The organism is Kitasatospora sp. NPDC057965, assembly GCF_042887135.1.
Taxonomy (GTDB): domain Bacteria; phylum Actinomycetota; class Actinomycetes; order Streptomycetales; family Streptomycetaceae; genus Kitasatospora.
Genome location: NZ_JBHVPZ010000007.1, coordinates 1 through 56,679 on the forward strand (window position 1 = coordinate 1; position 56,679 = coordinate 56,679).

Annotated in this window: 52 protein-coding genes, 1 tRNA gene and 1 other RNA gene (1 of these 54 only partly in view); 34 read left to right on the forward strand and 20 right to left on the reverse strand. The window is 72.3% G+C overall.

Translation table 11 applies throughout. The features are described 5' to 3' along the window. Positions 1-5 precede the first annotated feature (5 nt). Positions 6-530 carry a hypothetical protein gene (locus ACFVVU_RS10595; RefSeq protein WP_387789216.1) on the reverse strand — a complete coding sequence of 175 codons (525 nt, stop codon included), beginning with the start codon at positions 528-530 and terminating at the stop codon, positions 6-8. Between the two features lie 470 nt (positions 531-1,000). Next, a complete protein-coding gene (locus ACFVVU_RS10600; protein WP_387789217.1) occupies positions 1,001-2,245 on the reverse strand; it encodes a serine hydrolase domain-containing protein in 1,245 nt (414 codons plus the stop codon). A 354-nt stretch (positions 2,246-2,599) separates the two neighbouring features. Here ACFVVU_RS10600 and ACFVVU_RS10605 point away from each other — a divergent pair, with 354 nt between their 5' ends. After that, positions 2,600-2,767 (forward strand): hypothetical protein, encoded by a 168-nt coding sequence (locus tag ACFVVU_RS10605; RefSeq protein ID WP_387789219.1) that lies wholly within the window; start codon positions 2,600-2,602, stop codon positions 2,765-2,767. A 239-nt stretch (positions 2,768-3,006) separates the two neighbouring features. Here ACFVVU_RS10605 and ACFVVU_RS10610 read toward each other — a convergent pair whose 3' ends face one another. The 11 genes from ACFVVU_RS10610 to ACFVVU_RS10660 form a co-directional block, all read right to left on the reverse strand. Next, complete coding sequence (locus tag ACFVVU_RS10610) at positions 3,007-4,722, reverse strand: NaeI family type II restriction endonuclease (RefSeq protein WP_387789221.1); 1,716 nt, start codon at positions 4,720-4,722, stop codon at positions 3,007-3,009. A gap of 474 nt (positions 4,723-5,196) precedes the next feature. Further along, complete coding sequence (locus ACFVVU_RS10615) at positions 5,197-6,231, reverse strand: UDP-N-acetylmuramate dehydrogenase (protein WP_387789223.1); 1,035 nt, start codon at positions 6,229-6,231, stop codon at positions 5,197-5,199. Between the two features lie 11 nt (positions 6,232-6,242). Then, complete coding sequence (locus ACFVVU_RS10620; RefSeq protein ID WP_387789225.1) at positions 6,243-7,286, reverse strand: serine hydrolase domain-containing protein; 1,044 nt, start codon at positions 7,284-7,286, stop codon at positions 6,243-6,245. 2 nt (positions 7,287-7,288) lie between these two features. Then, positions 7,289-8,593: a UDP-N-acetylglucosamine 1-carboxyvinyltransferase gene (locus ACFVVU_RS10625; protein ID WP_387789226.1), complete on the reverse strand. Its 1,305-nt coding sequence runs from the start codon at positions 8,591-8,593 to the stop codon at positions 7,289-7,291. Positions 8,594-8,595: 2 nt separating this feature from the next. Next, positions 8,596-9,336 carry a hypothetical protein gene (locus ACFVVU_RS10630; protein WP_387789228.1) on the reverse strand — a complete coding sequence of 247 codons (741 nt, stop codon included), beginning with the start codon at positions 9,334-9,336 and terminating at the stop codon, positions 8,596-8,598. A 70-nt stretch (positions 9,337-9,406) separates the two neighbouring features. Then, positions 9,407-9,613, reverse strand: coding sequence for a hypothetical protein (locus ACFVVU_RS10635; protein WP_387789230.1), 207 nt, complete (start codon positions 9,611-9,613; stop codon positions 9,407-9,409). A 103-nt stretch (positions 9,614-9,716) separates the two neighbouring features. Next, positions 9,717-11,033, reverse strand: a complete 1,317-nt coding sequence (locus tag ACFVVU_RS10640) for a helix-turn-helix domain-containing protein (protein ID WP_387789231.1) — start codon at positions 11,031-11,033, stop codon at positions 9,717-9,719. A gap of 359 nt (positions 11,034-11,392) precedes the next feature. Next, positions 11,393-16,780: a hypothetical protein gene (locus ACFVVU_RS10645; RefSeq protein WP_387789233.1), complete on the reverse strand. Its 5,388-nt coding sequence runs from the start codon at positions 16,778-16,780 to the stop codon at positions 11,393-11,395. Positions 16,781-17,320: 540 nt separating this feature from the next. Next, positions 17,321-18,469, reverse strand: coding sequence for a hypothetical protein (locus ACFVVU_RS10650; RefSeq protein ID WP_387789235.1), 1,149 nt, complete (start codon positions 18,467-18,469; stop codon positions 17,321-17,323). Between the two features lie 667 nt (positions 18,470-19,136). After that, on the reverse strand, positions 19,137-19,889 hold the full coding sequence (locus ACFVVU_RS10655; RefSeq protein WP_387789236.1) for a glycosyltransferase family 2 protein: 753 nt from the start codon (positions 19,887-19,889) through the stop codon (positions 19,137-19,139). Positions 19,890-19,891: 2 nt separating this feature from the next. Next, positions 19,892-20,680, reverse strand: a complete 789-nt coding sequence (locus ACFVVU_RS10660) for a GntR family transcriptional regulator (RefSeq protein ID WP_387789237.1) — start codon at positions 20,678-20,680, stop codon at positions 19,892-19,894. A 445-nt stretch (positions 20,681-21,125) separates the two neighbouring features. Between ACFVVU_RS10660 and ACFVVU_RS10665 the strand changes: the two genes are divergently transcribed. The 20 genes from ACFVVU_RS10665 to ACFVVU_RS10760 all read left to right on the forward strand — a co-directional run bounded on the left by ACFVVU_RS10665 (position 21,126) and on the right by ACFVVU_RS10760 (position 36,480). Further along, entirely contained in the window at positions 21,126-21,392 is a 267-nt protein-coding gene (locus tag ACFVVU_RS10665; protein ID WP_387789238.1) for a hypothetical protein, read from the forward strand. After that, positions 21,389-21,847, forward strand: coding sequence for a WhiB family transcriptional regulator (locus ACFVVU_RS10670; RefSeq protein WP_387789240.1), 459 nt, complete (start codon positions 21,389-21,391; stop codon positions 21,845-21,847). Before ACFVVU_RS10665 ends, ACFVVU_RS10670 begins: the two co-directional genes overlap by 4 nt. Positions 21,848-21,855: 8 nt before the next feature. Continuing rightward, the gene (locus ACFVVU_RS10675; RefSeq protein WP_387789242.1) at positions 21,856-22,881 is read left to right on the forward strand and encodes a DUF2637 domain-containing protein; all 1,026 of its coding nucleotides are present in this window, start codon (positions 21,856-21,858) and stop codon (positions 22,879-22,881) included. After that, positions 22,878-23,255 carry a hypothetical protein gene (locus ACFVVU_RS10680; RefSeq protein ID WP_387789244.1) on the forward strand — a complete coding sequence of 126 codons (378 nt, stop codon included), beginning with the start codon at positions 22,878-22,880 and terminating at the stop codon, positions 23,253-23,255. The genes ACFVVU_RS10675 and ACFVVU_RS10680 overlap by 4 nt, the downstream gene beginning before the upstream one ends. After that, positions 23,252-23,629, forward strand: a complete 378-nt coding sequence (locus tag ACFVVU_RS10685) for an RRQRL motif-containing zinc-binding protein (protein WP_387789246.1) — start codon at positions 23,252-23,254, stop codon at positions 23,627-23,629. The genes ACFVVU_RS10680 and ACFVVU_RS10685 overlap by 4 nt, the downstream gene beginning before the upstream one ends. Positions 23,630-23,676: 47 nt before the next feature. Beyond that, positions 23,677-24,078: an ATPase gene (locus ACFVVU_RS10690; protein WP_387789248.1), complete on the forward strand. Its 402-nt coding sequence runs from the start codon at positions 23,677-23,679 to the stop codon at positions 24,076-24,078. Between the two features lie 23 nt (positions 24,079-24,101). After that, positions 24,102-24,545, forward strand: a complete 444-nt coding sequence (locus ACFVVU_RS10695) for an NUDIX domain-containing protein (RefSeq protein WP_387789249.1) — start codon at positions 24,102-24,104, stop codon at positions 24,543-24,545. Between the two features lie 28 nt (positions 24,546-24,573). Next, positions 24,574-25,071 (forward strand): hypothetical protein, encoded by a 498-nt coding sequence (locus tag ACFVVU_RS10700; RefSeq protein WP_387789251.1) that lies wholly within the window; start codon positions 24,574-24,576, stop codon positions 25,069-25,071. Next, positions 25,072-25,275 (forward strand): hypothetical protein, encoded by a 204-nt coding sequence (locus tag ACFVVU_RS10705; protein ID WP_387789253.1) that lies wholly within the window; start codon positions 25,072-25,074, stop codon positions 25,273-25,275. A gap of 2,007 nt (positions 25,276-27,282) precedes the next feature. Beyond that, positions 27,283-27,699: a hypothetical protein gene (locus tag ACFVVU_RS10710; RefSeq protein WP_387789254.1), complete on the forward strand. Its 417-nt coding sequence runs from the start codon at positions 27,283-27,285 to the stop codon at positions 27,697-27,699. An 11-nt stretch (positions 27,700-27,710) separates the two neighbouring features. Then, the gene (locus ACFVVU_RS10715) at positions 27,711-28,196 is read left to right on the forward strand and encodes a hypothetical protein (RefSeq protein WP_387789256.1); all 486 of its coding nucleotides are present in this window, start codon (positions 27,711-27,713) and stop codon (positions 28,194-28,196) included. 80 nt (positions 28,197-28,276) lie between these two features. Then, on the forward strand, positions 28,277-29,110 hold the full coding sequence (locus ACFVVU_RS10720) for a hypothetical protein (protein ID WP_387789257.1): 834 nt from the start codon (positions 28,277-28,279) through the stop codon (positions 29,108-29,110). Next, on the forward strand, positions 29,107-30,486 hold the full coding sequence (locus ACFVVU_RS10725) for a transfer protein (RefSeq protein ID WP_387789259.1): 1,380 nt from the start codon (positions 29,107-29,109) through the stop codon (positions 30,484-30,486). Before ACFVVU_RS10720 ends, ACFVVU_RS10725 begins: the two co-directional genes overlap by 4 nt. A gap of 30 nt (positions 30,487-30,516) precedes the next feature. Continuing rightward, on the forward strand, positions 30,517-30,966 hold the full coding sequence (locus ACFVVU_RS10730) for a hypothetical protein (protein WP_387789260.1): 450 nt from the start codon (positions 30,517-30,519) through the stop codon (positions 30,964-30,966). Between the two features lie 16 nt (positions 30,967-30,982). After that, positions 30,983-31,987, forward strand: coding sequence for a DNA cytosine methyltransferase (locus ACFVVU_RS10735; RefSeq protein ID WP_387789262.1), 1,005 nt, complete (start codon positions 30,983-30,985; stop codon positions 31,985-31,987). Positions 31,988-31,995: 8 nt separating this feature from the next. Further along, positions 31,996-32,223, forward strand: a complete 228-nt coding sequence (locus ACFVVU_RS10740; protein WP_387789263.1) for a hypothetical protein — start codon at positions 31,996-31,998, stop codon at positions 32,221-32,223. Then, a complete protein-coding gene (locus ACFVVU_RS10745) occupies positions 32,220-33,074 on the forward strand; it encodes a bifunctional DNA primase/polymerase (RefSeq protein WP_387789265.1) in 855 nt (284 codons plus the stop codon). Before ACFVVU_RS10740 ends, ACFVVU_RS10745 begins: the two co-directional genes overlap by 4 nt. 2 nt (positions 33,075-33,076) lie before the next feature. Beyond that, entirely contained in the window at positions 33,077-34,555 is a 1,479-nt protein-coding gene (locus ACFVVU_RS10750) for an ATP-binding protein (RefSeq protein ID WP_387789266.1), read from the forward strand. Positions 34,556-34,988: 433 nt separating this feature from the next. Next, entirely contained in the window at positions 34,989-35,210 is a 222-nt protein-coding gene (locus ACFVVU_RS10755; RefSeq protein WP_387789268.1) for an excisionase family DNA-binding protein, read from the forward strand. Positions 35,211-35,223: 13 nt separating this feature from the next. Continuing rightward, the gene (locus ACFVVU_RS10760) at positions 35,224-36,480 is read left to right on the forward strand and encodes a tyrosine-type recombinase/integrase (protein WP_387789270.1); all 1,257 of its coding nucleotides are present in this window, start codon (positions 35,224-35,226) and stop codon (positions 36,478-36,480) included. Between the two features lie 80 nt (positions 36,481-36,560). On the opposite strand, the gene ACFVVU_RS10765 is transcribed toward ACFVVU_RS10760, so the two are convergent. After that, positions 36,561-36,645, reverse strand: a tRNA-Ser gene (locus ACFVVU_RS10765). Positions 36,646-36,776: 131 nt separating this feature from the next. Here ACFVVU_RS10765 and ffs point away from each other — a divergent pair. From ffs to ACFVVU_RS10815, 10 genes are all read left to right on the forward strand, one after another. Continuing rightward, positions 36,777-36,873, forward strand: an RNA gene (gene ffs / locus ACFVVU_RS10770) — signal recognition particle sRNA small type. Positions 36,874-36,933: 60 nt separating this feature from the next. After that, complete coding sequence (locus ACFVVU_RS10775; RefSeq protein WP_387789272.1) at positions 36,934-39,096, forward strand: DNA polymerase III subunit gamma and tau; 2,163 nt, start codon at positions 36,934-36,936, stop codon at positions 39,094-39,096. A gap of 70 nt (positions 39,097-39,166) precedes the next feature. Beyond that, on the forward strand, positions 39,167-39,505 hold the full coding sequence (locus tag ACFVVU_RS10780; RefSeq protein WP_350541541.1) for a YbaB/EbfC family nucleoid-associated protein: 339 nt from the start codon (positions 39,167-39,169) through the stop codon (positions 39,503-39,505). Between the two features lie 177 nt (positions 39,506-39,682). Beyond that, complete coding sequence (gene recR / locus ACFVVU_RS10785) at positions 39,683-40,282, forward strand: recombination mediator RecR (RefSeq protein WP_030392621.1); 600 nt, start codon at positions 39,683-39,685, stop codon at positions 40,280-40,282. Then, positions 40,275-41,015 (forward strand): DUF5063 domain-containing protein, encoded by a 741-nt coding sequence (locus ACFVVU_RS10790; protein ID WP_387789274.1) that lies wholly within the window; start codon positions 40,275-40,277, stop codon positions 41,013-41,015. Before recR ends, ACFVVU_RS10790 begins: the two co-directional genes overlap by 8 nt. Positions 41,016-41,340: 325 nt before the next feature. After that, entirely contained in the window at positions 41,341-42,621 is a 1,281-nt protein-coding gene (locus tag ACFVVU_RS10795) for an aspartate kinase (protein WP_380679584.1), read from the forward strand. Continuing rightward, positions 42,618-43,712: an aspartate-semialdehyde dehydrogenase gene (locus tag ACFVVU_RS10800; RefSeq protein ID WP_380679581.1), complete on the forward strand. Its 1,095-nt coding sequence runs from the start codon at positions 42,618-42,620 to the stop codon at positions 43,710-43,712. Before ACFVVU_RS10795 ends, ACFVVU_RS10800 begins: the two co-directional genes overlap by 4 nt. Before the next feature lie 293 nt (positions 43,713-44,005). After that, complete coding sequence (locus tag ACFVVU_RS10805; RefSeq protein WP_355360468.1) at positions 44,006-44,560, forward strand: SigE family RNA polymerase sigma factor; 555 nt, start codon at positions 44,006-44,008, stop codon at positions 44,558-44,560. After that, positions 44,553-46,139 carry a hypothetical protein gene (locus tag ACFVVU_RS10810; RefSeq protein WP_387789276.1) on the forward strand — a complete coding sequence of 529 codons (1,587 nt, stop codon included), beginning with the start codon at positions 44,553-44,555 and terminating at the stop codon, positions 46,137-46,139. The genes ACFVVU_RS10805 and ACFVVU_RS10810 overlap by 8 nt, the downstream gene beginning before the upstream one ends. 189 nt (positions 46,140-46,328) lie before the next feature. Continuing rightward, on the forward strand, positions 46,329-47,114 hold the full coding sequence (locus ACFVVU_RS10815; protein ID WP_355360462.1) for an SURF1 family protein: 786 nt from the start codon (positions 46,329-46,331) through the stop codon (positions 47,112-47,114). A gap of 30 nt (positions 47,115-47,144) precedes the next feature. Here the strand turns inward: ACFVVU_RS10815 and ACFVVU_RS10820 are convergent, their stop codons facing one another. From ACFVVU_RS10820 to ACFVVU_RS10835, 4 genes are all read right to left on the reverse strand, one after another. Beyond that, on the reverse strand, positions 47,145-47,669 hold the full coding sequence (locus ACFVVU_RS10820) for a hypothetical protein (protein ID WP_387789277.1): 525 nt from the start codon (positions 47,667-47,669) through the stop codon (positions 47,145-47,147). Positions 47,670-47,695: 26 nt separating this feature from the next. Further along, on the reverse strand, positions 47,696-49,585 hold the full coding sequence (locus ACFVVU_RS10825; protein WP_387789279.1) for a prolyl oligopeptidase family serine peptidase: 1,890 nt from the start codon (positions 49,583-49,585) through the stop codon (positions 47,696-47,698). Between the two features lie 111 nt (positions 49,586-49,696). After that, positions 49,697-51,115, reverse strand: a complete 1,419-nt coding sequence (locus ACFVVU_RS10830) for an MFS transporter (RefSeq protein ID WP_380679570.1) — start codon at positions 51,113-51,115, stop codon at positions 49,697-49,699. Positions 51,116-51,203: 88 nt separating this feature from the next. Beyond that, positions 51,204-51,581: a nuclear transport factor 2 family protein gene (locus tag ACFVVU_RS10835; protein ID WP_380679567.1), complete on the reverse strand. Its 378-nt coding sequence runs from the start codon at positions 51,579-51,581 to the stop codon at positions 51,204-51,206. A 153-nt stretch (positions 51,582-51,734) separates the two neighbouring features. Here ACFVVU_RS10835 and ACFVVU_RS10840 point away from each other — a divergent pair, with 153 nt between their 5' ends. Next, a complete protein-coding gene (locus ACFVVU_RS10840; RefSeq protein ID WP_387789281.1) occupies positions 51,735-54,446 on the forward strand; it encodes an ATP-binding protein in 2,712 nt (903 codons plus the stop codon). 77 nt (positions 54,447-54,523) lie between these two features. Continuing rightward, positions 54,524-54,733, forward strand: coding sequence for a DUF397 domain-containing protein (locus ACFVVU_RS10845; RefSeq protein ID WP_387789283.1), 210 nt, complete (start codon positions 54,524-54,526; stop codon positions 54,731-54,733). A 73-nt stretch (positions 54,734-54,806) separates the two neighbouring features. On the opposite strand, the gene ACFVVU_RS10850 is transcribed toward ACFVVU_RS10845, so the two are convergent. Beyond that, positions 54,807-55,295: an NUDIX domain-containing protein gene (locus ACFVVU_RS10850; RefSeq protein WP_380679558.1), complete on the reverse strand. Its 489-nt coding sequence runs from the start codon at positions 55,293-55,295 to the stop codon at positions 54,807-54,809. A gap of 184 nt (positions 55,296-55,479) precedes the next feature. Next, on the reverse strand, positions 55,480-55,734 hold the full coding sequence (locus ACFVVU_RS10855; protein ID WP_387789285.1) for a hypothetical protein: 255 nt from the start codon (positions 55,732-55,734) through the stop codon (positions 55,480-55,482). 135 nt (positions 55,735-55,869) lie between these two features. On the opposite strand from ACFVVU_RS10855, the gene ACFVVU_RS10860 reads away from it, so the two are divergent. Beyond that, positions 55,870-56,679, forward strand: partial view of a Scr1 family TA system antitoxin-like transcriptional regulator gene (locus ACFVVU_RS10860; RefSeq protein ID WP_380685842.1) — the 5' portion only. Its footprint extends 3 nt past the window's final position; the window shows 810 of its 813 coding nt (coding positions 1-810); it begins with the start codon at positions 55,870-55,872; the stop codon falls past the right edge of the window.

A 56,679-nucleotide genomic window follows, 5' to 3' on the forward strand; every position in this document is an offset into this window, starting at 1 on the left:
GAAAGCTACACGGCAGGCCTGCACCTCCGCGGATCGATCATGTGGCTGAAGTCCCTGACTCCAGCCACATGATCCAAACCTTGAACAGCTCCTAGGAGCTTCCGGGTGCCTGCGGGGGCCTTGGCCACCAGCGCGGCGACCCGAGCCGGATCGCTGTGATGGTCGACCAGCGCCGCCAGCCGGCTCTCCTTCCTGCTGGCGGCAGGTTTGACATCGAGTTTCGCCAACATGCGGCCCAACTCGTCGGAGTTCGAGCCTGCGAGCAGTCGTACGAGCGGTGCGTCGAGCCCCAGGGGCGAGCTCCACGCGTTTCGCAGCGGCGCCGCCATCAGCAGCAGCCCATTGTCGGCCGGCCACACCAGAGCACGATCGGCCAGCGCCTCCAGGGCGGCGTCCAGCCCGTGGGCGCGGTCACCGTGGGTCGCGTCCAGGAGACGTTCCAGATCCTCCCGTGACCCGGTGGTCAGCGCCGCGATGGCCTCCGCCACCTGAAGACACGGCAGCGCGAGCCGGGGCAGGACCAACGCCACCGACGCCGGACGCTGGAGCCTGTCCGCCAGTTCACCGACCGACCGCGGCTCCGGAGCCGACACGGCGTCCGGGCGCGCCGCCAGGACGCGTTCCAGCCCAGCCGCGTCCAGGCCACGCAACCATGTGGCCAGCGGCGATCCGCTCTTCGTACTGATGGGGCACCTCACTACACCGAAGGACATCCATGGCCCGCCGGAACCAGCCGGGAGCACAAGGATGACGTGTCAACGGAGCGGTGGCGACGAGTGCCCGGACCACTGGGCGGTCCGGGCACCCGGTTGCCCTGGCGGGCAGCGGCGGAGGATACGGGATTCGAACTCGTGAGGGTCGCCTCAAACACACTTTCCACAGCGACCACTTGTCTCGGCGCTCCGCACGCCACTTCCCGGGAGCGGAGATCGGTCGGCAGCCCTCGCCGGACGGCACACCCGGCGCCGTCAAGCCCTGAACGGGGGACGCCGCCGGTCGCTCACCCCAGGCCGGCGCAGGTTCCGGCGTCGACGAGGCCCTGCCACGCCTTCCCGACGGCCTCCCGGTCGGAGACGTCGTAGAAGTTCACGGACACGGCGAACTGGCGCCGTCCGTCCGCCGAGCCGAACATGCCGGTGCTGTAGCCGGGGATGCCACCGGTGAGGCCCCAGTACAGCCCGCACGGCGTGTCGTACCGCATGAGGCCCAGACCGTAGTCCTTGCCGTCGCCCAGGCCGGTGGTGCGCTGCATCTCGGCGAGTTCGGCGGGGCGGAGCAGCTTGCCTCCGAGCAGGCCGGCGATGAAGCGGTTGAGGTCGGCGGTGGTGGAGATGCCGCTTCCGGCCGGGCCGGCCCAGGAGGGGTTCTCCAGGGTGACGTCGACCGGCCCGGTGGGCAACTGGAGGTATCCGTGGGCGTGCGGGCCGGGTATGAACGGCGAGCTGACGGGCATGGAGGTGTGGGTCAGGCGCAGCGGGCGGATGATCCGGCGCTCCACCTCCTCGTTCCAGGGGTGCCCGGTCACCTTCTCGATGATCATCCCGGCCAGGACGTAGTTGGTGTTGGAGTAGTTCCACGCTGTGCCGGGAGCCGAGGACGGCGGGAAGGTGTTGGCGATGTCGACCAGGTCCTGGGCCCGGTAGTTCTTCCACCGGCCGCTCTCGGCCCAGTCGGGCTTGCTGAAGTCGAACACCGGGGCGCCGGTGTGGTTGGGCAGGCCGCTGGTGTGGTTGAGCAGTTGGCGCACGGTGATGGCGGCGCCGTTCGGCACCTCACCGGGCAGGAGGCGCTCGATCGGATCGTCCAGGCCCAGCCGGTGCTCACCGGCGAGTTGGAGGACCACCGTGGAGACGAAGGCCTTGGTGACGCTGCCGATGCGGAACCGGCCGTTCTCGTCGACCGGCGCGCCGGTGGCGACCTCGGAGGTGCCGGCCGCGCCCCTCCACACCGGACGGGAGCCCTCCTGGACGGCGCCCAGAGCGGCCGAGGCGCCGCCCTGCTTCACCATGGCGGCCACTGCGGCGTTCAGGGTGTCCCGGTCCACCCGGGCGGCGCTGCTCCCGGCCGTCGGGCTCGGGCCGCCGTCGGCCGGGGCACCCTGCGCCGACGCGGCCGACGCGGCCGGGGCCGCGGTGGCCAGCAGGCCGGCGCCGACCAGCGCCGTCACGGCCAACCGGAGCCGCTGGCGGCGCGGTCGCGTTCCTGGTGTGCCGTACTCCGACAGAGTGCCGTTGTTCCCCGTCATGTGCCCCGCCCCTTCCGAACGGGCGGCGCCCTGCCGGCCTCCGCCCCCTTGGTGACACCCTGTCAGCTCGCTCCGGGACCAGTCCTCCGCCGCAGGTGCCGTCCGCGACCGATCCCTGGCGTGACGTCTCCCCCTGGACGGGTAGGCCTCAGGTCGGGGACGGCCTGCCGGGTGGCGGCGGACGTCGGTTCAGCGGTGGGGGTTCTCCGGAAGGTCTACGAAGGCGGCGCCCACGGCATCGCCGCCGTTCCCGGAGGGGAGGAGGGGGTTCAACCAGAACCTCCCGGACCTCCTCCGGCATCGGCCCCGCCGCACTGGCGATCGGCTCCCGCGCGTTCGGGACCGTTCGGGCGGATGGTGATGCAGATCACGGGCTGGTCGTCCACGGCGACGGCCGCGCGCTACCAGCACGCGGCGGGCCGCATCCACAAGGACGTGGCCAAGCGCGTGGGCGGACTCAGCTGGCAGGTGGCCAAGGGAGCGGACGGCGGAAGCCCGAAGGCTCCCGAGCCGGGGCGTTGAGACTGTGAACGACGAAGGCCCGGACCGTCGGAACGGTCCGGGCCTTCTGCCGGCGGAGGATACGAGATTCGAACTCGTGAGGGGTTGCCCCCAACACGGTTTCCAATTCTCCTCAGCACCGTCCGCCGGGGTTCACCCGCGTCCTGACCTGCGGCGAAGCGCACGGCTGGGCGACGGCTGAACCTGGCTGGACGAGGGTGAATGAGACCAAAATTGAGACCACAGCCGAGTGCGCTGGTTCAGTAGTGGCGGATTGGTAGCTCCTCAACGGGGTCCTGCTGGCGGGCGACACACCAGCGCTCCCCCGCCAGCAGCGTCGACGGTGTGGAGCCGTGGTGAGGCTGCATTCGGACGATACGGGTGGATAGCCACTGAGAGGAGTCGAGGGTTGGGAGCTGGAGATCACTGATTATCTGATCATTGAGGCGGGTTAGAACCAGGATTCCCTCAGAGACGAGTCGATCGCGGCTCTCACGGGCTCGGCGCTCGCCATGAATAGCAGACCGGGCAAGAGTAAGAATGGTTTGTCGGTCGATCGGGCGTCCCTGAACTGAGCGGAATAGCCTCTCTACCCGGACTTGGCCATTCTTATGGGAAGTAATGTTCTCCAGGGCGGCAGTTGGCAGGTCAGCCATTACGCTGATCGGCAGCTTGGCCTCGCGGTGCAGCCAGCGAACAGCCGACACTCCTGTGGCACTTAGATGGCGCTTGCCATCGCGATTGCCGTACGAGCCCAGGTGTTCAGGAGTCGCCCGCACTATCCCCATGTTCCAGTGGCGACCTTCTTCGCCCACTTCGACCAGGAGGCAGACCTGGTTCAGTGCGCTCGCCGGGATACCCCACCCCTGGAGCGTGCTGAAGCGGTAGCGGACTTGGATGCCTGCGACGAGGAAGTCGGTGGGGTGGCCGTCTGGGAAGCCGAATTCGTGCTGAATCAGGTTGGCGGTGATGGCGTGAAGAGAGGATCGCTCCAGGGCGGAGATCTGGCCGAGGTGGAAGCGGCCAGTGCGGGGCCCATCGATCACTCTGTCCATGGCTTCTACCAAGATGGAAGCCATCCGCTGGCCGACGGGGTCTTGGCGCTCGAGCTCGAGGACCACCGCCTGGAGGTCGGTATCCTCGTTGGCCTTGTAGGGGGCGGAGAAGGTGGGTGAGTTCGACGAACCCGAGGTAGGTACCGTGCCCTGCGTCTTACGTTCCTGCTCCTCCCACTCTTCATCCTCTGCTTCCTCGGCAGCCTCCAGTTGGCGCTCCAATGCGGCGCATCGTTCCTCGGCGGTCGCCGCACGGCGCTCGGCCTCAAGGAGTTCGTGTGTCAGCTTGTCGAGCAAGCTCTGGAGGCGGTCGCGCTCGGAGCGCAAGCCCTCATAGTTGGTTGACCAGAGCGCGAGTTCGGCTCGCTGGGTAAGGCGGTCGGCTGCCGCTGACCGTTCGACAGCCCGGATTTGGACCTCTTGCTCGTCGAGCTGTGAGTGCGCGGCCTTGAGCATGTCGCGAAGGAGGCGTGTCTCCTGCTGGAGTAGTCCGCTGTGCTGCTCTGCCTCAGCGAGCTCGTCTCGGAGGTCCTGGATATCGGCGCTTGTGGGACTTGCAGCGCGTAGGGCCTCGCGTTGCAGCCGGTGGACCAAAGTGCGAGCGTCAACTGTCAGCTCAACGCCGAGATGACGATCACCGTCAAGGATCAGTCTCTCGACGAAGTCGGCTGGTGGGACCAGGACACCGCTGAGGTATCGCGAGATCGTGGAGCGGTCCCAGTTGACGCGTCTCGCGTAGGCGCTGAGGGAGGTACCGACTCTCTGCGCGAGAGCGCGGAGCTCGATCGCGAGTGCGTAGCTCTCTGGGCTGACACTGGCGGGGTCAACGTCCTTCTGAAAGATCATTGTGCGCGCGCCGCGCGGCTGCGGCAGCCACTCACCCTCGGAGAGGTCGATCTCCGCCCCGTCTTGGTTCGCCATCTACTCCCTCACTCCTCGTCAAGTCGCACCGTTGCATGAAGCCCGCAACGGTGTGCGTGTGCCGCAACACGCTTCCATTCGCAAGGATCGAAACGGCAGATCGCCTGCGAATCCCCGGAGGGAAACTCTATGCCGCGACACCAGCCGTCCAAGCAGCCCCTGGTCCGCACCGCGATTGGGGTGGGGACTATCGGGACGGCGAGCGTAGCCGCGCTGGCTGGGGCGCCGTGGTGGGCGATAGTCGCAGGTGAGGCCGTGGCCGCCTCGTTGGGGGCTCTTCACGCGGTGTTTCCACAGGAATCGGCAGACCGGTTGGAGTGGTGGCGGCTGCGATGGTTGCACACGTCCGAGGCGCACGAATCCCGATGCGATGCCGTCCCTGGAGAGGCCGTCCCACGCTTCGGGCGCCCTGGCCTCCTGACGTACGAGCCGGAGGCCAGGCGCGGCGGAGGCAAGGTCGAATGAGGTGGCTCCTTATACCCAGGCGCCGACCAGCACCGGCTCGGGCTGCAGCGCGATGCCGGTCGCGATCTCGACCTGGGCCGAGAGTTCGGTTAGGGCCTGGGCGAAGCCCGTTGCGGTCGCTCCGTCGTGGGCGGTGAGGGTGAGGGTGCGGCGTTCCGAGCAGCGGATGCCGTCTGCGATCTTGTAGCCGGGCCGGTAGCCGGTGTGCTCCAGCAGCCAGCCGGCGCTGGCCCGCAGCTGCCCGTCGCTGTCGGTGTGGACCGGGCAGCCGGCAGCCGACCAGCGGGCGGCCTGGGTGGCGGTGACGGGTGGGTTGAGGAAGACCGATCCGGCCTGGCGGGCATCGGCACCGTGTGGGTCGAGGAGGAGTCCGCGGTGGTGACGGTTGGCGAGGACGGCGGTGGCCAGCTCGGCCACGGGCGGTCGGGCGCCGACGTGGACGCCGAGTTCGTCGGCGAGCGGCTGGTAACTGATCGGGGCAGCCGGTGAGCGGGTGAGGTGGAACGTCGCGGTGAGGATGGTCCAGCGGCCGGGGTCGTTCTTGAAGCGGCTGTCGCGGTGGCGGAGGCGGCATGCCTGGGCGGGCAGGGTCCGCAGGCGGCCCATGTCCCAGTCCCAGGCGGTGAGGTGGTCGAGGGTGTCGGAGACCTGCTGGCCGTAGGCTCCGGCGTTCTGGACGGGGGCGGCGCCGACAGTGCCGGGTATTCCGGCCAGGCACTCGATTCCGGCGAGGTGTTCGGCTGCGGCCCACTGGACGAGGTCGGCGAGCGGGTGGCCGGCCTGGATGGTCGCGGCCACCGTGTCGTCGTCCACCCGCTTCACGGTGATGCCCCGGGTGTTCATCACGGCGACGGTGCCCTCGTGGCCGGTGTCGGAGGCGATGACGTTGCTGCCGTGACCGAGGGTGAGGGGCGCGTCCTCCTGCCGGTCGCCGATCGTACGGACCAGTTCGAACCAGTCGTCGGAGTCGGCGACCTGCAGGACGTCGCTGGCCGGGCCGCCGAGCCGCAGGGTGGTGAGGGACGCGAGCGTGGTGCTGGGCACGGGTGGCCCTCCTAGGGTTCGTCGGTGATCACCTTCAGGGCGAGGGTCCGCAGCGGGGCGAGGCGGGTGCGGTTGTCCTGGTGGTGGTAGACGGCGTTGGTGCAGATGGCCAGGTAGCGGCCGGTGTGCGGGGCGAGGTAGAGGCTCGTGCCGGTGAAGCCGTGGTGGTAGGCGACCCTGCCTTCGTCGGCGAGGATCCAGGCCAGGCCCCGGTCGAGGCCCGGCTCGATCGCGGCCTGCGGCTGCATGCTGTGGGTGAGCCAGCGGCCCAGGGGAGCGCCGGCGGCGTGCGGGGTCAGCAGGTGGGTGGCGAAGGTAGCGAGGTCGGCCGGGGTGGTGAACACCCCGGCGTGGCCGGCGACTCCGCCGAGCAGGGCGGCGTTGTCGTCGTGCGGCATGCCCCACAGCCGGGGCCCGCCGGGCAGGCGCTGTTCGGTCGGGGCGACCTGATTGGAGCGGGGCACCGGTCCGTACGTCGTGCTGGTCATGCCGAGGTGCTGCCAGAGGTCGGCCGCCAGCTCGTCCAGGCGCTGGTAGCGGTGGTGGGCCAGGGCCAGGCCGAGGAGGATGAATCCGCGGTTGATGTAGCGGTGTCCGGCTCCGGGATCGGTGATCAGGGCCTCTCCGCAGATCAGTTGGGCCAGCGGTTCGGCGCGGTTGCGGTACTGGTCGAGGCGGGTGTCGGCGCGCAGGCCGGAGGTGTGGGCGAGGATCTGCCGGGGTGTGACCCGGCCGCCGGGGGCGTCGGCCGGGATGCCGGGCAGCAGTTCGCGGATCGGGGTGTCCAGGGTGAAGCCGTCCAGGAGGGAGGCGCCGACCAGCGGCCAGGTGGCCAGGACCTTCGTCAGCGACGCCACGTCGTACACGGTGTCCGGCCCCGGCCGGGCGTCGCCGCACTCGGGGGCGACGACGCCGTAGGCCAGGTAGCCGGGCTCGGTGTCGAAGGTGCCGTGGGCGATGACTCCGCCGGGCACGGTGCCGTCAGCGGTCATCAGGTCCAGGCACTCGCGCAGGTCGGCGAGCGCGTTCGGCTTCCACGGCACGGTGAGGGTCACGGCTACTCCTGGTCGATCGTCAGGTCGGCACCGAGCGCGGCCAACTTGGGCAGCAGGCTGCCGTATCCGCGCCGCAGGTGGTACATCCCTCGGATCGTAGAGGTGCCCTCGGCGGCCAGCGCGGCGATCACGAGAGCGGTCACCGCCCGAATGTCCTCCCCGGCCACGTCGGCACCGGTGAGGGCGGACCGGCCCCGGACGGTGATCACCGGGCCGGTCGCGTTGACGGCGGCGCCGAACGCGGCCAAGGCCGGCAGGTGGGTGTCGCGCTGGGTGTAGATCCGCTCGTCGATGCGGGAGGTGCCCTCGGCCTGGGTGAGGAAGGCGGTCAGCTGCGGCTGTACATCGGTCGGGAACCCCGGGTGCGAGCCGGTGGCCATCTGCACCGGCCGAGGCCCGGCCGGGGTGCTGACGGCCGTGCCGCCGTCCAGCGGGTCCAGCTGGATTCCGGCGTCGGCGAACACCGACACCAGCCCGTCCGGGAACGCGGCCGGCGGAAAGACGTCCAGGTGGACGGTGCCGCCGGTGATGGCGGCGGCCAGCGCGAGGGTGGCGGCCTCCAGCCGGTCCGGCGGCACGGTGAACACCCCGCCCCGGATGCGGTCGGTGCCGGTGACGTTCAGCGCCTTCCTGCCCCGCCACTCGATGCCGACGCCGGCCTGCGACAGCAGGGCGGCGGTGTGGGTGACCTCGGGCTCCACACTGGGGTTGAGGATCGAGGAGGTGCCCGGGGTGCGGGCGGCCAGCAGCATCGCGGTGACCGTCGCGCCCAGGCTCGGCCCCCAGGAGCGGGTCTCGGCGTCGGTGATGAACGGCAGCCGCTTACCGGTGAAGCGGGCCCGCACCCGGCCCCGGTTCACCTTGACCTCGGCCCCGGCGGCTTCCATCGCAGCCAGGTGCCGGTCGATGTAGCGGGCGCAGAAGGCGTCCCCGCCGGGGGTGGGGAAGGCGACCTTGCCGGCGCGGGCCAGCAGAGCTCCGCCCATCACTGCGGTGGTGCGGATGCGCCGTCCGAGGTCGTCCGGGATGACGGGGAAGTAGGAGTCGGCCGGTCGGGTGGCGAACTCGTCTCCGGTCACGGTGGCGCGGGTACCGGTACGGTGCAGGATGTCGGCGACGGCCAGGGTGTCCAGGATCTCGGGCGCACCGGCCAGGGTGAGCGGGTCGTCGGCGAGGATCGCGGCGGCGTACAGGTGCAGGGCGATGTTCTTGCTGCCCTGGACGGTGGCGGTGCCGGCCAGGCGGCGGCCTCCGGTGATCCGTACGGCCCGCTGGTCGGTCGTCGTGGTGGTGTCGGTGGTGGGCATGGTCACCTTCCCTGGCTTCCGGCCGGGAAGAAGCCCCCGACCTGGGTCTTCGGGTAGAGCAAGGTGTGCGCGCCGATCAGGGTGGCGGGCTGGAGCACGGTGCCGGCGGGAACGATCACGCCGTCGCCGATCACCGCGCCGAACTTCGTCTGGCCGGTGGCGATGCGCCGGCCGTCGAGGTGGGCGCAGACCTCTTCGGTGGCCGGTTCGGTGACCGGCCCGGAGGTGACCCGCAGGCCGGTGGTGGACACGAACGCGCCGATGTTGACGCCGAGGCCGAGCACGGAGTCCCCGACGAAACTGGTGTGCTTCATGAAGACGCCACCGGTCAGCAGGGAGCGGGTGACCTCGGCGCCGAAGCCGATCTGGCAGCCGGGGCCGACGACGGTGTTGTCGCGCACCCGGGCGCCGGCCTCGATCACCGCGCCGGGACAGACCAGCACCGGGCCGGTGACGTACGCGCCTTCGGCGATGACGGCTCCGGGCGCCACGATCACGTGGCCCCGAACGGTGGCGCCGGGCTCGATGGTCCCGGTCGCGTCCGGCAGCGGGATGTCCAGGTTGCCGGCCAGCAGGTTGGTGATGGCCTTCTTGAGGCCGAACACGGTGGGGCAGCAGTTCAGCAGCTCCAGCACGACCGGGTCGGTGACGTGCTCGATGTCGAAGTAGTACGCGGGGGTGGTGCGGTAGTCGATGCGCTCCAACTCGGTGTGCAGCGCGGGCGCGTCGGTCAGCCGGTGCATGGCTGGGTCTCCTCTCGGGCGAGCGAGTGGAAGAAGGAGAGCGGGGTCGTCGCGACGGCCCCTGGGGGCTTCAGGAGGCAGGCGCATCGGGTGCGGTCGCCGCGCTCTGGGGGCCGGCCTCGGCCGGGTGGTTGTGAACAGCCAGGCCGAGGAGGGCGAGCACGGGCAGGTGCAGGGCGGCCCAGGAGGCGGTGAGGAAGGGGCCGAGCCGGTCGCGGTCCGCCGGGGCGGCGTGGCGCCGGCTGGCGGGCGGCGGGGAGGTGCTGGGCGTTGGCATAGGAGGGCCTTCGGCAGCGGGGGAGGGGTGGACGCTCCCCAGTGAACTGCCGGGCGAAAGGCCGGATCCGTAGCCGGACTACGGCCCGTAGTCCGGCTACGGGTCAGATGATCTGCACGCCCGCGCGGGCGGCGAAGTCCCGGACTCCGGGCAGCTTGCGGTCGTGCCGCAGCAGGGTGCTGGCGAGGTCGCGGACGGCACCCCGGCGGACTTCCTGCGGGGCCGCCTCCTCGGCGGCCAACAGAGCCCGGTAGCACTGTTCGGGCTTGCCCCACTGGTCGAACGCGCGGGCCACGTCGGTGAAGAAGCGCGCTTGACGTTCGGCGGTCGGCAGGGTGCTGGGGTCGATCGTGGAGGCCAGTTCGATCGCTCGGCCGGCGTCGCCGAGCTCGTAGTGCACCGACAACTCGTGCAGGGCGACGCCCTGGACGCCGTCCATCAGGCCGGAGGCCCGGCTGGCGGCTGCGGCGCTGTCGGCGGCCTCCCGGATCAGCGAGTGCGCGTAGGCGCGGTTTCCGGTCTTCGCGGCGGTGTAGGCCGCAGTGGCGTACAGATCACCACGGGCGGCCAGTCGGGCGGACTCGGGCACCGTGGTGTCGACGAGGAGGTCCTCGGCGGCGACGACCACGATGTCGGTTGCTCGGGCCAGGCTGCCCTGACGGCGCCAGGCGCTGGACACCATTCGCTGTGCCTCGGCGACCACCAGCGGGTCGCCGCCGTCCCGGGCTGCGGTGAGCGCGCGGTCGGCGGTGATGGCCACCAGGTTGTTGTCACCGAGCTTGATGCACAGCCGGACCGCGAGGTTGTAGAGCTGGGCGACGTTCAGGGCCCGCTCCTCGGCGCTTCCGACTGTCTGGGCGGCGACGATCCGACTGGGCAGGGCTTTGGCGAGCGCGTCGTACCTGGCTGCCTTGAACTCCTGGCGCGACATCAGAAGCGCTGCTGCGACGGATGCGTGAGTCGGCTCCCTGTGGGGCGTCGGAATCCGCCCTGCCCCGTAGAGCAGCAGGTCCTCCAGGTCGGCCAGCGGCGAGGCTGTCTCAGCGCGTGCGGCCTGCTGACCGACGACCGGGGTGAACAGGGCGGCGGCCGCCAGGGTCAGGAACGGGCGGCGTCGCACATCGTCCTCCTCGGCAGCGGAAGTGCTCGTCAGCGTAGCGGAGCTGGACTTGCGGGGGCGGTACCTCGGTCGGTCGGAGGCCGGCTGCCGCAAGGCCATCAGCTCGCCGAGCTCGCAGCCCAGTACCTCCGCGAGGCGCCGGAGTAGCGTCAGGTCCTTCACCTGCTGCAAGTCCCGTTCGACCAGCGACATCCAGACCTCGCTGCGGTTGAGTTCGGCGGCGAGGCGGAGCTGGGTCCACTCCATCTCGGCACGACGGAGCGCGATGAACTTGCCGAACGTGATGCCGCTGCCCCCCACGCCGGCCCCCGGTACCGTGTTGAAGTCACTACGGACCGCTACCGTACCGATGGTCGGGTTCACGGTGCAGCGCTTTCGGACTGAAGCCGGCATTCACCGTGCTGTTCGGAACGGCGAGGCCCTGGCGCGCGGCCACCTCAGCGAACGGTCGGACGGCGGTTGAACCGGTCTGGACGGGGGTGAAGGAGACCAGGACTGAGACCACGTTCCGTCGACTCTCGGTTGGTCCGGTCGGTGCGTGCCTGAGTGGAGCCGGCCATCGAGGTGGGTGAACAATGCGGCGCCCGCCGGGCTCCGCGGGTGGGTTCCGTGGAGTGCGGCGGGCGCCGGTTGGTGGTGGGGTCGGTCGGTCAGGGGCCTCAGCCGTTGCGGCCCCGGCGCCTGCTGAGGGCGAGGGCGAGTCCGCCGAGGATCAGCAGCGTGCCGCCGATGGCGGCCGCGGTGAGCACGGTGGTGCCGGTGCGGGCGAGGACGCCGGAGGGCTGCGGGGCGGGGGCGGGGCTACCGGGAGCCGGGTTGCCGGTGGACGGCGGGGGAGTGTTCCCCGTCGGCACCGTGTGGTCGGTCTCGCAGCCCTTCTCCGTCTCGCAGCTGCCGCGCTTGCCGTCGGTGGTGGTGACGACGTTGTGCAGCCGGCCGTCGCCGTTGGTGTGCACGGCGATGGAGTAGGTGATCGTGGCCTTGCCGTCGATCGGGAGGTCACCCTTCCAGACGAGGGTGCCGTCGGTCACCGAGACCTCGCCCGTGGAGGCCTTGGCGTCACCGTTGTAGACGGCGTCGTCGAGGACCTTGGACAGGTCGTCGGTGATCGTGGCGCCCTCGACGTGGCCGTTGCCCTTCTGGGTGACGGTAACGGTGTAGGTGATCTTGTCGCCGAACTGGACGGTCGAACCCGGCTTCGGGTCGGACGACTTGGCGAAGACGTAGCCGCCGTAGACGTGGTTGGTCTTGCAGCCCACGGCCTCCTCGCAGCTGCCGCGCTTGCTGTCGGTGGTGGTGACGACGTTGTGGAGCTTGGTGTCGCCGCCGCCGGTGACGGTCACGGAGTAGGTGATGGTGGCGGTGGCACCGACGGTCAGGTCGCCGGTCCAGGTGAGCTTGCCGTCCTTGAACTCGGCGGTACCCGTCGAGGCCTTGACGTCGTAGTTGTAGGTGGCGTCGTCGAGGACCTTGGACAGGTCGTCGGTGACGGTCGCGGCCGTGATCGTGGCCTTGCCGTGCTGGGTGACGGTGACGGTGTAGGTGACCTTGTCGCCGACCTGGACGGTGGAGCCGGAGGCGGGGTCGGAGGACTTGTTGAAGGTGTACGAGCCGTAGAGGTGGTCGGTCTCGCAGCCCTTCTCGGTGTCGCAGTGGCCGCGCTTGTCGTCGGTGGTGGTGACGACGTTGTGCAGCTGGGCGTCGCCGAGGCCGGTGACGGTCACGGAGTACGTGATCGTCGCGGTCGCGCCGACGGGCAGGTCGCCGGTCCAGGCGAGCTTGCCGTCCTTGACCTCCGCCGTACCGGACGACGCCTTGACGTCGCTGTTGTAGGTGGCGTCGTCGAGGACCTTGGAGAGGTCGTCGGTCACGGTCGCGGCCTTGACCTCGCCGGCGCCCTTCTGGACGACAGTGACGGTGTAGGTGACCTTGTCACCCGCCTTCACCGAGGAACCGGACTGCGGGTCCGCGGTCTTGCTGAAGACGTACGAGCCGTAGACGTGGTCCGTCTCGCAGCCGACCGCCTGGTCGCAGGTGCCGCGCTTGGTGTCGGTGGTGCTGACGATGTTGTGGAGCTTGGTGTCGCCGTTGCCGGTGACGGTCACGGAGTAGGTGATCGTCACCGTCCCGCCGACGGGGAGGTCGCCGGTCCAGGTGAGCTTGCCGTCCTTGACCGAGGCCGTGCCGGTGGTGGCCTTGATGTCGCTGTTGTAGGTGGCGTCGTCGAGGACCTTGGAGAGGTCGTCGGTGATCGTGGCGGCCTTGACCTCGCCGGCGCCCTTCTGGGTCACGGTGACGGTGTAGGTCACCTTGTCACCGACCTGCACCGTCGAACCCGACTTGGGGTCGGCGACCTTGGAGAAGGTGTAGCTGCCGTAGACGTGGTTGGTCTTGCAGCCGATCGTCTGGTCGCAGGTGCCGCGCTTGGTGTCGGTGGTGGTGACGGTGTTGTCGAGCTTGGTGTCGCCGCCGCCGGTCACGGTCACGGAGTACGTGATCGTCGCGGTCGCGCCGACGGGGAGGTCGCCGGTCCAGACGAGCTTGCCGTCCTTGACCTCGGCCGTACCGGACGACGTCTTGACGTCACCGTTGTAGGCGGCGTCATCCAGCACCTTCGCGAGGTCGTCGGTGACGGTCGCGGCCGTGATAGCGGCCTTGCCGTGCTGGGTGACGGTGACGGTGTAGGTCACCTTGTCACCGATCCCCACCGTCGAACCCGACTTGGGGTCGGCGACCTTCGAGAAGGTGTACCAGCCCACGTCGTGCTGGGTGGTGCAGCCCGGGGTGCTGCCGTCACCGGCCACCGCGCAGCCGGGCGACAGGACGGCGTTGACGAGCTGGGCGTCCCCGCCCGCCTTGACGGTCACCGAGTAGGTGATCGTCGCCTCGCCGCCGACCGGGACGGTGCCGTTCCACGTCAGCACACCGCCGGACACCGTCGCCGTGCCCGTCGAGGCGCTGACGTCGCCGTTGTAGGTGGCGTCGTCCAGGACCTTCGCCAGGTCGTCCGACAGCGTGGCCTGCGCCGGAGCCGAGCCCTGCTGCTTCACCTTCACCGTGTAGGTGACCTTGTCGCCGGGAGCGACGCTCTGGCCGGAGGCCGGGTCGGCGACCTTGGTGACCGCGTAGTTGGTCACCTCGATCCCGGCCGGGTCCGGCGGGATGACCGGCGGCACACCCGAGTCCGGCGGGGTGTCCGCCGTCGCGGAGGCGGTGTTGACGAACGTGCCCGACACCGAGGTGTCCAGCACCGTGCTGAACTCGTGCGACTCGCTCGCCCCGGGGGCCAGGGAGGCGACCGTGAAGGCGCCCGCCTGCGGGAACTTGTCGTCGGAGACCTTGACGTTGGTGAGCGTGCCCTGGCCGGTGTTGGTGACCGTGATCCGGTACTTCACCGTGTCGCCGTACCGGAAGACCGGGTAGTCCGCCGCCTCGTTGGCGTCGTGCCACTGCCCGTCCGTGCCCTGCACGAACTTCTTCAGGGAGGCCGAGTAGTAGTTCGCCACCGTGATCGGCGCCGAGGTGCGCATCACCAGTTCGGTGTGGCCGTCGCGTGCCTGGGCCCGGTTGACGAGCTTGTCACCGCCCACCGCGCCGTCCGTGGCCACGGCGACCTTGAACTGCTGGCGCGCGCCCGGGGCCAGCGCGGGCCCGATCACGCGCACGGCGGTCGCGCCGGGGGTGAACGTCTGCGTCCACCCCACGCTGTTGCCCGTGACGTCACCGGCCCTGCCGTTCGCCGGATCGCCCGGGTCGTCGGACAGTGATCCGGGTGCGGCGGTGGTGTAGTAGACCTTCGCGCCCGCGACCGGCGTCACCGACTCCAGCTTGTACGAGCCCGCGTACGACGTCCCGCGCCCGTCCCCCTGGTACGGCAGGACGTCGATGGTGTCCGTGAACGCCTGCGGCGCCGGGTCGTACGACCGCAGCGTCACCGTCCACGAACCCGAACCCTTCCCGTCGCCCTTCACGTTCGGGATGAACGCCGCGTCCGCGCTCTTCCCGATCGTCGTCAGACCGGCCGTCGAGAGCGTCACCGAGGCGTCGGCGACGGCCGAGTTCAGGCCACCGTACGAGGCCACCGCGGTGTTCTTCAGCGACTTGCCGGGCGTCGCCCCGGCCGCCACCACCGCCTGGTAGGTCAGGGCGTGCTCCGTGTTGGTGGTGACGCCGTCCAGGGTCCAGGTCAGTGTCTGCTGCCCACCGGACGTGGTGACGGCCGGCTCGGGGGCGGCCGAGCCGGCGACGTACGTCATCCCGGCGGGAAGCGTGTCCACGATCTTGTAGCCGCTCACGGTCGGCGGAACGCTGTTGCCGCCGTTGGCGGCGTAGACGAGCGTGAACGTCGCCGGCTCGCCCGGCTTGACGACCACGCGGTCACTCGACTTGGTGATCGACGGGGTCACCGCGACGATCCGCAGGATGTCGCGGCTGCCGGTGGTGCTGGGGTAGCGGGCGTCGGGCGTGTTGATCAGGGCCCACGTGTTGGGGAACCAGGCACCGCCCTGGCGGTACTGGCCCCAGGTCCAGACGTCGGTCCCGGCGGGGACGCCGTCCTTGATCCGCAGGTCCAGGAGGAGGGCGGTGCCCCAGGTGGCCGAGAGGGCCGGGTCGAGCTCGGACCGCAGGAAGTTGGCGCGCACCGCCTTCACGGTGGTCAGGTCGGCCGGCGCGGTGGTCACCCAGCCCGGAGCACCGCGGTCGTCGCCGCCCGTCCCGCAGCTGAACGCGTCAGGGTTGTAGCTTCCGGAGTTCGGGTCCAGGCTGGGCGAGCTGCCGACGTAGTACTCGAACGGAAGCTTCGAGAGCAGCGTGCTGCTCCACGAGACACCCTCGAACGTGACGTACCTGGTGTCGATCACGTCGCACAGGCCGAGCTTGGTGCCGCCGGGCATGGCTTGCGTGGCGGCCTGGCTGGAGACGATGCCCTGAACCTTGCTGCCGGGCGACACCCGGTAGTTGTCGTCGTGCCAGGAGCCGCTCGTTCGCAGGCCCCAGGCCTGGTTGAAGCCACCGGCCTCGACGACCTTGCTGGAGGTGTTGTTCGACGGGACGTCCTGGGCCGTCTGGCCGTTGACCGAGGTGTAGGTCGGGGCGGAGGCCGAGAGCTGGACGGAGAGCGACTGATTGGTCGGGGTGGTGATCCGGAACCACACCGATCCGCCGGCCACCGCCACCTGGTCGGTCGGCAGCGCCTGGCCCAGCGAGTCCTTCGTGGGCACCTGTGCCTGTGAGTAGTCGATCCCGGTCAGGGTCAGTCTGAACTCGTTGGCGTTGCCGGTCGGCGTCAGCGTGCAGGAGCCCACGAACGGGGCGGTGTACGCGGCGGGGTGCAAACCGCCGGACCACGGGTGCTCGGCGGCCCAGCCCTCGCTGAACGGGGCACAGGCGCTCGGGCCGACCTGGACGGTACCGGCGGACGGTGCGACCTTCAGGACGTAGCTGACCGAGTTCGGACCGGCCTCGCTGCCCTTGTTCAGGTTCAGCGTCCACTCGAAGTCGAGGTCGAAGTAGCTGCCACCGTCCTGGAACGTGCTGGCCGGAGAGTTCCAGACCATGTCCATCCCGAAGACGTTCCTGATCGGGATCTCCGGGACGGCTGCGGTCTGCCCGGCGATGGTGCCGGTGGCGGAGACCTTGTCACCGGTCGCGCCGTCAGCCACCACAGCGGTCTGGACCACGGTGGCGGTGCCCTGCTGCTGCGTGCCGACGTTGCAGGTCAGGGTGGCCTTGTCGGCGGACAACGACGATGCGGGAGTCACCCCGTTCACCAGGCACACGTCGGGTATCGCGGCGAACGTGCCGTGTTGCAGGGTCACTTCGAAGGTGATGTTGTCCACCGGGTCATTGGACGGCGCGGCGGCGTCGTCGTTGACGTTCACCCGCCACTCCGCCGTCACCACCTCGCCACTGGCCAGCTCGGCCGGTGTGCCGTCGACCCAGCGGCCGGTGATCTGGTGCACCGGCTTCGCCCATGACGTGGTCGTGAGGCTGAGCATCGTCAGGATCAGCGCCAGTGCGACGGAGAAGGACAGCCAGCCGGTCAATCCGGGGCGGGATATCAGGAGTCCGCGCCCCCCACCTCCGTATGCGGAACGCGCGGCCTGTGACCGCCACCTTTGTGAACCCACCTCGGATCACCTCGTCCGTTCTCGTGGAGACGGGCACGAGCGCGGCGATGGCCACGAGTGGTGATCCACAGTCACAGGTGACGACGACAGCCACGTGCGCGCACGCCTGGGTCGGCCGACGGATGCCGGACCGGTACGAGAGTTAAGCAATCTTTAGGGCGATTTGAAGGAAATTAGGATGTTCTGAATGCGTGTCTTGTCGGATGTGTACCGGCCGTTTGTCGACTGCCCGTCAGCGGTCCAGTTCGTTCGTGTGGGGACAATCAGCGTCGCGTGGCCGCAGACGCGTTGGAGCTGTCGACACGAAGGCCAGGTGCGGGCCGAGGCGGCGTGCACCTTGACTCGCACCGGGCCGATCACGTTCGGGCGTTCCACCCGGTGGCCGCGTCAGGGCCTACCGTCCGGATCGCCTGTCTCGTCTCCAGAGTGCATGGGAGCGCCTGCCCACTCCGGAGATCAGGGGTGCCCGGAGCCGGCGGGGAGCCTTCGCGCCGGGCGGCTCATGCCCGCGGCTTTGAGCAGCTTGTGCCAGTAGGGGAGTTCGCGCACCTCGGCTCTCTTGTGGACGCCGTTCGACCGTAGCTTCTCGTACGCCCGGACGAGCCGCTCGGCGGTTCGCCGCGTCAGCGCGGGCACCTCGGTGTCGAGGATCTCCTCCCACGCCGGTGCCGCAGGGTCGCGCTGGTCGCAGTGCAACTGGTCGAACGGCAGCTGGCGGGCGACCGCCCAGACCGTCAGGTCGGGGGCGTCCTCCAGCAGATGCCAGTGATGGGCCGACCGGGCCCGGAGCATCTGCTCCAGGACACCGAGGATCGACCGTCGGAACGTGATGGCGATGCGCACGCCGGTTGCTTCGGTTCGGTCGTTGAACAGCGTGCGGAACGCGTGGCTGGAGGGGTTCCTCCAGATCTCCTGCCGTCCCTCGTCCTCAAGCGTGCGATGGGCGAGGTCGGGTCCGGCTTCGTGGGAGAACAGCGCGAGTGCCGTCGTCGCCTCGCCGATGGAGTACCCCTCCCGGCGCGGGCCGCGCGGGTCGCCACGGCGGAGCCTGAAATTGCACTGGTCGTCACTGAACTGCCGGACGAGCCGGAGCATGACGGGGTGGCGGACGAGGAGGTCCTGCGGTTCGGTCGGGTTGCAGTAGAGGTGCGCGCGGTCGTATTCGGCCCGGGCGAGTTCACGGGCCGACCCGGTGACGATCCGGACGTCCAGCACCGCCCGGTCCAGGTGCTCCACGGGCAGCTCCGCGGCGAGACGGGAGACCAGAGCCATCCGCTGGTACCCGTCGATGCACTCCGGCCCGAGAAGATCGAGGGTGCCGCTGCTCCGGGTCCCGTCCGGAGCCCAGAAGACGTTGTCGGCGCCGAGGACCAGCCGGCCCGTGACACCGAAGGCCTCCGGCCGTTCGTGCAGGACCTTCTCCATTTCCCGGTTCTGGGCCGAACCCGCGAGGAACTCGCGCCTGGCGCCCAGCCGCCCTGCCGAGTCGAGCGCTTCGGCGAGACCGACGAGTTCGCCGGCCGGTACCCGGGCGTCCCACTGGTCGGTGCCCAGCCGGTGCAGGAGCGTCGTCCGGAGTCGGTATCCGGAGCACAGGAGTGGCACGCTCGTCGGCTCCTGGCGAGCCGGGAAGGGGTGCGTCACGGCGTAGGGGTTCACGCCCCTACAACGGTTGGCTCCTCGCTCAGGTGACGGGCCCTGCCCGGGGGCGGGTGTGTTCTCCGTGGGGTCGGCCGTCAACCCGCTGCGAAGGCTTCCGGCCCGGCTCGGCAATGCGCCAGGCGATTCGAACCTGCCGGTCGAGGGACGGCGAAGGGTCCCGACATGGACACGGCAGATCAGGTAGGGCACCGCGAGCCGGAACGCCTCCGGTTCGAGGTCCTCACGGTGGCGCGGCTCAGCTTCATCGCCCGCCGGACGATATGTGGATCGGCCTTGAGGGGACCGCGTAGGACGTGCAGGCGCCCGGAGCCGGAAAGCGACGAAGGCCCGGGCCGCTGAGCGGTCCGGGCCTTCTGCCGGCGGAGGATACGAGATTCGAACTCGTGAGGGGTTGCCCCCAACACGCTTTCCAATTCTCCAGGTCGGTGTCCGCCGAAGTCCGCACACGGTCTGACCAGGGGCGTATCTGGCGCTGCTGCGTCGACTTGAACGGCGGCGAACAGGGGCGAACGAGACGGAAAATGAGACGGCGGACACCCTCGGACGGATCGCCTATACGGCCCGGGCCCGACAGCGAATGCTGCCGGGCCCGGGCCTGTTGCGTTCAGTTTCACGCGTCGACACGCCAGCCGTCGAGCGCTGCGAGGGCTCGCGCCCGCGCCTCGATGACAGCCATCCGCGAAGTCCTCTCGCCCTCGTGGATGTGGGCGCTGGAGGCAGTGCTCTGCCCCGGCCACTTGCGGTACAGGAGGCCAGTCTCGGCCGAGAACCAACCGCGGCTGACCGCGTTCAACGCCATGAGGATCCCGGTGTCCTCGCTGGCTGGCAGGGCCATCCAGCCGCCAAGAGCGAGCACGAGGTCACGTCGCGCGCACAGAGTTGCTGGGTGGACCTGGGCGCGGAAGTCATGTGCCTTCCAGTGCTCAAGGACTGCCCCACGCTCGATCGGCCCTTCTGGGGGATCCTGGTCGAACCCCACTGTCGAACCGTCCGGGAGCAGATCAAGCACCCGCGACGTCGACCAGCAGATTCCGGGCTGCTGGAGTGCTGCAAGGTCCCGCGCGAGGGTGCCCTCCATCAACATGTCGTCGGCGTCGAGCACCTTGACGTACTGCCCGGCGGCCCGGGAGAGGGCCATGGTGCGGGCAACGCCGGCCCGGCCGTGTCGCCCCTGCCCGAACGTGACGCGAGGGTCATCCGGAACGTGGGGGGCGACGGCATCGGTCTCCCCGTCCTCCTGAATGACCCACTGCCAGTCCCAGCCTGCGGGTAGTTCCTGGGTCAGCAGAGACTTGTAGGCGTCCGACAGATAGGACGCGGAAGGCCCGTGAACAGCCGTGATGACGGAGATGATGTGGGTCATGCTCACCACCTTGCCAGCTTGGTCGTGAAGGTCATTTCGGTTCGGTCGCCAGGCAAGATGACGTCGGCCACCTCTACCACTCGATCGGCCGTGTCGATGCCGACCTTGCGCAGAAGGAGCACGGACACGCCTGCCGACAGGCCCAGCTCTTCGACCTCCTCCGGCGTGGGGGGCCGGGCGTGGAAGGTCTCTACGATCCGGTCCAGCTCGATTCCTACAGTCCAGAGCTGATTCTGTGTCCCTCCGGGCCACGGCTCCTGGTCCTCCCGCAGGAGGTCAGGGTTGTGCGCGACCATGTCGAGCACCAGGTACGACTGTGAGCGGTTGAGCGGCGTGCGCTCCTCCCGGTACCTCGTTCGGTAGGTCCGCTGAAGCAACGTGGTGCCCTCAGGAACGTCGAACGCCCGTGCAAGCTCAGCCGTCGCGGGCACCTGCTTGTAGCTCGCCTCGAAGACCAGATCGTTGATCGTTAGACCCGTGTCCCGTTCGGTGGCCCCGGTCTTCAATCGCTCAGCCTCGGACGCGCGTGCCCGATCCTTCTCCCATTGGTGGCGTGCGTTGTCCCGGACGACCCTGGTCGGTTCCTTCCGGACGAAGGTGCCCAGGCCGTGCCGCTTCTCGATCAGTCCCTCGGCGACCAAGACCCCGGTGGCCTGCCTGATGGTCGGAACGCTCGTGTCGTATTGGTCCGCCAGAGTCGTCTCAGCGGGCAGCTTCGTCCCCGGCTTGAGCTGACCTGCACGGATCTCTTCGCGCAGAGCGTCTGCGATCCGCTCGTACTTCGTCGCCATGGTGGCTCCACCATCCCTGGTTGCGTGACTCGCCCAGGATAAGTCCTCAAGAGGAGTTGACGACTCGTCGAGAGTCCGCCATAGTCATCTCAGCTCCTAAAGAGGAGTTGAGGACATGTCCTCAACATGACTTAGGGCTGCTCTGAGCTGGACAAATGCGCCCGGAGGGGTGGGGTGGCAGCCCCCCGAAGGCAGCGCTCGTTGTTTGAGAACTCAACAGGGTGCTTTGCGACGGGGCTCGTCCCCGTCCCCGCGCGGACCGGGTGATGTCCGCACGTTTCGAGTGTCTTTGGTCCCCGATCCGTCCGCTTGCCGGCTGGGTCGGGGGTCATGGCTGCTCGCGATGCGACGAGTAGCTGGGTCCGCATGGCGGGCCGCCGCGCACCCGGCCAAGGAACGCGCGGCGACCCTGCGGGCTCACCCCCCGATTGGACGAGGTGAACCCATGAGACTGATTGTTGCAGGCCAGGAGGCCGCGACGCCCGAGGAGTTCGCGGAGCTGGCGTTCGGAACCGGTGCCGACTACGGCTTCGGCGTCGACACCGAGCTGTTCGACGGCAGCGCCGACTGCTCCGCCGAGGACCGGCTGATCCGGCTGGACGTGGCGCGGGCGGTGCTGCGGGACCTGGACCCGCCGGCCGCCCGCTTCGCCTCCGCGCTGATGCGTACCGCGGAGCGCCGCCGGGCGCTCACCTGGAGGGCCGCCGCGTGAGCCTGCACCGCGCCCAGTACCTCACCGGCACCCGCGCCCCGCACCGGCTGGCCCGCCCGGCGGCCACCGTGCTCGCCGAGGTTCGCCCGAACGGGGACGGCGACCTGCGGGGCGCCGCCTGCGCCGGGGCCGACACCGACCTGTTCTACCCGGACCCCGAGGAGATCGGGCCCGAGGCCGCCGAGTGGGCCGAGCGCCGCGCCAAGATGATCTGCGCCGGGTGCCCGGTCCGCGCGATGTGCCTGGAATTGGCGCTTGAGCGTCGCGAGCCCGAGGGCGTCTTCGGCGGGCTCACCGCCGCCGAGCGCCGGACCATCGGCAGGCGCCGCCGGGCCGCCGCCCGCCCGCAGCACGCGGTCGGTGGCGGCGTGCCCGACGGCGTGCTCACCGCGCTCACGGCGGCCGTGAGCGCGCTCACCGCCCGCTCACGGCGTTCGGTTCGGGGGCTGCGATGAAGGCGGCGATGAGCCCGGCGCAGATCCGATCCGCCGAGCGCGCGTTGACCGCCGGGACGTGGGCGATCACGTTCGGTGCGGTCCTGTACAGCGTGCTCACGGTGACCCCGCTCATGGCCGGCCACACCCCGGACGGTTGGGAGTGGACGGCGCCGATCCTGCCGGTCGTCGTGGACGCGGCGGTGGTGATCGTGGTGCGCATGGACGCCACGCTCGCCCGCCTGAACGGCGACGGCGGACGCTGGCCCGTCGTGCTGCGCTGGATGACCGGCCTCATGACCGTGCTGCTCAACATCGGTTTGAGCGCCCTGGACAAGGACGGGGTCGGGGTCGCGGTCCACTCGGTCGCACCGCTGCTGCTGATCGTCACCGCCGAGACGTCCCTCGCCTACCGACGGGCGATCGGCGCCGCACTGACCACCCGGGAGACCGCTGAGCGGGCCGAGCGCGAGCAGCGCGAACAGCGGGCCGAGGCACGCCGGCAGGAGGAGCGGGCCGATCGGCTCGCCCGATTCGAGGCCGCCCAGCGGGCCGAGCGTGAGCGCCGTGAGCACGACGCGAGCGAGGCCGACAAGCAGCGTGAGCACGAGGCGGGCATGGTCCGTGAGGAGCGCGCGGAGACTGCCCGCCGCGAGGCCGCCGAGCGCGCGGAGAAGGCCCGGCGGGAGGCTGCCGAGCGGGCCGAGCGTGAGCGCCGTGAGCACGAACGGCGTGAGCGTGAGCGCCGTGAGCGCGAGGCGGGCGAGCGTGAGCGCGCCGAGCGGGCCGAGGCCGAGCAGCGCGAGCGGGAGGACGCCGAGCGCGCCCGCGCCGAGCTGCTGGCCGCCGGTCCCGCCGACGAGCGCCTGCCGGAGGAGCGGGCCCGCGAGGTGGTCAAGGCCGCCATCGAGGCCGGACTGCCGCAGCGCCAGGCGGTGGAGCTGACCGGCTGGTCCGTCGGCTGGATCGCCGCCCGCTACAAGGAACACCCCGCCGTCCGGCCCGCCCTGCACGCCGTCCCCACCACCACGACCGCTGAGGAGCAGGCATCGTGACCACCCCCACCGCCCCCACCATCGAGACCGCGTCCGGCGTGATCGGCGCCGCCGGGGCGCTGATGGCCGCGCTCTCCGCCCACGCCGACCTGCCCGCCCCGAGGGTCACCAGCGAACGCGTCGTGGCCCCGGAGCGCGACTCCTCCGGCGGCCTGGTCCTCACCTGGGGCCTGGCCTTCGGCTTCCACCGCGACACCGCGCTGAGCGACTTCGAGCAGTGGCGTCAGGCCCTCGGGGCCGACCCCGCCGCCGTCGACCACGGCAGCACCGGCCCCCACGCCTGGCTGAGCGTCGACACCGCCTACGCCGGTGTCCCGCTGACCCTGACCGGCTACTACACCCTCGCCCAGGACGACCCGGGCGAGGACGAGTGAGCCGCCCCCGGAACTGGGACCCCACCGGCGAGCGGCACGGCGGAACCCCGACCTACCCGTGGCGCATGGCGCCGGACACCCTGCTCACCCGCCGCCAGCTCCGCGCCCGCGGCCTGCGCCCGGGCGGTCAGGAGGTCGCCGCACAGGTCTGCTGGCGCTCGCGCCGCAGCAAGGGCCTGCGCGCCGCCTACCTCTACCGGATCGACCGGGCCAAGCCCGTACGGCCGATGACCCCCGCGAAGGCCGCCGCCCTCGCCAAGGCCAACACCGCCCGCCGCACCTGTCCCGCCTGCCGCCGCGACGCCGGCTACGTCCTCCCCGCGCACCTGGGCACCTGCCTGCCCTGCGCCGACACCACCGCCCTCGCGGCCTGAACCCCCCTGAACTGCTCCGCTGCCACCAGCACCAGGAGATCACTGTCATGTCCGTGACCGAAATCTGCGTGATCAGCTTCGGCTACCTGCACGGCGCCCCGCCCGAGGCGCACCTCACCCTCGACCTGCGCAAGCACTTCAAGGACCCGCACGTCGACCCCGCCCTTCGTCACCTGACCGCGCACGACCTGCCGGTGCGCCGGGCGGTCCTGACCACCCCGGGCATCCGGGAGTCCGTCCTCGCCGCCGCTCTGGTCGCCGAGGCCTACGACGCCGGGCCCACCGCCGCGCCGCTGACCATCGCGGTCGGCTGCGCGGGCGGCCGGCACCGCGCCGCCACCGTCGCCATGGTCCTCGCGGGCCGCCTCGACAAGACCATCGCCCCGGCCCGCCTCATCCACCGCGACCTCGACAAGCCCGTCGTCGAGCGCACCGCCACCGGTAGCTGACCACACACTTCGGAGGACAGCACATGAACGAGCAGTTCGAGACGATCCGCTACACCGCTGACGTGGTGTGTGCCCGTGACGACGGGCGCGTGCTGCTGATCAAGCGGCGCTGGAGCCCGCACCAGGGCCTGTTCGCGCTGCCCGGCGGGCACGTCGACCCGGGCGAGCGCGCGGTGGACGCCGCCGCGCGGGAGCTGCTGGAGGAGACCGGTGTCGCCGTCGACCCGGGCGCCCTGGTGATGGTCGGGGTGTTCGACGCGCCCGGCCGGGACGAGCGCGGACGGTACGTGAGCGTGGCCTTCCTCGCCAAGGTCCCGGCGGGCACCAAGGCGCGGGCGGCGGACGACGCCGCCGCCGTGCGGTGGGTGCCGCTGACCCGGCTGCCCGAGCGGCTCGCGTTCGACCACCACGAGATCCTGACCGCCGCCCGCGGCCGGCTTCGCATCGCGCACCACGACCAGGCCTGACCAGCCACCGACCAGAAGGGCAGAACTGATGAGCAACGGGAGCAGGTGGACGTCGGACCACCTGAGGGAGCCGGGCGGGACGGCCATCTACGCCGCCCAGCAGCGCGAGCGGCTGCGGCAGATGGCCGACGAGGTGCAGTCCCTGCTGCGCGAGTACCGGGCCGATCTGGAGTCGGTGCACATCGAGGGCGACCGGCCCGGCCAGCGCAAGGTGCGCGCTTTCCTGGCGACCCGGCCGCTGGCCAAGCTGGAAAGCCACCTGCGGGAGGCCGTGAACGCCGCCGGAAAGCTCGACGCGGAATACAACCGCCGCTTCGTCGAGCTGCCGAAGAAGCGCGCCGAGCGGGCCGCGAACAAGGCCCTGGAGAAGTCCGCCAAGGCGGGTGCCGAGGCCGCCCGGAGCGCGAACGCGGTGAACACCGCCGCCACCCTCCACAGCATTTCGGCGGCCACCACGGAAACCCCGGACGGAAAGGCGGGCGGAAAGCCCCCGGCGTTCCTGGACTTCCTGAAGGAGAGCGCCTAAATGCCGCCGCTCACGCCGGGGCAGGTCGCCTACTGGCAGCGGCGCCTGGAGGCGACGGCGACGAACGCGGACCGGGCGCGGGCCCTGTGGGACCTGGCCCGCGCCCAGGCCGGCCGAAGCGAGGAAGCGTGGGCCGATCTGGTGCGTCTGCTCTCCGCCTGGACCCAGCAGCACGCCGCCTCCGGGCCGCCCCGGACGCGGTGACGCTTCGCGCTCACATTCACACGCCGACTCCGTGCATCCGGGGGTCCCACCTACGCGTGCACGCGTACGCGTGAAGGGACCCCCGGTCCGTGACGGAGCGTGACACTCCCGATTGGAGGCCCGATGGCCGACGACGACGCCGGGGGGACCGTGCTCGGGTTCCCCCGGCTGACCGTGCCGGGCGTCGTGGGCGATGACCCGCCGCCGCCCGGCACGCCGGTCCTCGCCCCGCTGGACACCGACCTCGCCCCGCCCGCCTCGCTCTCGATCCCCGACGCCCCGGTCCTTGCGCCCGCCGTCGAATCCACCGCGCCGGGCGAGCCCACGGCCGCCGGCGGTTCTTTCTCGAATGTGGCCGCGATGTCGACCGTCCTGATGGCCGGTGTGACGGTGGCCGCGCTTCGCGGGGCGGCCCATTTCATCGCCTACCTGAAAGCGCGCGCCGAACACCGGGAAACGGTGGAGCGCCAACGCAATTCCCCGCCGGGCGCCGGTAATTCCCGTCCGGGAATCCCCGGGACGGCTGCGGGCGGGGCGGCTGCGCGTGGGCGTGTGCAGTCCGGCCCTGAATTCGGCCGGTCCTCGCGAAACCCCGCCCCGAATACCGCCCGGGGCGGTTCCGGGGTTCCCGCGACGTTCCGCTTCGGTCCCGCCTCCCCGCCGCCGGGCGGCGGCAAGGGGCCCGGGAAGCGGCCCAGCAGCCTGCCTGACGGTCACTCAGGTGGTGGTGGCAGTCCGGGGGCCGGTCGGGTCCGTGAGGCCCGCAGAGTCGCCCTGGAAGGCTCCGGCGCGGTCCGGCGCCCGAACGGCCTTTCCGGGGACGGGAATTCTCCTCTCGGTGACCGTGGCGGGCGCGGTCCGGGGCGTGAGCGCGGGGCCGATCGGCCGGCGCGCCAGGCGGCCGGGCCGGACACCGTCCGAGGCGCCGCCCGCCGCCGGATCGCCGAGCGGATCACCAACGGCCCCCGGGGATCTGGGGCGTCGAAGCTCGACCGGTCGCCCGCCGGGACGGACACGGTCCGAGGGGCGGCCCGGCAGCGGGTCGCCGACCGGATCACCACCGGTTCGTGGAAGCCCACCGGTGGCCACCAGGGCGGGGGTGCGACGCCCGCGACCATCCGTGGCGCCCTGCGCGCCCGTGCGGCCGGACGGATCCTCAACGGACCCAAGCCCAAGCCCGCCCCCGGCACCCCGAACACCCCGACCCCGCAGGCCCCGGCCGGCAAGCCCGCCACGGCGCCGGTCGTACCGGGCGCCTCCGCCACCGGGCCGCAGCAGGTCCAGCCGACGAAGAGCAGCCCGAAACAGGTCGGGACGGCGCCCGCCGCGAGCGGTCCCAAGGCCCGCAAGGCCAAGGGCCGAAAGCCCAAGGCGGGGAAGGCAAAGACGGGGAAGGCCCGGGCCGGGGGCCGGGTGCGGCGGGTTGTGACGCCGGGCGGGGCGACGGGGGCCAGGCCCTGGCGCAGTCGCCCCGGCCGGGGCCAGTCCACCCGCTCGCCGCGTACCTCCTGGCGCGCGTGGGCCCTGCGCGTCCTCGCCCGCCGGCGCCGCACCACCCCCCAGCCGCAACCCCAGAACGCACCCGGGCCCGGCCCGCAGCACGGCTACCCCGGGCCCTCGACCGGTCCCCGCCCCGCAGGTTCCGGACCGGCGGGCGCCCCCGGAAACGCGGGCAGCGGAAGCTTCGCAGGTCCGGGTCCGTCCGGGCACCCCGGCGGGGCCGGTAGCGGGGCTTCGGCCGGGTCCGGCCGGCCCGGTGCTCCCGGCGCCGCCAGTAGCGGTGGTGGTGGGTTCGGTCCGCCGCCGGGCTGGGCCTACGCCGCCGGCACCACGTACCACGTCGTGCGGGCCGACGGCGGGCCGCGCCCGCCGGGGCCGCGTGCTCCGGCCGGTCACCTCGGCCGAGGGCAGGCCGCCCTGCCGCGTTCTCCGCACCACAGCCCGCACGCCCGCCCGGGCACGACCCGCCCGGCGCCGCCCATCCCCGCACCTGTTGGAGGACTTCCTGTGACCGTCTCCCCGCCGCGCCCCGGGCACGGCACCCAGTACGCGGACGCGGACCTGACCATCTACGACGTCATCGAGGCGGACGCCGACATGGCCGAGGAGATCATGGAGGGCGCCGACGACGCCCGCAGCGCGGCCGAGGGCTGCGAGCAGTTGCTCGGGCACCTGGAGGCCCTGCACGCCAAGGTCGTCGAGCTGAAGGTGCCCGGCGTCCTGGAGGGCATGATCGCCTCCCTGATCGACCAGGCCGGGACGGTCAAGGCCCGCGCCGAGGCCGTCGCCGCGGCCGTCCCCGCCGCCTCCGAGGCCATCGCCACCGCCGGCGCGAACGCGTCCGCCCGGCACAAGCCGCTGGCGGACGCCGTGCGCGACGCCGGCCACACCGCCCCCGCCGAACGCGACTACCACAACGAGTAGGAGCCCCGCCCATGTCCGACTCCGAACTGACGCCGGTCACCAGCAGCCGGCCCGTCACCACCAGCGCGCCGCCGTCCGACCGCACCGACGGCGCGGGCGACGGGACCGAGGACTTGGGGATCGCCGCCATCCTCGTCTGCTACACCATCGTTCTCGCCGAGCTCGCCGTGGCCGCCGTCAAGCTGGCGTTCCTGTCCGAGCGGGTGCGCGCCACCTACCGGTACGTCGAGGACTGCGCGAGTTCCGTGGACCGGCTCGCCGACCAGGCCGCCGCGCTGAACGTCGACCGCGACACCGTCGGCGAGCACCGCGACGCCGCGACCGTGATGCGCACGGTCCTGGACGAGGCCGAGGCCATGGCCCAGGCCACCGAGGACCTGTCGACGCTCTTCCAGGCGACCGCCGACGCGCACGAGGCCGACTACGGCCCGGTCGCCGAGGCCGCCGACGCCATGCCCGTCGAGATGGCCGACCGCGAGTTCTACAGCAACCGCTGACCCCACCCCGGGGCGGCGCCGTCGCCCCGACCGGCGGTGGCGCTGCCCCTTCGCCCCTGGCCTGCGAAGGAGCACACCTGATGATGTCCCTCGGCCCGATGCGTGGGCGCCTCGCCGTCGCCCGCGACCGGATCGGCCGCGCCGCCACCCTCACCGGCGCTCTCGCCCTGACCGGCACCGCCCTCAACCCCGACTGGTACCCCGCCTCCATCGGCGCCGCCGGGGCCGCGCTCGGCTTCGGCCTGCTCTGGTCCGCGACCCTCCCGGCCGGGCAGGTCCGCGACACCGCCACCGCCCTGTACGTCGCGCCGTCCGCCGCCATGGCCGGACTGCTCGTCGCCGAGCGCCTGGTGCACGGCGTGCACTGGTGGGAACTGGCCGCCGACACCGCGTGGACCCTCGTCGTGTGGTTCGTCCGCCCGGCCCGCCTGGCCCGCGTCGTGGCCGGCCGCGAGCCCTCCCTCAGCCCCGCCGCCGTCGAAACCGCCCAGCAGGCCCTGGCCGAGACCGGGGTGCCGTCCGACGGTGAGCGGCACCCGATGGCCGTGTGGTGGTCCGAGCGCGCCGCCGTCGTGGGCGGCGTCGCCCCCGGCACCGTGCTGGAGCACATCGAGCGGACCGGCCCGCAGTCCATGACCGCGATCATCCGCTCCGCCCGCCCCGGCGCCCCGGTGCCGACGATCTCGATCACCGCCCTGTCCGCCCTGCTGGACTGGGACGAGGAGGAGATCACCGTCGCCAAGATCCCCGGCCGGGGCGCCGGGGTCCGCCGCCTGACCGTCGGCCGCCCGGCCCCGCAGCACGGCGCCGACCTGCACGCCTACTGGGCCGAGCACATCGCCCCCAAGGGCATGCCCGGCACCACGATCACCGCGATCCGCACCGTCGACCTCGACAAGCAGGTCGAAGCGTGAGTCGCACCGTCTACGAGTTCACCGTCCAGTCCCCGCCCGGTGACCTCATCACCTACGACATCGAGCGTCTCGCCGACGCCATGCGCATCGACGACATCTCCCGCCTGTCGGTCGAAAGCCGGGGCAGCCAGGCCATCGTGACCGTCTACCCCGGCGACCCGCTCGCCGACGTCCACCTGCCCGACCCCGACCTGCTCGCCATGGACGACCGGGGCCGCGTCTGGGCCGGGCTCTACCACAACGGGCGCCGCGTCTGGGTGCGCCTGTACGACCCGGTGTCCGGGTCCGCGCAGCGCCTGCTGCTGTTCGGCACCACCGGCGCCGGCAAGTCCACCGCCGGTCAGATCCTGCTCGCCGCGATGAAGCGCTCCGGCATCGCCGTCTGGTACGCCGACCTCAAGGGCGGCCAGTCCGCCCCCGAGGCGCGCGGCAACGTCGACTGGCCCGTCTTCACCCAGGAAGGCGCGATCGCCCAACTGCGCACCTACTGGGGCGTCATGAAGGACCGCGAGGAGCGCTACGCGCGCCTGGGCCGCTCCAAGTTCCTCAAGGACCGCCCCGACCCGCTGATGTACGAGGTCGTCGACGAGGCCAACCGCCTGCTGGAGAAGGGCGCCCCCTACCGGGACGAGGCCACCTACTACATCAAGGACATCGGCCGCACCGGCCGCTCCCTCGGGATGGGCATCGCCCTGTTCGCCCAGGCCGGACACCTCGAAGAACTCGGCGGATCCGACACCCTGCGCTCCATGCTCAAAGAGGGCGAAGTCCTGCTCCTGCGCTGGACGTCCAACCTCATGCGCCAACTCGTCGCCGACGGCCTGCTGCCCCCCGGCCAGAAACTCGCCCCCATCCCCAAATACGCCGGAGCGACCCGCCTCATCTCCCAGTTCGAGGCCGAGGAGGACGAGAACCGGCCCGGCACCCAGGGCAGCGGCTACCTCCTGTCCGGCCCCTACCCCGGCGCCCGCATGCGCTTCTTCCGCGTCGGCTCCGCGCTGCCCACCGAAGGCCTCGACCCCGAGATGCTCGCCCTCTACGGCGACGGCCCCCACGCCGCCCTGGAGAAGAGCGCCTGGCCCGTCGCCGGCGACGCCTACACCCTGCGCCTCGACGGCGACGCCGCCTACACCGCCGCCTTCGCCCGCAACGTCACCGTCGGCCCCGGCACCAGCCAGACCCCGCCGCCCGCAGCCCCCGGCACGAGCCAGGGCGCCGACCGGCTCACCATCGCCGACCGCGTCCAAGCCGCGCTGGAGAACAACGGCGGCGGCGACATGGACGCCCACGCCCTGCTCACCGCCGTCAACGCCGACGGAGGCCGCACCGTCACCCTCGGCAGCATCCGCAACGCCCTCAGCCGCCTGCGCACCTGACCCGCCCCGCCGACCGACCGGAGAAGCACCGTGGACCACACCCAGCCCATGCCGCAGCCGTTCGCCGCCCCGGTCCTCCACGGCCCGGACGGCACCCCCTACTACGCCGCACCCGCCCCGCTCACCGCACCGCCCGCCCTCTACCACCCCGCCGCCCCCGCGCCGATGGTCCACGGTCCGGCCCTCGCGCCGACCGCCGTCTACCTGCCCACCCCGCCCCCGGCCACCAACCCGGTTCCGGTGCGGGACCCGTGGCCCGCGCGCCTGCTCGCCGGTGGCGTCGCGCTCGGCGTCGGCGGACTCGGGATCGGCTACGCGGTGCAGGCCGTCGCGGCGGCGGCCGGGAGCGTCGGCGGCCTCGCCGCGCTCGGCGTCGGCGCCTACGCCCTCGCCAAGACCACCGGCGGCGCGGGCGGCCGGGGCGGCGGCGGGCAGGGCGCGGTGAACGTCAACGTCCACGTGACCAACCGCAACCGCTGACCAGGAGAAATCTGCCATGGACGCCCCGCTCCGCACCGCCGTCGAGAGCGCCCGACCCCGGCAGGCGGTGGACCTGTTCGCCGGGGTCGGCGGCCTCGACCTGCCCGCCCGCACGCTCGGCATCCACGTCACCGGAATCGAGAAGTCCCCGGACGCGTGCGCGACCCGCCGCGCCGCCGGACTCGACACGATCGAGGCGGACGTCCGCGACCACGACCCAGCCGACTTCCCCGACGCGAACCTGCTGCTCGGCGGCCCGCCCTGCCAGCCGTTCTCCGCCGCCGGAAACGGGGCCGGACGACGGGCCCTGTCGGACATCGTCACCCTCGCCCACCGGCTCTCCGAGCGCCGACCCGTCTCCCGCCACACCCACAACCCCAGGACGGACCTGATCCGGCTGGTCCTGGAGCCGCTGCGGTGGGCGTTGGCCCACCTCGACACGGGCCGCCCGTTCGAGGCGATCGTGCTGGAACAGGTCCCGGCCGTCCTGCCCGTCTGGCAGGCCTACGCGGAGATCCTGCGGGCCGAGGGCTACAGCACGGCGACCGGGACGGTGAAGGCCGAGCAGTACGGCGTTCCGCAGACCCGGCGCCGCGCGGTCCTGATCGCCCGCCTCGCCGGTCCGGCCGCCCTGCCCGCTCCGACCCACCGCCCCTACAGCAAGGGCATGCCCCGGACGGCCGGTGACCCCGGTCTGCTGCCCTGGGTCGCCATGGCCGACGCGGTCCCCGGACGCGCCCCGTTCACGGTGGTCTCGAACTACGGCACCGGTGGCGACCCGAAGGCCCGGGGGCGTCGCTCCAGCGCAGAGCCGTCCGCCACGGTCACCGGCAAGGTGTCCCGCGTCCGGGTGCTCGCCGACGACGGCACCGAGGACCGGTTCACCTGGGCCGAGGCGGGAGCGCTCCAGTCCTTCCCCGCCGATCACCCGTGGTCCGGGCGCGACATCGGCCAGCAGATCGGCAACGCCGTTCCGCCCCGCCTCGGCGCCGCCCTGCTCGCCGCCGCCCTCGACACCTAGTACCGGCCGTGTCCGCCGCCCTCGACTGGCGCGACGCCTCCCACTACGACCGCACCCGCACCCTGCCCTGCCGCTGGTGCGGCAAGCCCACCCCGCTCCGCGACGACCAGCGCAAACCCTCACACAAGGTCTGCGCCGAGAACGCGACCAACGACAACGGCGGCGGCCCCCTTCCGCCAAGAACCGGGGCCGCCGCCAATCCCAGCACCCTAGAGAACTGGAGACCCCCAGCATGACCCAACCCACCCCGATCCGGGGAGAGCACCTGACCACCGCGCTCGCCCTGGCCGCCTCCGGCGTGCCCGTGCTGCCGCTGCGGGCCGGGAAGGTCCCGTTCGGCAACTGCCGGACCTGCACCGGCAACGCGTGCGGCGGCCGGCCGAACATGAAGACCCCCGGCCCCTGCACCTGCCCGGCGCCGTGCCACGGCTGGGCCGCCGCCACCACCGACCCCGCCGTCATCAACTTCCCGCAGTGGGCGCGGGCCTGGCGGGACGCGGCGGCCGTCGCCTACCACCCCGGCGGCGCCGGGGTGACCGTCGTCGACCTCGACAACTCCGAGGCCATCGCGTGGGCGCGCGTCACCCTGCCCGCCACCCGGACCGTGCCCACGACCCGGGGCGAGCACTGGCTCTACCGGGGCGCCATGCCCTCCGCCAACGCGGTGCGGCCGGGCGTGGACATCAAGTCGACCATGGCCTACGCGCGGTGGCTCGGCTCCGGCACGGGCACCATGGCGGCCCTGCCGGAGATGGTCCGCGACCTGGTGGTGAAGGACCCGGTCCCGGTCCGGCCGGTCGCCGTCGCCGTGCCCGCGCTGGTCGGGGGCGGGAAGTGCCCGCACCGCACGCCCACGTTCCTGGAGCGGGGCATCGCCATGGCCGAGCAGCGCATCACCGACGCCGCCGGCGCCGTGCACAACACGGTGTACGAGACGTTCCTCGCCGTGCTCTCGACGCACGGCCGGTGCGGGTGCCTGACCGAGGCGCACACCGCCAGGCTGTTCACCTCGGCGCAGGCCAAGGGCGAGTCGCCGAGGCACTGCGCCGACGCGTGGGCCAACGCCCTTGTCCGGCTGGGGCTGTAGGCGTGGCCGAGGACGAGAAGAACCCCGCGCGAGAGATCATCGCCACCTACGCGCAGACGCACTTCCGGTACTTCCGCACCGCCGACGGCACCGTCTACGCCCAGCGCACCGGCCACCCGGTCGCCCGGCCGATCCGCTCCCAGGGCACGACCGGCAGCCACCGCCAGGAACTCATGGTCGGCCTCTACAAGGACGGCATCGGCGTCTTCAACGGCACCGCCCTCAAGGAGGCGTTGGACTTGATCGAGGCACTCGCCCTGTCCGAGGACGTGCAGCCCGTCCACATCCGCGTCGCCCCCGGATTCGACGGCGCCACCTGGCTCGACCTCGGGCGGGCCGACGGCCTGTCCGTGCGCATCCACCCCACCGGCTGGGACACCGCCGTCCCCGACCCGAACGAGGTCTGCTGGCGGCGCACCCAGCTCACCGGCGAACTCCCGATCCCGGTCAAGGACACCGACGGCAAGGGCATCGACCTGCTGCTGCGGCTGTGCAACTTCGCGAACGCGACGACGGAGTGCCTGGCCATCGCCTGGCTGATCGGCTGCCTCGGGCCGTCCGTGCCGGTGCCCGCCCCGTTCCTCACCGGGCCCCAGGGCGCGGGCAAGTCCACCGGCGGCCGGATGCTCGTGCGGATCATCGAGGGCATGAGCGGCGACCTGCGCAGGGCCCCGAAGGACGAGGAGAACCTGATCGCCGCCGTCGCGGCCGGATGGGTCACCGCCCTGGACAACCTCTCCCACATGACCCCCGACCTCTCCGACGCCATGTGCTGCATCGTCACCGGAGCCGAGTCCGTCAAGCGCGCCCTGTTCACCGACGGCGACGTCCACCGCTCCGCCTACCGCCGGCCCCTGCTCCTGACCGGCATCGACGTCGGCGTCATCCGCCCCGACCTCGCCGAACGCCTCCTGCCCCTGCGCCTGGAACGCCCGCGCATCCGGCGCACCGAAGCGGAGCTGTGGGCCGAGTACGCCGAGGTACTGCCCATCGTCCTCGGGTCCCTGCTCGACCTCACGGTCAAGGTCCGCGCGGCCCAGGCGGAGACCCCGACCGACCTACGGATGGCAGACTTCGCCCACCTGTGCGCCCAGCTCGACGCCGCGACCGGCTTCGGGGCGCTGGCCGCCTACCGGGCCAGCCTCGACGACCTGAACGACGACGTCATCGAGGGCGACCTCTTGGCGCAGACCGTCCTCAAGCACGCCGAGACCATCGCCCCCGGCACCGCGCAGCGCATGACCTCCACCGAGTGGCTGCACTGCCTGAGCCGTCTCTACAGCGGCGACGACCTGCGGGCCCTGCCCAAGGGCTGGCCCACCACCGGCAAAGTCCTCTCCGACCGGCTCAAGCGCCTTCAGCCCACCCTCGCCGCCCGGGGTGTCCTCGTCGACACCGGCCGCACGAAGGAGGGCCGATACCTCGAAATGGCCCGCCCCGCCAACGCCGTCCCGCACGAGCAGCAGCATCTGCAGGTCTGACCGGCGCTGGCGCCCGGACAAGCAAGAAGAGCACCCGTCGGCCCGCGCGGGTGCTCTTCTTGCTGTTCGGCGGAGCCGCCGGATGGCTCCCAAATCGCTCTTCGAGGGGGCCAACCACTACCGCAACCCCCTCCTTTTTCCTAAGTAGGGGAACGCTGCGTCACCCGCGTCACCCGGCCCGAAAAACGGCCCCTGACCTGCGCGGGAACGGGTGACGCAGACGACGGACGCCGCGTCACCCCTGCGTCACCCGCGTCACCCAATGACGCAGCCCAAGACGCAGAGGTGACGCAGACTCCGCAGCCTGCGTCACTCAAAACCGCAGCTCAGAGACCTAAATGACGCAGATGACGCGGTGACGCAGAAATCCGAACCTAGGACAGCGCGCGCCCCGGACACCGCCACCCGCTCCCCTCGCCAAGGAGTACCCGCCATGACCACCGCCACCCCAGAGGACATCCCCGACCACGACCCCACTCTCGTCGCCCTCACCGTCGAAGAGGCCGCCCGCCGACTCAGCATCGGCCGCACCACGATGTACGCCCTGATCCGCGACGGCGAGATCAGGACCGTCCCCATCGGCAGACTCCGCCGCGTTCCGGCGGAGGAGTGCGCCGCCTACCTCCACCGCAAGATGCACACCGCCGCCGCCTGACCGGAGAACAGATTTGGCAGACAACGAGAAGCGCACCCGCCGTCCCAACGGCACGTCGTCCATCTACAAGGGCGCTGACGGCAAGTGGCACGGCCGCGTGACCATCGGCGTCAAGGACGACGGAACCCCGGACCGGCGGCACGTCGAGCGCAAGACTCAGGCTGAAGTCATCAAGGCCGTCAGGGACTTGGAGAAGAAGCGCGACGCGGGGGCTGTGCCCAAGGCGGGCCAGAAGTGGACGGTCGGCAAGTGGCTGACCCACTGGATCAAGGAAATCGTCCCGGGCACTGTGGGGGAGAACACCTACGACGGCTATGAGGTCGCCGTCAGGGTGCACCTCGTTCCCGGGCTCGGCGCGCATCGGCTGGAGAAGCTGGAGCCGGAGCACCTGGAACGCTTCTACAGGAAGATGCAGGCCAACGGCAGCGCCGCCGGCACCGCCCACCAGGCTCATCGGACCATTCGGGTTGCGCTCGGCGAGGCCGTCCGACGTGGCCACCTGACCCGGAACGTGGCCACGATCGCCAAGGCGCCGCGACTCGAAGAGGAAGAGATCGAGCCCTACTCGGTCGGCGAGGTGCAGAAGATCCTGCTGGAGGTCGGACGCCGCCGGCACCCGGCTCGCTGGGTCATCGCGCTCGCGCTTGGTCTGCGCCAGGGGGAGGTCCTGGGCATGAAGTGGTCGGACGTCGACCTGGAGGTTGGTGTCATCAGGCTCCGTCGGGGACGCCTGCGGCCGAAGTACGAGCACGGCTGCGGTGGCGACTGCGGGCGGAAGGCCGGCTACTGCCGACAGCGGGTGCAGGTGCGGCGGGAGACGAAGGACACCAAGTCCCGGGCTGGCCGCCGTCCGATCCCGCTCCCGGACGAGCTGATCAACCTCTTCCGGAAGCACCAGGAGGGGCAGACCCGCGAGCGGGCCAACGCCCGGCAGCTCTGGGCGGACAAGGACTACGTCTTCGCCTCACCCACCGGGGAGCCGCTGAACCCGAACACCGACTACCACGAATGGAAGGACATCCTCGGGGCCGCCGGCGTCCGTGAGGCCCGACTCCACGATGCGCGCCACACCGCCGGTACCGTGCTGCTGCTTCTCAAGGTCCCCGAGCGGATCGTGATGGCCATCATGGGCTGGTCGTCCGCGTCCATGGCGAAGCGCTACCAGCACGTGACCGACCCCATGCTTCAGGAGGTCGCCGACAAGATCGGCGGATTGCTGTGGGGGCGTCCGGCCGAAGCGTCCGGAGAGAGCCCCGAGAAGGCCGACTGAGACGGAAACTGAGACGGGATACGACGAAGGCCCCGACCGGAACCCGGTCGGGGCCTTTCGTTTGCCCAGGTGGGCGAAGGCGGAGGATACGAGATTCGAACTCGTGAGGGGTTGCCCCCAACACGCTTTCCAAGCGTGCGCCCTAGGCCTCTAGGCGAATCCTCCGAGGGAGAGCTTAGTACATGTTTTGGGGTGGTCGCGACCACGTATGTCGGGGGTGAGGGGTGGGGGTGGCCTGCGGATGCGGGGGTGGGGGTGGTGGTGGAGGGGTGGGGCCGGGATCCGGTAGTGTTGGGGGCAGCCCCTCGTGTGGCGCCATCTTTTTGAACCCCCCCAGGGCCGGAAGGCAGCAAGGGTAGGAGAGCTCTGGCGGGTGCGCGAGGGGTCTTTGCGTTCCCGGGGCGAGGCCGGGGGAGGCCGCGTTTGTCGGTCCGTCCCGATATCGTCGGTGGTGTGTCCCTAGCCCTGTACCGCCGCTACCGCCCCGAGACCTTCGCGGAGGTCATCGGGCAGGAGCACGTGACCGCTCCGCTCCAGCAGGCCCTGCGCAACAACAGGGTCAACCACGCCTACCTGTTCAGCGGCCCGCGCGGCTGCGGCAAGACGACGAGTGCGCGCATCCTGGCCCGCTGTCTGAACTGCGAGCAGGGGCCGACGCCGACGCCGTGCGGCGAGTGCCAGTCCTGCCGGGACCTCGCCACGGGCGGGCCCGGGTCGATCGACGTGATCGAGATCGACGCGGCCTCGCACGGTGGTGTGGACGACGCGCGCGAGCTGCGTGAGCGGGCGTTCTTCGCGCCGGTGCACAGCCGGTACAAGATCTTCATCCTGGACGAGGCGCACATGGTGACCTCGGCCGGCTTCAACGCGCTGCTGAAGGTGGTGGAGGAGCCGCCGGAGCACCTCAAGTTCATCTTCGCGACCACCGAGCCGGAGAAGGTGATCGGGACGATCCGGTCCCGGACGCACCACTACCCGTTCCGGCTGGTGCCGCCCGGCACGCTGCGCGACTACCTGGCGGAGGTGTGCGGCCGGGAGGGGATCCAGGTCGAGGACTCGGTGTTCCCGCTGGTGGTGCGGGCGGGGGCCGGGTCGGTGCGTGACTCGATGTCGGTGATGGACCAGCTGCTGGCCGGCGCGAGCGAGGGTGGCGTCACGTACCAGATGGCCACCGCGCTGCTCGGGTACACGGACTCGGCGCTGCTGGACGAGGTGGTGGACGCGTTCGCCGCGCACGACGGGGCGACCGTGTTCCAGGTGGTCGACCGGGTGGTCGAGGGCGGGCACGACCCGCGGCGGTTCGTCACGGACCTGCTGGAGCGGCTCCGCGACCTGGTGATCCTCGCCACAGTGCCGGACGCGGGGGAGAAGGGGCTGATCGACGCCCCGGCGGACCGGGTCGCGGTGATGCAGGCGCAGGCGGACGCCTTCGGGGCGGCCGAGCTGAGCCGGGCGGCGGACATCGTCAACACCGGGCTGACGGAGATGCGCGGCAACGCGGCGCCCCGGCTGCAGCTGGAGCTGATCTGCGCCCGGGTGATGCTTCCGGGCGCGTACAGCGACGAGCTGTCGTTGCAGGCGCGGTTGGACAAGCTGGAGCGCAGGGCCGCGGCCGGTGGGCTGGCCGGCGGGACGGTCGGTGGCCTGGCGGCGGGTGCCGGGATGGCGCCGGTCGCTCCGGTCGCTCCGGTGGTGATGCCGGAGGTCGCGCAGCCGGTGCAGCAGCCGGTGGCGCCGGTGGTGCAGCAGCCGGTGGCGCAGCCGGTGCAGGCCGCGCCGGCACCCGCGCCCGCGCAGCCGGCCGGGCCGGCGCCCGGGGCGTGGCCGATCAAGCGGAGCTTCTCGCCGGGCGGGGAGGCGACGGCGCCCGCACCCGCAGCCGCGCCCGCTCCGGTGGCCCCGGCCCCGGCCCCGGCCCCCGCCCCCGCTCCCGCCCCGGCCCCCGCGCCGGTCGCGGCGGCCGGTGGGCAGCCGTCGGCGGCGGCGCAGCAGGGCGCCGCGCAGGTGCGGCAGCTGTGGCCGCAGATCCTGGAGGCGGTCAAGAACCGGCGCCGGTTCACCTGGATCCTGCTCAGCCAGAACGGCCAGGTGGCCGGGTTCGACGGCAGCGTGCTCCAGGTCTCGTTCATCAACGCGGGCGCCCGCGACAGCTTCGTCAGCAGCAACAGCGACGACGTGCTGCGGTCCGCGCTGTCCGACGCGCTGGGCGTGGACTGGCGGATCGAGTGCATCGTCGACCCGTCGGGCGGCACGGGCGGCACGGGCAGCGCCGGCAGCGGCGGGGGAGGGGGCGGCTGGGGTGCCGCGCCGGCGCGTCCGGTGGCATCCGCGCCCCCGGTGCAGCCCGCCCCTCCGGTGCCCGCGCCCGCACCCGTGGCCGCGCCGGTTCCGCAGCCGCAGGCGGCGCCGGTCGCACCGGTGCCCCCGCCCGTCCAGGCCCCGCCGCCGGCGGCTCCGGCGGCCCCGGCGCGTCCGGCGCGGGTGGTGGCTCCGGAGGACGACATCCCGGAGGAGGACGACCCCGATCTCAACGAGGAGGCGTTCTCCGGCCAGGAGCTGATCATCCGCGAGCTGGGTGCCACGGTGCTGGAGGAGATCCGGCACGGTGGGAACTGACCAGCACGTAGGCTCGTCGAGGACGTACCAGAGGACGTAGCAAGCGCAGACCGAACGCAAGGAGTGAGCCGTGTTTCCCGGTGGTGGCCAGCCCAACATGCAGGCGCTGCTCAAGCAGGCGCAGAAGATGCAGCAGGACCTCGCCCAGGCGCAGCAGGAGCTGGCCGAGGCCAAGGTGACCGGTTCGGCCGGCGGCGGCCTGGTCGAGGCGACGGTGACCGGTTCCGGGGAGCTGGTGGCGCTCACCATCGCCCCGGCCGCCGTGGACCCGGAGGACACCGAGACGCTGGCGGACCTGGTGCTGGCGGCCGTCCGGGACGCCAACCAGGCCGCGCAGAAGATGCAGGCCGAGCGGATGGGCCCGCTGACCCAGGGCCTCGGCGGCGGGATCCCGGGCCTGCCGTTCTGAGCGTGGTCAGGGGCGGCCCGAGAGGGGCCGTGACGGTCCGGAGTTCAGCCGATGGACCTGTGTGATTTATGCGGGAGTCGGGCGTCGGGCGGTGTGCCCGGCGTCCGATTCGTTGGATGATGGCACCGGAGCACCCCCTGCGGGTGCCACCGGTCCAACCCGAGGGAAGGCGCGACGTTGTACGAGGGCGTGGTTCAGGACCTGATCGACGAACTGGGCAGGCTGCCCGGCGTCGGGCCCAAGAGCGCGCAGCGGATCGCCTTCCACGTCCTGCAGGCCGACCCGGTCGACGTCCGCCGGCTGGCGCACGCGCTGCTGGAGGTCAAGGACAAGGTGCGGTTCTGCGCCGTCTGCGGCAACGTCGCGGAGGCCGAGCAGTGCCGGGTCTGCCTCGACCCGCGTCGTGACCTCGCTGTCATCTGCGTCGTCGAGGAGCCCAAGGATGTCGTCGCCATCGAGCGCACCCGGGAGTTCCGCGGCCGTTACCACGTGCTGGGCGGCGCGATCAGCCCGATCGAGGGCGTCGGCCCGGACGACCTGCGGATCCGGGAGCTGCTGGCGCGGCTCGCCGACGGCACGGTCACCGAGCTGATCCTGGCCACCGACCCCAATCTGGAGGGGGAGGCGACCGCCACCTACCTGGCCCGGCTCTGCAAGCCGATGGGCCTGAAGGTGACCCGTCTGGCGAGCGGCCTGCCCGTCGGCGGGGATCTGGAGTACGCGGACGAGGTCACGCTCGGTCGCGCCTTCGAAGGGAGACGACTGCTCGATGTCTGACCGGACGATCAACCAGCAGCCCCACACGCCCCACCAGGCCGGACCGGAAGAGGACCGGCGCGGCCCGCAGGACGCGCAGCATGATCCGCACGCCCCGCACACGCACGGGCACGGTTCGGAGCCGGACGACTTCGCGGTGCAGATCGCGGACTCGGTGGAGAGCTTCGTGCTCTCGGTGACCGAGGTCGCCAAGGGTGACGAGCCCGGCAGCGCCGTCTCGCTGCTCCTCCTGGAGGTCTCGCAGCTGCTGCTGGCCGGCGGCCGGCTGGGCGCCATCGAGGACGTCGTCCCCGACGACCGCTTCGAGCCCGACGCCGGGCCGGAGCCGGACGGCGAGCAGCTGCGCGAGCGGCTGGCCGAACTGCTCGCGCCGATCGACGTCTACCACGAGGTGTTCGACCCGTACGGGCCGCCGGAGAAGCCGAACGCCTTCCGGATCTCGGACGACCTGGCCGGGGTGGTGGGCGAGCTGCAGCACGGGTTGACCCACTACCGCGAGGGCCGGGTCAGCGAGGCGCTCTGGTGGTGGCAGTTCTCGTACCTGTCCAACTGGGGCACCACCTGCACGGCCGTGCTGCGGGCGCTGCAGTCGCTGATCGCGCACGTCCGGCTGGACAGCCCGATCGGGGCGGCGCCGGACGGCGCCGACACCGACAACGACGGACTCACCGACGAGCAGCTGGAGCAGCAGGCCGGCGACCTCATGGCGGCGGAGCTGGGGCTGGGGCGGTAGCCGCGGCGGAGGCCCGGGCGGGGCCTCGGCGCCGGGCCGGGCCGCGGACTGTGACGGAAGCCTCACTCCGCCTCCCGGGGCGGAAAACCCCGGGGCGTCCGTCCGTTCGTCCGCCGATTCTCCGGAACGGCGGCGGCCCGCCCGCAGACCTGCCGGTCCGGGTATCCGCACCCCCGCTCACCTGCCGAAACGTGTGTCTCATCATATGGAAAGCGGGGGGCGGAGCACCCTCGCTCGGTAGACTGGCGCCGACCGCACTGCCCCCGCCATCCGGGGGTGCGGGGGCCGATCGCCCCCGGAAGACGACACAAGTCGAGGAGCGCACGTGGGCCTTGTCGTGCAGAAGTACGGCGGCTCATCCGTTGCGGATGCCGAGGGCATCAAGCGCGTGGCCCGTCGAATCGTTGACGCCAAGAAGGCCGGCCATGAGGTCGTCGTCGTGGTGTCCGCGATGGGCGACACGACGGACGAGCTCATCGAACTCGCGGAGCAGGTGTCACCTCTCCCCGCCGGCCGCGAGTTCGACATGCTGCTGACCGCTGGAGAGCGCATCTCCATGGCGCTGCTGGCCATGGCGATCAAATCCCTGGGCCACGAGGCGCAGTCGTTCACAGGAAGCCAGGCCGGCGTCATCACCGACTCCGTCCACAACAAGGCGCGCATCATCGACGTGACGCCGGGCCGCATCCGCACCGCCCTCGACCAGGGCAACATCGCGATCGTGGCCGGTTTCCAGGGCGTGTCGCAGTCCAGCAAGGACATCACCACGCTCGGTCGCGGCGGCTCGGACACCACCGCCGTCGCCCTCGCCGCCGCCCTCAAGGCGGAGGTCTGCGAGATCTACACCGACGTGGACGGCGTGTTCACCGCCGACCCGCGCGTGGTGAAGAAGGCCCGCAAGATCGACTGGATCGCGTACGAGGACATGCTGGAGCTGGCCTCGTCCGGCTCCAAGGTGCTGCTCGACCGCTGCGTGGAGTACGCGCGCCGCTACAACATCCCGATTCACGTACGCTCGTCCTTCTCGGGCCTCCCCGGGACGATCGTCAGCAACGACAACCCGAACCAGCCCGAAGGGGGCGAGATGGAGCAGGCCATCATCTCCGGAGTCGCCCATGACACGTCCGAGGCGAAGGTCACGGTCGTCGGCGTCCCCGACAAGCCGGGCGAGGCGGCGCGCATCTTCCGCGCCATCGCCGACGCCGAGATCAACATCGACATGGTCGTGCAGAACGTCTCCGCGGCGTCGACCGGTCTGACCGACATCTCCTTCACGCTGCCGAAGACCGAGGGCCAGAAGGCCATCGACGCGCTCGACCGGGTCAAGGAGGGCATCGGCTACGAGTCGCTCCGCTACGACGACGCGATCGGCAAGATCTCGCTGGTCGGCGCGGGCATGCGCTCCAACCCGGGGGTCACCGCGACCTTCTTCGAGGCGCTCTCCGCGGCCGGCGTCAACATCGAGCTGATCTCCACCTCGGAGATCCGCATCTCGGTGGTCACCCGCGCCGAGGACGTCAACGCGGCCGTCCAGGCCGTCCACAGCGCCTTCGGGCTGGACAGCGAGACGGACGAGGCCGTCGTGTACGGAGGCACCGGGCGATGACCCGGCGGCCGAACCTCGCCGTCGTCGGCGCCACCGGCGCGGTCGGCGAGGTGCTGCTCGGCCTGCTCTCCCTCCGCCAGGACATCTGGGGCGAGATCCGTCTCGTCGCCTCCCCGCGCTCGGCCGGCCGCAAGGCGGTCGTGCGCGGGGAGCCCGTGGAGGTGCTCCCGCTGCGGGAGGAGGCCTTCGACGGGATCGACGTCGCGCTGTTCGACGTCCCCGAGGAGATCGCCGCCCGCTGGGCGCCGATCGCGGCCGCCAAGGGTGTCGTGGTGGTCGACAACTCCGGCGCGTTCCGGCTGGACGACGCCGTTCCGCTGGTGGTGCCCGAGGTCAACGCGGCGGCTGCCCGGATGCGCTCGCGCGGCATCGTGGCGAGCCCCGACTCCACCACCCTGACCATGATCGCGGCGATCGGCGCGCTGCACGCCGAGTACGGCCTTGAGTCGCTGGTCGTCGCCTCCTACCAGGCCGCCTCGGGACTCGGCCGGGTCGGCGCGGACGCGCTGCGCACCCAGCTCGCCCAGGTGGCCGGCACCGACGTCGGCGAGCAGACCGGCGACCTGCGCGCGGTGATCGCCGACCACGGGCCGTTCGCCGCCCCGCTGGCGCTCAACGCGGTGCCCTGGACCGGGGTGCTGACGGACGGCGGCTGGTCGTCCGAGGAGCGCACGGTGCGCGACGAGTCCCGCAAGATCCTCGCGCTGCCCCGGCTGAAGGTCTCCGCCACCTGTGTGCGGATCCCGGTGGTGCGCACCCACGCGCTCGCCGTGCACGCGGTGTTCGAGCGCGAGGTCACCCAGGAGCACGCCCGGGAACTCCTGGCGGAGGCGCCCGGGGTGGTGCTGTACGACGACCCGGCGGCGGGCGAGTTCCCCACGCCGAACGACGCGGTCGGCACGGACCCGGTGTGGGTGGGGCGGCTGCGGCGGGCGCTGGACGATCCGAACGCGCTGGACCTCTTCCTCTGCGGGGACAACCTGCGCCGGGGCGCGGCGCTGAACGCGCTCCAGATCGCGGAGCTGGTGGCCGCCGAGGGCGGCGACGCGGCGCCGGACACCGACCCGGGCTGGGACACCGACCCGGTCTGACCGGGTCCGGGCCGGGACACCGACGCGGGCTGACCGGGCCCGGTGCGGACGGTGCCGGGGCTCTGCGCGGGATGTTCGCCGACTGTGCCAGGAATCCTCGCCGAATCCCCTGGGCGCCCCTTCCGTCCATGCGGAAGAATGTCCGCCGGGCTGGGCAACCATGACAGGGGATCGAGTGTCCAACGGGCGTGGCGAACGTGATGGTGGGGGCAGGGACGGGCATCTCGGCGAGAGCCGCAGTGTCGTTCCCGTCGCGTGTCCAGTGGCCTGCGGACAGGCCGGAAGATAGCCAGATGACGGCAGTCGCACCCGGCGCCGCGGACTCCGGCGCCGGTAGCACCGGCACCGCCGCCGGGACCAGCGAGGATCTGCTCACCGAGACCTATCAGGCGCACTACCGCTCTCTGCTGCGACTGGCCGCGCTGCTCCTCGACGACCTGTCGAGCTGCGAGGACGTCGTCCAGGAGGCGTTCATCCGGGTGCACGCGGCCCGGCGGCGGGTGCGCGAACCCGAGAAGACGCTGGCCTACCTGCGGCAGACCGTGGTCAACCTGTCCCGCTCGACGCTGCGGCGCAGGATCCTCGGACTGCGGTTGCTGCAGAAGCCGATGCCTGACATGGCCAGTGCAGAGGAAGGCGCCTACGATGCGCTGGAGCGTGACCAGTTGAAGGTCGCTCTGCGGGGTCTGCAACGCCGTCAGCGGGAGGTTCTGGTGCTGCGCTACTTCGTGGACATGACGGAGGCGCAGGTGGCGGAGACCCTGGGCATCTCGCTCGGTTCGGTGAAGGCGTACGGCTCACGAGGGCTTGCCGCGCTGCGGGTCCAGATGGAGGCCGGGCATGGCTGAGAACGACGGTACGGGCGCGGGCGGGGGTGCCGCGTTCGGCGGGGGCGCCGCCTTCGACGGGGAGGAACCCCGTGAGCGCGAGGAGCGGCTGGTCCGGGAGCTGATGCAGCGGGCCGTGGCCGAGGTGCAGCCCGCACCCGGCGGCCTGCAGCACATCCGGCGGGCGGTGCCGCGCCGGCGGGCCGTCCGGCGCGGGGCCTGGACGGGCGCCGCCGCGGTGGTGGCCGCCGCCTCCTTCCTGATGCCGGCCCTGCACACCGCGGACCACCTCGGCCTGTCCGGCGGTCCCGGCTCGCCCGGAACCGCGAGCGGGAGCGCCTCCGCCACCGTCACGGGCACCGTCCCCGGCGGCGCCACCGGCACGCCCGAACCGCCCCCGGCCACCGACCTCGGGCTGCCGGTCGTACCGGGCATCCCGTCCGGCACCGTCGGCGGCTCGCCGAGCGCCGGCCCGAGCACCACCCGTCCCGCGCCCGGCACCGTCCCCCCGGCCGCCACCACCACCGGCGGGAGCGACGCCCCGACGCCGGCGCTGTGCACGCGCTCCGACCTCGGGCAGGGCGCCACGCAGCTCGGCGCCGCGGACGCGGAAGGGCGGATCTACGGCTCCTTCACCGTGACCAACGTGTCCGGGCGCAGCTGCCAGCTGGGCGGGCCCGGCTCGGTCACCGTCACCGGCGTCGCGACGCCGGACAGCGGCCGCGTCCGGATCGCCTTCCACACCGCAGGCGACCCGGCCACCGAGCTGCCCGCGCCCGGCCCCTCGTCCGGACCCGCGACCGGGAAGGACGCGGGGAGCGACGGCCCCGTCCTCGTACCCCGGGCCGGGTACCGGGTGGACTTCGCCTGGATCCCGGACCCGGCGGGCTGTTCGACGCCGGGAGGGACGGCCTCGCCGAGCGCCTCCACCGGGTCCGGGCAGCCGGGCACGTCGGGCGGCGGCGGGACCTCGGGCGGCGGTACGTCCGGGGGCGGCACGTCGGGCGGCGGCGGGAGTTCGGGCGGTGGCACGTCCGGGGGCGGCACCTCGGGCGGCGGGACGACGGGGGGCGGCGGGCCCGTTCCCGGCGGTACCGCGAGCACCGGACCGGGGGCGGGCCCGGGCGCGGTGCCGGGTGCGAACAGTGGTGGCGGTTCCGGCGGGACCGGCGGTGACACGGGCGGCTCGGGGAGCACGGGGGGTACGGCCTCCGGCGGCGGCTCGGCGGGCACCGGCGGCGGCGCGGCCGGCGGGGTCCAGACGAGCGGACCGATGACCTCGGCGGGCGGTACCAGCGGGGTGCCCGGGGTGGTCCCGGCGTCCGATCCCACCGCGGAGCCGACCACGCCGCCGCGTCCGAGCGCGACGACGGCGGGGACGCCCACCGGGGCGCCGAGCCCGTCGGCCACCCCGACGGCCGGCCCGAGCAGGCCCTCGACGAGCGTGACCCTGGCGTACACCCCGGCGCCGGGCAATCCGGCCGCCGCGACCGCCGTCCTGCCCGGCGCCTGCGCGGGGACGGTGTACCGGACGCTGCCGCAGCCGGTGCCGGCCGACGCCCCGGCCGGTGCGCCCCGCACTTCCCCGTCGGCGGGGTGATCTGCCGGCTGCCGGTGGGCGGGGTGCGGGGTGCGGTGCGCAGGAAGTCGGCGGGTCCGACTTCCTGCTCCGGCGGTGGTGTTCGGTGCGTTCGGAGCGGGTGGCGCAGGTCGACCGGTCCGCACATTTTTCGGGGGTGCGGGGGCCCTGGAGGCGGGCGAGGTGTGAGGAGTGGTTACCGTGGGGGGTGTGTACCGGTTTCTCCTCACCCCGCGCTGGCTGAGCGGCACCGCGCTGGCCGTCGCGGCCGTCGCGGTGTGCGTCTGGCTCGGCTCCTGGCAGCTCGGCCGGTTCGAGGACCGGGTCTCCTCGCACCAGGAGATCAGCCGGGCGGTGGCCGACGGCGGCGCGCCCCGGCCGCTCGACGACGTGCTCGCCGCCGACCGCCCGCAGGTCACCACCGACACCGTCGGCCGCGCCGTGACGGTCACCGGCACCTTCGAACAGGAGCACCAACTGCTCGTCCCCAACCGCGTGTTGGACGGCAAGCAGGGCTACTACGTGCTCACCCCGCTGCGCACCGCCGACGGCCGGACCGCCGCGGTCGTCCGCGGCTGGGCGGCCGGTGAACCCCCGGCCGGGGCGACCGTGCCCGCGCCGGCCGGTGAGGTGACCGTGACCGGCCGCCTCCAGGCGGGCGAGACCAGCGGCAGCGGCGGCGCCGTCGCCGGTGGCCTCCCGGACGGGCAGCTCGGCACGATCAACCGGGCCGCGCTCGTCAACAAGCTCGCCCTGGACGGCTGGTACGACGGCTGGGTGTCCACCGACACCGCGCCGGAAGGGTTCACCCCCGTGCCGACCGTGCAGCCGCAGGGCGGTGACGGGCTCTCCCTGCGCGCGTTCCAGAACCTCGGCTACACGCTGGAGTGGTTCGTCTTCGGCGGCTTCGTGGTGTTCATGTGGTTCCGCCTGGTGCGCCGCGAGGCGGAGGCGGAGCAGGACCGGGCCCTCGGGCTGGACCCGGTCCTGGACTGACAGCGGACGGCCGGTCGTCCGGCCCTCCGGTCAGCGGGTCGGCTTCGCCGGCGGAACGGCCGGCTTGGCCGGGACGGTCGGCACGCTCGGCACGCTCGGAGCCGGTGCCGTCGGCGTCGGTACCGACGGTGTCGACGCCGTGGGCGAGGGTGCGACGGTCGGCGGCGGGTTGTCGCACCGGCGGGCGCTGTTGTTGCCGTTGCCGCCGCCGTTGTTGTGGTCCGAGTCGTAGGTGTCGGTGTGGTGGCGCGTCTTGCGTCCGCTCTTCGAGCCCTTGGACCCCTTGGACCCCGTGGACCCCTTCGAGCCCGACTTGGCGAGCACCACCACGCCGCCGTCCTCCCCGGCCCGGGCCACCTCGACCGTGGTGGTGCGGAACGCCGCACTCACCACGGTCGAGGTGGCCGTCGGTGACGGGGACCACGACGGCGACGGCGAGGCGGGCGGCGGACAGGCCGCGCTCCCGCCGCCGTCACCGCCGTCCTGGCCCGAGCAGCCGGTGAGCACCAGCACCCCGGCCACCCCCGCCCCCACGATCGTCAGCAGGCGCCTCACCCCGTACCCCCCCGTTCCCGCGTCCCCTACGGCCGCGCGTCCGCCCGATTCTCGCCCACCGCCGCACCGGCGAGGTGCCGGCGGACGAACTCGATCTCCAGCCGCAGCTGCTTGATCCGCTCGTCCACGACCAGCGACCCGTGCCCGGCGTCGTACCGGTACACCTCGTGCGGCTTGCCGAGCTGCTCCAGCCGCTCGACGTAGTTGTCGATCTGCTTGATCGGGCAGCGCGGGTCGTTCACCCCGGCGCTGATGTACACCGGCACCCGCACCTGATCGACGTACGTCAGCGGCGAGGAGGCCGTCCAGCGCTCGGGCACCTCCTCCGGCGTGCCGCCGAAGAGCGTGCGGTCGATCGCCTTCAGCGCCTCCATCTCGTCCTCGTACGCCGTCAGGTAGTCCGCGACCGGCACGGCGGCGACGCCGAGGCTCCACAGCTCCGGCTGCGTGCCGAGGCCGAGCAGCGTGAGGTAGCCGCCCCAGGAGCCGCCGGACAGCACCAGCCGCTCCGGATCGGCCAGCCCGCTCGCCACCGCCCACTCGCGCACGGCGGCGATGTCCTCCAGCTCGATCAGCCCGACCCGCTCGCGCAGCGCGTCCGTCCAGGCCTGGCCGTAGCCGGTGGAACCGCGGTAGTTGACCCGGACCACCGCGAAGCCGTGGTCCAGCCAGGCGGCCGGTCCGGCGGCGAAGGAGTCGCTGTCGTGGTGGGTCGGGCCGCCGTGGACCTCGAACACGGTCGGGAACGGTCCCTCGCCCGCTCCGGCGCCGGCCGGCCGCTGGACCAGCGCGTGCACCCGCCCGCCGGGCCCCTCCACCCAGACGTCCTCGACCGGCACCGAGCCGGGCGGGACGGCGCCGGGCGCGCGCAGCACCACGGTGCCGGCGGTGGATCGCACGGCCGACGGCTCGGCGGCGGAGGACCAGAGGAACTCCACGGTGCCGTCCGGGCGCGGGGTGGCGCCGCCGACGGTGCCGCGCGGGGTGTCCAGCCGGGTGAGCACGCCCTCGTCCAGCGCGTACGAGAACAGCTCGCTGCGCGCCTCGTACTCGTGCTCGATCAGCAGCGTGCGGGCGTCGGGCCGCCACTGGGCGGAGAGGTCGCCGGGCAGCTCGCGGCCCTGCTCGTCGCGCAGCCGCAGCGCCGTCTCGGTGCCGGTCGCGACGTCCCAGATGATCGGCTCCCAGCGGCCGGTGCGCTGGTGGGCGACCAGCAGCCGGGTGTCGCCGTCGAGCGGCGCGAAGCCCAGGCAGGCCACCCCGTGCGGCTCGTCGTGGCCGGTGACCTCGTCCAGCTCGGCCACGGTGGTGACGTCGGCGCCCTCGGCGGGCAGCCGGACGACCCGGATCGCGCCGTGCATGGCGTCGCCGTGCTCGGTGTGGTCGATGGCCAGCAGGGTGCCGTCGTGGCTGAGGTCGCCGACGCCGCCGTACTCGGCGTGCCGGTAGATCTCGACGGCCTGCGCCGCACCGGGGCGGCGCAGGTGCAGGGTGGTGCCGCCGTCGTCGGTGGAGCGGCCGACCACCACGGTGCCGTCCCGGCCCAGGGCGAGGCCCGCCTCGTAGGACGGGGCGAGGCCGGGGACGGCCTCCTCGTCGGGGCCGTCGGCGCCCTCGGGGCGGCCGGCGAAGGGCTGACGGCGCCAGATGCCGAACTCGTCGCCGTCGCTGTCGTCGAACCACCAGATCCACTCGCCGTCGGGGGACAGCTCGGCGTCGGTGGTGCCATTGGGGCGGTCGGTGACCCGCCGGTGGGTGTCGGTGGCGCGGTCCCAGGCGTAGACCTCGTAGGTGCCGCTGGCGTTGGACACGTACAGCGCCCGCTCGGGGGCGTCCTCCGCCCAGTCCGGCAGGGAGACCCGTGCCGCCCTGAACCGCTGCTCCCACGCCGGTACGGCGCTCTTCTCCTCGCTCATCCACCCATCCAACCCGATCGGGGGGAGGAAACGGAACGGGAGGGCGGCAGGGAAGCGGAAGGGAGAGGGGACGCTCCGCGATGCGACCCCCACCCTCCCGTGCCCAGTGGCTCACCCCGTGCGGCGCGGCAGCAGCTGGACCAGGCCCGCGAGCAGCACCTCCAGCACCGCCAGCGCCGCGAGGCTGCGCCCGAACGCGGTGGCCGGGTTGTCGGCGGCGTAGTACAGGATGCCGATCAGCGCGACCCCGAGCGCCCCCGCCACCTGCTGGACGGTGGCCACCAGGCCCGCCGCCGAGCCGGCCAGCCGCGGTTCGACGACCGCCAGCACCGCGGACGTCACCGGGGCGATCACCAGGCCCATCCCGAGCCCGTCCACGAACAGGCCGGGCGCCAGCCACCAGACGCTGCCGGTGGTGCCCGTGGCGTGCACCGCGAGCCCGAGCAGGCCCAGCCCGGCGGCCATCAGCAGCCCGCCGAGCGCGATCGTCTGCCGGCCCAGCCGGGCGGTGACGCGGTGCACGGCGGTGGAGGTCACCAGGTAGCCGAGGCCGATCGCGGTGAAGACCAGGCCCGCGCCGAGCGCGTCCAGGCCGCGGCCCGGCTGGAGGTAGAGCGCGAGCACCAGGAAGAACGACCCCTGGCCGAGCGAGAAGGCCAGCTGCGCGAGCAGGCCGGTGGTGAACGCGCGGCCGGCGAACAGCCGGGTGTCCAGGAGCGGTGAGCGGCCCGCCAGGCCGCTCTGGTGCTGGTGGACGGCGAAGAGCGCGAGCAGGGCGATCGAGGCGCCCAGGCAGAGCCAGGTCCACAGCGGCCAGCCGGCCCCGGGGCCCTGGATCAGCGGCAGCACCAGGCCGGTCAGCGCGACGGTGACCAGCGCGACACCCACCGGGTCCAGGCCCGGCCGGTGCGGGGCGCGCGACTCGGGCAGGCAGCGCCGCACCAGCGCCAGGGCGGCCAGGCCGACCGGCAGGTTGAGCAGGAAGCAGCTGCGCCAGTCCAGGCCGAACAGGTCGGCGCGGATCAGCACCCCGCCGATCAGCTGGCCGAAGACGGCGCCGATCCCCATGGTCAGCCCGTACATCGAGAACGCCCGGGCCTGCGCGGCGCCGCTGTACGCCGTCCGCAGGATCGCCAGCACCTGCGGGCTCATCAGCGCCGCCGCCAGTCCCTGGGCCACCCGGGCGGCGACCAGCGCGTCCGCGGTCGGCGCCAGGCCGCAGGCCGCCGAGGCCAGGGTGAACAGGGACAGGCCGAGTCCGAACAGCCGGCGCCGGCCGTAGCGGTCGCCGAGCCGGCCGGCGGTGATCAGTCCGGCGGCGAAGGCGAGGCCGAAGCCGGCGACCACCCATTGCACGGCGGCCGGTCCGGCCCGTAGGTCGTTCTGGAGGGAGGGGATGGCGACGTTGACGACGAAGACGTCGAGGGCGGTCATGAAGGTCGCGGTCAGGAGGACCGGCAGCAGACCGCGCGGGGCGGGGGCGGCCGATGTCGTGCGGGCGGTCGGACGGGCGGTGAGCGTCCTGGACAACTCTTCGTCTCCTGGGGCAGGTCGGGGGAGCGGCGGGAACGGGCGGTGGGGCGCCCGCCCCCGCCGGCCGGAGGGGGCGGTGTCGACCTCAGGCGCCCGGGACGCGGTCGAGGAAGCCGTACACCGAGGCGATCCGGCCCGCCGCGTCGGCGACCAGCACGTCGAAGCCGATGACCAGCGGCTCCTCGCCGGCCGGGCCGAGGTTCCACGTGAAACGTGCGATGTCGTGGTGGGCGTCGACCGGGCCGAGGGTGAACACCAGGCCGGGGAACTGCGCCTGGGCGGCGCCGATCAGCGCGTCGACGGCCTCGCGGCCGGAAACGGCGGCCAGCGGGTCGGTGTAGCTGCCGTCCTCGGCCCAGGCGTCGTCGACCAGCTTCCGGCGGGCGGCCGGGTCGGTCTCGTTCCAGGCGGCGAGGTAGCGGGCGGCGAGCTGCCGGAGGTCGGTCGGCTGGGTGTCGGTCATGGTCTTCTCCCTTGTCCGGTAGGGCTGTTGGCGGGCCGTTCCCGCTGGTCAAGACGGTACGGACGGCGGGCGGCGGGCGAATCCGTCACGGATAGGTAGGGGTGTACGTAGGTCACCGCCAGTAGGGTCGGGCGTATCGGGAGGGGAGACCGGGTGCTGTACGGACGGGAACGGGAGCGGGCCGCCGTCGACGCGCTGCTCGACGGGGCGCGGGACGGCCGCAGCGGGGTGCTGGTGCTGCGCGGCGAGCCGGGGATCGGCAAGACGGCGCTGCTGGAGCACGCGGTGGCGACGGCCGGGGACGGCGTCCGGGTGATCAGGGCGACCGGCGTCGAGTACGAGGCCGAACTCCCCTTCGCGGGCCTCAGCCAGCTGCTGGCACCGGGGCTCGACCGGCTGGAGGCCCTGCCCGGGCCCCAACGGCGGTCGCTGGAGGGCGTGTTCGGTCTCGGGGAGGCGGCCGGTGGTGCGGACCGGTTGCTCACCGGGCTGGCCACGCTCGGGCTGCTGGCGGAACTCGCCGTCGAGCAGCCGCTGTTGTGCGTCGTCGACGATCTGCAGTGGCTGGACCCGTCCTCGCTGGACGCGCTGCTGATCGCGGCCCGCCGGCTCCAGGCGGAGGGCGTCGCGCTGCTGCTCGCCGCCCGGGACGCGGGGGCCGGGGCCGAGGTGCTGCCGCTCGCCGGGCTCCCGGAGCTGCGGCTGAACGGGCTCGCCGAGGCGGACGCCGTCCGGCTGCTCGCCGACCGCGCGGGCGGGGCGCTGCCCGAACCGGCCCGCCGACGGCTGCTCGACGAGGCGGCGGGCAACCCCCTGGCGCTCGTCGAACTCCCCTGGACGGAGGCGGACTGCGCGTCCGGAGGGCTGGCGCTCACCAGTCGGCTGCTGATGGCCTTCCACAGCCAGGTGACCGGACTGCCGGCGGCCACCCAGACGCTGCTCCTGGTCGCCGCGGCCGAGGAGAACGGCGAACTGGACGTCGTGCTGGCCGCCGCCGCCGTGCTCGGGGTGGACGCCGGGGCGCTCGCTCCCGCCGAACGGGTCCGGCTGATCACCGTCAGCGCCGCGCGCAGGCTCGTCTTCCGGCATCCGCTGCTGCGTGCCTCCGTCCTCCAACGCACACCCCTGCAACAGCGGTTGGAGGTTCACCGGGCGATCGGCGAGGTCCTGGAGGAGGGCGACCGGCGTACCTGGCACCTCGCACTGGCCGCCACCGCGCCCGACGCCGACCTCGCCGACGCCCTGGAGCTCACCGCCCAACGGGCCGAGGCGCGCGGTGCGCACGGCGGCGCGGCGGCCGCCTATGAGCGTGCCGCCGGGCTCACCCCGGACCACGACGGTGCCACTCGCCGGCTGGTGCTGGCGGCCGAAGCAGCCACTGAGGAAGGGAAGTTGGCGCAGGCGGAGGCGCTGGCGGACCGGGCCGGGCCGCGAACCGACAGCGTCTTCGCGCACGCCCTGCTCGACCAGGTCCGGGCGGTCGCGCACTTCTGGCGCGGCGCCTACCCGGCCGCGTACCGGCTACTGCTGGACGCCGCCGCCACCGACATCGAGCCCGCCTACGCGGCGCGGATGCTGCTCCAGGCCTTCCATGCCGCCTGGTACGTCGGCGAGGAGCCGGTGGCGACCGTGCTGGACCGGCTGGCCGCCCTCCCGCTCGGCCCCGACGAGCCGCTCGCCCCGCTGGCCCGGGACCTGCCGGCCGCCGTGCTGCCGGCCCTGGGGCGCCCCGCGGCCGGGCCGGTGCCCGACGTGCGGACGACCGCCGAGGCGGCGCGGAAGGCGGGGGCGGAGAGCCCGGTCGACCTGGTGCAGCTGTGCGGCGCGGCGCTCGTCCTCGGGCGCGACCACGAGACGCTGGAGCTGGCGGCGGAGCTGGTCGCGGAGGCCCGGGCCAAGGGGACGGTGGGGGTGCTGCCCACGCTCCAGTTCTTCCTGGCCGAGGCCGAGCTGTTCCACGGACGGCACCGCGATGCGGAAGTCACGGCGGCGGAGGGGCACACGCTCGCCCGGGACACCGGACAGCACCAGTGGACCAGCCAACTCGCCGGGATGCTGGCGTGTTTGGCGGCACTGGGCGGTGCCGACGAGCGGTGCGTGGAGCTGGCCGCCGACGCCCTGGTCTCCGGTTCGTCCGCGTCCGCCGCCGGTGAGCCCTGGGCGCAGTGGGCGCTCGCGCTGCTGGACCTCGGCCGCGGCCGCGCGGCGTCCGCCGCCGACCGGCTGCACACGCTCACCACCGGGCCCTACCGGCACCACATCGGCGCCACCCGGGCGGTGGCCGACCTTGTCGAGGCGGCCGTCCGGCTGGGCGAGCCGGAGCGGGCGGCGGAGCCGTACGAGCGCTTCGCGCGCTGGGCGGCAGCGGCGGGGACGCCGTGGGCTGAGGCGGTACGGCTGCGCTGCCAGGCACTGCTGGGGCCGGACGAGCTGGCGGAGTCCGCGTACCGGGCGGCGCTGGAGCTGCACGAGGGTACGCAGCGCCCGTTCGAGCAGGCGCGGACGGCGCTGCTGTACGGGGAGTGGCTGCGGCGGGGGCGGCGGCGGACGGATGCGAGGCCGCACCTGAGCGCGGCGCTGGAGACCTTCGAGCGGCTGGGCGCGGCGCCGTGGGCGGACCGGGCGCGGGGGGAGCTGACCGCCACCGGCACGGCGGCCCCGACGGCGCCGGCCGTTCCGGCGGGGGCGCTGGCGGTGCTCACCCCGCAGGAGTTGCAGATCGCCCGGCTGGCGGCGCAGGGGCTCACCAACCGGGACATCGCGGCGCAGCTCTTCCTCAGCCCGAGGACGGTGGGGCACCACCTGTACAAGGCGTACCCGAAGCTGGGGATCGCCTCGCGGACGGAGCTGGTGGCGCTGTTCTGAGGGGGCGGGGGCGGATTACGCTCGGCGAGGGGTCAAAGCCTCGGGTCAAGTGGACTGTTGGAAGGAGTGGGGAGGCCATGCAGCACATCGACCTTTCCGACGTTCGGTGGCGTAGGAGTACGTACAGCAGCAACGGCGGCGACTGCGTCGAGGCCGCTCCGGACTTCCCCGGCGCTGTCCCGGTCCGTGATTCCAAGGATCCGTCCGGTCCCGTGCTGGTCTTCACGTCGTCGGAGTTCGCCGCGTTCGTCGCCGCTGTCCGGGCCGGAGAGTTCGGAACCGTCTGACCGCTGCCCGGACGCGATGGCCCTGACCGACGCATCGGTCAGGGCCATCGGCGTGCCCAGGTCCTGGACGGAGCTATTCGGCGGGGGTGCCGCGGAGGAGGAAGGGGAGGTGGGTGCCGTTGGTGAGGGCGGTGAGGGCTTGGGTGGTGCGGCGGTGCTGGTCGGGGGCCATGGCGTCGGGGAGTTGGTGGGGGTGGAGCCAGTGGACGGCGGTGATGGTGGCGGGGGGTCGGTGGCGGGCGACGATCGTTTCCTGGGCGCCGGTGAGGTGGCCGCCCCAGTAGACGAAGTTGATGCCTTCGGGGAGGAGTTGGGCGTCGACGTAGTCGGTGGCGAGGATGTGGCGCAGGGGGAGGACGAGTCCGGTTTCGGTTTCGGTGTGGCGGCGGGCGGCGAGGTGGGGGAGTTCGTTGGCTTCGGCGCTGCCGCCGGGGAGCATGAGGCCGGACTTGTAGGCGGTGGCGATCAGGAGGACGGCGCCGTCGCGGTTGAGGATGAGGGCCTGGTGGCCGAGGCGTCGGCGGGGCGGGGTGGTGAGGATGGCGGGGAGGTGGTGCAGCATGTGGTGCTCCTGTTGGGCGAGAGCCGGGTGAAGCAGGCAGGCAGTCCGGCGGAGATTCCGGTGGTGAGGATCAGCCCGAAGATGAGGAGTTGGGGCGCGAGGGGCCCGTCGTGGATGGGCCAGCAGGCGGCCGTGGCGGCGAGGGTGGAGAGGGTGGCGACGCCGAGGACGGCGGCGAGCAGCTTCACGTCACGTCGGCGGTGCGCGGCCGGCTGGGGTGCTGGACGGTGACGAAGCGGGGCTCGGTGAGGGCCTGGACGTGTTCGGGCTTGGTGGTCCACTCGCAGCCGCCCGCCTCGGGGCGGAGGTGGACGAGCCCGGCGAGGGTGTCCATGTAGACGGCCTCGACGGGCTTGCCGGTGAAGTCCCGGTGCCCGAGGTCTCGGACGACCTCGCCGACGGTGGGGGTGTAAACGGGCATGCGGGGGCGACTGGGCATGGGGGCTCCTGGTTGCGCTGTGCATAGGGATCGCTACGACCCGTATCCATGGTGGGGCGATCTGGGCTACGATCGGAAGGGTTCGCACTGGACACTTCGGCCATGTGGGATTCGGGCTGCGGGAGGCGATCGAACATGCGGCGAACGGAACTTGACCCAACGTCATCGCCTGCGGCGGCCTTCGGAGTTCAACTCCGCAGATCGCGCGAGGCGAAGGGGTTCACCCAGGTCGATCTGGGGAAGATCATCGGCTACAGCGACACCCTCGTGTCCTCCATCGAAAGAGGGACGCGCAATCCCACACAGCTCTTCGCCATCAAGTCCGATGATGCGCTTGATACCGGCGGAACCCTGGAGCTGATGTTCTGGAACATCAGCAACACCTCACTCCTCGAAGGGTTTCCCGAGTACGCAGCCCAGGAGGCCAAGGCGGTCGAGATTCGGCACTTCGAACTTGGCATCGTCCCTGGACTCCTACAGACCCAGGAATATGCGGCGGCATTCGCCGCCGCTGCTGTGCGACGTGGAAAGATCACCCAGGAACAGGCGGACGACCGAGTCAACTTTCTGCTCACTCGCCAGAAGCTGTTGGAGCGAAAGCCCGCGCCTTGGCTTCACTTCGTCCTCGACGAAGGCTGTCTCCGTCGCCCGGTGGGCGGACGTGAGGTGATGCGACGCCAGCTCCGCCACCTGGAGGAGCGGGCAGCAAGGCCCAACATCACCATCCAGATCGCGCCGTACAGCCTCGCCGAGGAGCTGCCGTTCAGCAAGGTGGTCACTCTACTGACCATGGCGGACCGGTCACTCCTCGCCTACTCGGAGTGCCAGATGCGCGGGTTCCTCGCTCGGCAGAGCGAAACCGCCCGCCCTTTGGAAAGGGACTACCATCACCTCACAGTGGAAGCGCTGCCGAAAGCCGCCTCTCTGGAGATGATCCGTCAGGCG

Coding starts and splice junctions, on each gene's coding strand:
- ACFVVU_RS10600 (WP_387789217.1), bottom strand. CDS start 2,245: ATGACGGGGAACAACGGCACTCTGTCGGAGTACGGCACACCAGGAACG.
- ACFVVU_RS10605 (WP_387789219.1), top strand. CDS start 2,600: ATGGTGATGCAGATCACGGGCTGGTCGTCCACGGCGACGGCCGCGCGC.
- ACFVVU_RS10610 (WP_387789221.1), bottom strand. CDS start 4,722: ATGGCGAACCAAGACGGGGCGGAGATCGACCTCTCCGAGGGTGAGTGG.
- ACFVVU_RS10625 (WP_387789226.1), bottom strand. CDS start 8,593: ATGCCCACCACCGACACCACCACGACGACCGACCAGCGGGCCGTACGG.
- ACFVVU_RS10630 (WP_387789228.1), bottom strand. CDS start 9,336: ATGCACCGGCTGACCGACGCGCCCGCGCTGCACACCGAGTTGGAGCGC.
- ACFVVU_RS10635 (WP_387789230.1), bottom strand. CDS start 9,613: ATGCCAACGCCCAGCACCTCCCCGCCGCCCGCCAGCCGGCGCCACGCC.
- ACFVVU_RS10655 (WP_387789236.1), bottom strand. CDS start 19,889: ATGACCCACATCATCTCCGTCATCACGGCTGTTCACGGGCCTTCCGCG.
- ACFVVU_RS10660 (WP_387789237.1), bottom strand. CDS start 20,680: ATGGCGACGAAGTACGAGCGGATCGCAGACGCTCTGCGCGAAGAGATC.
- ACFVVU_RS10665 (WP_387789238.1), top strand. CDS start 21,126: ATGAGACTGATTGTTGCAGGCCAGGAGGCCGCGACGCCCGAGGAGTTC.
- ACFVVU_RS10675 (WP_387789242.1), top strand. CDS start 21,856: ATGAGCCCGGCGCAGATCCGATCCGCCGAGCGCGCGTTGACCGCCGGG.
- ACFVVU_RS10690 (WP_387789248.1), top strand. CDS start 23,677: ATGTCCGTGACCGAAATCTGCGTGATCAGCTTCGGCTACCTGCACGGC.
- ACFVVU_RS10695 (WP_387789249.1), top strand. CDS start 24,102: ATGAACGAGCAGTTCGAGACGATCCGCTACACCGCTGACGTGGTGTGT.
- ACFVVU_RS10700 (WP_387789251.1), top strand. CDS start 24,574: ATGAGCAACGGGAGCAGGTGGACGTCGGACCACCTGAGGGAGCCGGGC.
- ACFVVU_RS10705 (WP_387789253.1), top strand. CDS start 25,072: ATGCCGCCGCTCACGCCGGGGCAGGTCGCCTACTGGCAGCGGCGCCTG.
- ACFVVU_RS10715 (WP_387789256.1), top strand. CDS start 27,711: ATGTCCGACTCCGAACTGACGCCGGTCACCAGCAGCCGGCCCGTCACC.
- ACFVVU_RS10720 (WP_387789257.1), top strand. CDS start 28,277: ATGATGTCCCTCGGCCCGATGCGTGGGCGCCTCGCCGTCGCCCGCGAC.
- ACFVVU_RS10735 (WP_387789262.1), top strand. CDS start 30,983: ATGGACGCCCCGCTCCGCACCGCCGTCGAGAGCGCCCGACCCCGGCAG.
- ACFVVU_RS10745 (WP_387789265.1), top strand. CDS start 32,220: ATGACCCAACCCACCCCGATCCGGGGAGAGCACCTGACCACCGCGCTC.
- ACFVVU_RS10755 (WP_387789268.1), top strand. CDS start 34,989: ATGACCACCGCCACCCCAGAGGACATCCCCGACCACGACCCCACTCTC.
- ACFVVU_RS10790 (WP_387789274.1), top strand. CDS start 40,275: ATGTCTGACCGGACGATCAACCAGCAGCCCCACACGCCCCACCAGGCC.
- ACFVVU_RS10800 (WP_380679581.1), top strand. CDS start 42,618: ATGACCCGGCGGCCGAACCTCGCCGTCGTCGGCGCCACCGGCGCGGTC.
- ACFVVU_RS10805 (WP_355360468.1), top strand. CDS start 44,006: ATGACGGCAGTCGCACCCGGCGCCGCGGACTCCGGCGCCGGTAGCACC.
- ACFVVU_RS10810 (WP_387789276.1), top strand. CDS start 44,553: ATGGCTGAGAACGACGGTACGGGCGCGGGCGGGGGTGCCGCGTTCGGC.
- ACFVVU_RS10825 (WP_387789279.1), bottom strand. CDS start 49,585: ATGAGCGAGGAGAAGAGCGCCGTACCGGCGTGGGAGCAGCGGTTCAGG.
- ACFVVU_RS10835 (WP_380679567.1), bottom strand. CDS start 51,581: ATGACCGACACCCAGCCGACCGACCTCCGGCAGCTCGCCGCCCGCTAC.
- ACFVVU_RS10845 (WP_387789283.1), top strand. CDS start 54,524: ATGCAGCACATCGACCTTTCCGACGTTCGGTGGCGTAGGAGTACGTAC.
- ACFVVU_RS10850 (WP_380679558.1), bottom strand. CDS start 55,295: ATGCTGCACCACCTCCCCGCCATCCTCACCACCCCGCCCCGCCGACGC.
- ACFVVU_RS10855 (WP_387789285.1), bottom strand. CDS start 55,734: ATGCCCAGTCGCCCCCGCATGCCCGTTTACACCCCCACCGTCGGCGAG.